This window comes from Acinetobacter towneri, assembly GCF_001758345.1.
Classification (GTDB): Bacteria; Pseudomonadota; Gammaproteobacteria; order Pseudomonadales; family Moraxellaceae; genus Acinetobacter; species Acinetobacter towneri_A.
Window position 1 is genome coordinate 57,672 of the sequence record NZ_MKQS01000005.1, and the last position, 57,010, is coordinate 114,681.

The 57,010-nt window shown below is 43.1% G+C and carries 65 protein-coding genes and 1 pseudogene (1 of these 66 running past the window's edge); 17 read left to right on the plus strand and 49 right to left on the minus strand.

Going from position 1 to position 57,010, the window contains the following annotated elements; all coding sequences use genetic code 11:
- The 4 genes from BJN41_RS03425 to BJN41_RS03440 all read left to right on the plus strand — a co-directional run.
- A protein-coding gene (locus BJN41_RS03425) for a M3 family metallopeptidase (RefSeq protein WP_070153300.1) crosses the window boundary here: on the plus strand, nucleotides 1-1,689 show its 3' portion. The gene continues 351 nt to the left of window position 1, outside the view; the window shows 1,689 of its 2,040 coding nt (coding positions 352-2,040); its start codon lies beyond the left edge, outside the window; its stop codon occupies nucleotides 1,687-1,689.
- Nucleotides 1,690-1,729: 40 nt separating this feature from the next.
- Complete coding sequence (locus BJN41_RS03430; RefSeq protein WP_413772606.1) at nucleotides 1,730-1,939, plus strand: YheV family putative zinc ribbon protein; 210 nt, start codon at nucleotides 1,730-1,732, stop codon at nucleotides 1,937-1,939.
- Between the two features lie 18 nt (nucleotides 1,940-1,957).
- Nucleotides 1,958-2,368, plus strand: coding sequence for a hypothetical protein (locus tag BJN41_RS03435; RefSeq protein ID WP_070153305.1), 411 nt, complete (start codon nucleotides 1,958-1,960; stop codon nucleotides 2,366-2,368).
- Between the two features lie 101 nt (nucleotides 2,369-2,469).
- Entirely contained in the window at nucleotides 2,470-3,363 is an 894-nt protein-coding gene (locus tag BJN41_RS03440) for a DMT family transporter (protein ID WP_070153308.1), read from the plus strand.
- A gap of 105 nt (nucleotides 3,364-3,468) precedes the next feature.
- On the opposite strand, the gene BJN41_RS03445 is transcribed toward BJN41_RS03440, so the two are convergent.
- The 5 genes from BJN41_RS03445 to BJN41_RS03465 form a co-directional block, all read right to left on the minus strand.
- The gene (locus tag BJN41_RS03445) at nucleotides 3,469-5,676 is read right to left on the minus strand and encodes a TRAP transporter large permease subunit (RefSeq protein ID WP_070153311.1); all 2,208 of its coding nucleotides are present in this window, start codon (nucleotides 5,674-5,676) and stop codon (nucleotides 3,469-3,471) included.
- A gap of 209 nt (nucleotides 5,677-5,885) precedes the next feature.
- Complete coding sequence (gene rrtA / locus BJN41_RS03450) at nucleotides 5,886-6,467, minus strand: rhombosortase (RefSeq protein WP_070153792.1); 582 nt, start codon at nucleotides 6,465-6,467, stop codon at nucleotides 5,886-5,888.
- 103 nt (nucleotides 6,468-6,570) lie between these two features.
- Complete coding sequence (locus BJN41_RS03455; RefSeq protein WP_004974758.1) at nucleotides 6,571-7,617, minus strand: hypothetical protein; 1,047 nt, start codon at nucleotides 7,615-7,617, stop codon at nucleotides 6,571-6,573.
- A 445-nt stretch (nucleotides 7,618-8,062) separates the two neighbouring features.
- Nucleotides 8,063-8,485, minus strand: coding sequence for a hypothetical protein (locus BJN41_RS03460; RefSeq protein ID WP_019836854.1), 423 nt, complete (start codon nucleotides 8,483-8,485; stop codon nucleotides 8,063-8,065).
- Nucleotides 8,478-8,735, minus strand: coding sequence for a succinate dehydrogenase assembly factor 2 (locus BJN41_RS03465; protein WP_004974752.1), 258 nt, complete (start codon nucleotides 8,733-8,735; stop codon nucleotides 8,478-8,480). The genes BJN41_RS03460 and BJN41_RS03465 overlap by 8 nt, the downstream gene beginning before the upstream one ends.
- A gap of 185 nt (nucleotides 8,736-8,920) precedes the next feature.
- Between BJN41_RS03465 and BJN41_RS03470 the strand changes: the two genes are divergently transcribed.
- The gene (locus BJN41_RS03470) at nucleotides 8,921-10,093 is read left to right on the plus strand and encodes an acyl-CoA dehydrogenase family protein (RefSeq protein ID WP_070153314.1); all 1,173 of its coding nucleotides are present in this window, start codon (nucleotides 8,921-8,923) and stop codon (nucleotides 10,091-10,093) included.
- Between the two features lie 81 nt (nucleotides 10,094-10,174).
- On the opposite strand, the gene BJN41_RS03475 is transcribed toward BJN41_RS03470, so the two are convergent.
- The 30 genes and pseudogenes from BJN41_RS03475 to BJN41_RS03620 all read right to left on the minus strand — a co-directional run bounded on the left by BJN41_RS03475 (nucleotide 10,175) and on the right by BJN41_RS03620 (nucleotide 26,439).
- A complete protein-coding gene (locus BJN41_RS03475; protein ID WP_070153317.1) occupies nucleotides 10,175-11,665 on the minus strand; it encodes a flavin-containing monooxygenase in 1,491 nt (496 codons plus the stop codon).
- Between the two features lie 198 nt (nucleotides 11,666-11,863).
- Nucleotides 11,864-12,229, minus strand: coding sequence for a 50S ribosomal protein L17 (gene rplQ, locus BJN41_RS03480; protein WP_004974746.1), 366 nt, complete (start codon nucleotides 12,227-12,229; stop codon nucleotides 11,864-11,866).
- A gap of 18 nt (nucleotides 12,230-12,247) precedes the next feature.
- Entirely contained in the window at nucleotides 12,248-13,255 is a 1,008-nt protein-coding gene (locus BJN41_RS03485) for a DNA-directed RNA polymerase subunit alpha (protein ID WP_004974745.1), read from the minus strand.
- Nucleotides 13,256-13,272: 17 nt separating this feature from the next.
- Nucleotides 13,273-13,899, minus strand: coding sequence for a 30S ribosomal protein S4 (gene rpsD, locus BJN41_RS03490; protein WP_004786890.1), 627 nt, complete (start codon nucleotides 13,897-13,899; stop codon nucleotides 13,273-13,275).
- Nucleotides 13,900-13,911: 12 nt separating this feature from the next.
- Complete coding sequence (gene rpsK, locus BJN41_RS03495; RefSeq protein ID WP_001040166.1) at nucleotides 13,912-14,298, minus strand: 30S ribosomal protein S11; 387 nt, start codon at nucleotides 14,296-14,298, stop codon at nucleotides 13,912-13,914.
- Between the two features lie 19 nt (nucleotides 14,299-14,317).
- The gene (rpsM, locus tag BJN41_RS03500) at nucleotides 14,318-14,674 is read right to left on the minus strand and encodes a 30S ribosomal protein S13 (RefSeq protein ID WP_004974734.1); all 357 of its coding nucleotides are present in this window, start codon (nucleotides 14,672-14,674) and stop codon (nucleotides 14,318-14,320) included.
- Between the two features lie 107 nt (nucleotides 14,675-14,781).
- A complete protein-coding gene (gene rpmJ / locus BJN41_RS03505; protein ID WP_000867907.1) occupies nucleotides 14,782-14,898 on the minus strand; it encodes a 50S ribosomal protein L36 in 117 nt (38 codons plus the stop codon).
- A gap of 20 nt (nucleotides 14,899-14,918) precedes the next feature.
- The gene (gene secY, locus BJN41_RS03510; protein ID WP_171257418.1) at nucleotides 14,919-16,238 is read right to left on the minus strand and encodes a preprotein translocase subunit SecY; all 1,320 of its coding nucleotides are present in this window, start codon (nucleotides 16,236-16,238) and stop codon (nucleotides 14,919-14,921) included.
- A gap of 45 nt (nucleotides 16,239-16,283) precedes the next feature.
- Nucleotides 16,284-16,724: a 50S ribosomal protein L15 gene (gene rplO / locus BJN41_RS03515; protein WP_004974728.1), complete on the minus strand. Its 441-nt coding sequence runs from the start codon at nucleotides 16,722-16,724 to the stop codon at nucleotides 16,284-16,286.
- A 3-nt stretch (nucleotides 16,725-16,727) separates the two neighbouring features.
- On the minus strand, nucleotides 16,728-16,904 hold the full coding sequence (gene rpmD, locus BJN41_RS03520) for a 50S ribosomal protein L30 (RefSeq protein WP_004786899.1): 177 nt from the start codon (nucleotides 16,902-16,904) through the stop codon (nucleotides 16,728-16,730).
- A gap of 6 nt (nucleotides 16,905-16,910) precedes the next feature.
- On the minus strand, nucleotides 16,911-17,408 hold the full coding sequence (rpsE, locus tag BJN41_RS03525) for a 30S ribosomal protein S5 (RefSeq protein ID WP_004974725.1): 498 nt from the start codon (nucleotides 17,406-17,408) through the stop codon (nucleotides 16,911-16,913).
- A 2-nt stretch (nucleotides 17,409-17,410) separates the two neighbouring features.
- On the minus strand, nucleotides 17,411-17,761 hold the full coding sequence (gene rplR / locus BJN41_RS03530; protein WP_004281497.1) for a 50S ribosomal protein L18: 351 nt from the start codon (nucleotides 17,759-17,761) through the stop codon (nucleotides 17,411-17,413).
- A gap of 14 nt (nucleotides 17,762-17,775) precedes the next feature.
- Complete coding sequence (rplF, locus tag BJN41_RS03535) at nucleotides 17,776-18,309, minus strand: 50S ribosomal protein L6 (RefSeq protein ID WP_004974722.1); 534 nt, start codon at nucleotides 18,307-18,309, stop codon at nucleotides 17,776-17,778.
- A 16-nt stretch (nucleotides 18,310-18,325) separates the two neighbouring features.
- Nucleotides 18,326-18,721, minus strand: coding sequence for a 30S ribosomal protein S8 (gene rpsH, locus BJN41_RS03540; protein ID WP_004974720.1), 396 nt, complete (start codon nucleotides 18,719-18,721; stop codon nucleotides 18,326-18,328).
- A 12-nt stretch (nucleotides 18,722-18,733) separates the two neighbouring features.
- Nucleotides 18,734-19,039 carry a 30S ribosomal protein S14 gene (rpsN, locus tag BJN41_RS03545; protein ID WP_004825185.1) on the minus strand — a complete coding sequence of 102 codons (306 nt, stop codon included), beginning with the start codon at nucleotides 19,037-19,039 and terminating at the stop codon, nucleotides 18,734-18,736.
- A 9-nt stretch (nucleotides 19,040-19,048) separates the two neighbouring features.
- Nucleotides 19,049-19,585, minus strand: coding sequence for a 50S ribosomal protein L5 (gene rplE, locus BJN41_RS03550; protein WP_004974719.1), 537 nt, complete (start codon nucleotides 19,583-19,585; stop codon nucleotides 19,049-19,051).
- A 16-nt stretch (nucleotides 19,586-19,601) separates the two neighbouring features.
- Nucleotides 19,602-19,919 carry a 50S ribosomal protein L24 gene (gene rplX / locus BJN41_RS03555; protein WP_004974717.1) on the minus strand — a complete coding sequence of 106 codons (318 nt, stop codon included), beginning with the start codon at nucleotides 19,917-19,919 and terminating at the stop codon, nucleotides 19,602-19,604.
- Nucleotides 19,920-19,928: 9 nt separating this feature from the next.
- Nucleotides 19,929-20,297, minus strand: coding sequence for a 50S ribosomal protein L14 (gene rplN / locus BJN41_RS03560; protein ID WP_001982634.1), 369 nt, complete (start codon nucleotides 20,295-20,297; stop codon nucleotides 19,929-19,931).
- 91 nt (nucleotides 20,298-20,388) lie between these two features.
- Nucleotides 20,389-20,646: a 30S ribosomal protein S17 gene (gene rpsQ, locus BJN41_RS03565; protein WP_019836860.1), complete on the minus strand. Its 258-nt coding sequence runs from the start codon at nucleotides 20,644-20,646 to the stop codon at nucleotides 20,389-20,391.
- Complete coding sequence (rpmC, locus tag BJN41_RS03570) at nucleotides 20,643-20,840, minus strand: 50S ribosomal protein L29 (protein ID WP_004650482.1); 198 nt, start codon at nucleotides 20,838-20,840, stop codon at nucleotides 20,643-20,645. Before rpmC ends, rpsQ begins: the two co-directional genes overlap by 4 nt.
- Nucleotides 20,840-21,253: a 50S ribosomal protein L16 gene (gene rplP, locus BJN41_RS03575; protein ID WP_004691317.1), complete on the minus strand. Its 414-nt coding sequence runs from the start codon at nucleotides 21,251-21,253 to the stop codon at nucleotides 20,840-20,842. Before rplP ends, rpmC begins: the two co-directional genes overlap by 1 nt.
- Nucleotides 21,193-22,009 (minus strand): annotated as a pseudogene (rpsC, locus tag BJN41_RS03580) (30S ribosomal protein S3). The gene rplP and the pseudogene rpsC overlap by 61 nt, the downstream one beginning before the upstream one ends.
- A 1-nt stretch (nucleotide 22,010) precedes the next feature.
- Nucleotides 22,011-22,340, minus strand: a complete 330-nt coding sequence (gene rplV / locus BJN41_RS03585) for a 50S ribosomal protein L22 (RefSeq protein WP_001982638.1) — start codon at nucleotides 22,338-22,340, stop codon at nucleotides 22,011-22,013.
- 11 nt (nucleotides 22,341-22,351) lie between these two features.
- The gene (rpsS, locus tag BJN41_RS03590) at nucleotides 22,352-22,627 is read right to left on the minus strand and encodes a 30S ribosomal protein S19 (protein WP_004673001.1); all 276 of its coding nucleotides are present in this window, start codon (nucleotides 22,625-22,627) and stop codon (nucleotides 22,352-22,354) included.
- 19 nt (nucleotides 22,628-22,646) lie between these two features.
- On the minus strand, nucleotides 22,647-23,471 hold the full coding sequence (gene rplB, locus BJN41_RS03595) for a 50S ribosomal protein L2 (RefSeq protein ID WP_004974706.1): 825 nt from the start codon (nucleotides 23,469-23,471) through the stop codon (nucleotides 22,647-22,649).
- Between the two features lie 11 nt (nucleotides 23,472-23,482).
- On the minus strand, nucleotides 23,483-23,803 hold the full coding sequence (gene rplW, locus BJN41_RS03600; protein ID WP_004974703.1) for a 50S ribosomal protein L23: 321 nt from the start codon (nucleotides 23,801-23,803) through the stop codon (nucleotides 23,483-23,485).
- Nucleotides 23,800-24,402 carry a 50S ribosomal protein L4 gene (rplD, locus tag BJN41_RS03605; RefSeq protein ID WP_070153323.1) on the minus strand — a complete coding sequence of 201 codons (603 nt, stop codon included), beginning with the start codon at nucleotides 24,400-24,402 and terminating at the stop codon, nucleotides 23,800-23,802. Before rplD ends, rplW begins: the two co-directional genes overlap by 4 nt.
- 11 nt (nucleotides 24,403-24,413) lie before the next feature.
- Entirely contained in the window at nucleotides 24,414-25,052 is a 639-nt protein-coding gene (rplC, locus tag BJN41_RS03610) for a 50S ribosomal protein L3 (RefSeq protein ID WP_026438075.1), read from the minus strand.
- Nucleotides 25,053-25,111: 59 nt separating this feature from the next.
- Complete coding sequence (rpsJ, locus tag BJN41_RS03615; RefSeq protein ID WP_000070912.1) at nucleotides 25,112-25,423, minus strand: 30S ribosomal protein S10; 312 nt, start codon at nucleotides 25,421-25,423, stop codon at nucleotides 25,112-25,114.
- A gap of 278 nt (nucleotides 25,424-25,701) precedes the next feature.
- Entirely contained in the window at nucleotides 25,702-26,439 is a 738-nt protein-coding gene (locus BJN41_RS03620; protein WP_070153326.1) for a type 1 glutamine amidotransferase, read from the minus strand.
- Nucleotides 26,440-26,599: 160 nt separating this feature from the next.
- On the opposite strand from BJN41_RS03620, the gene BJN41_RS03625 reads away from it, so the two are divergent.
- The 6 genes from BJN41_RS03625 to BJN41_RS03650 all read left to right on the plus strand — a co-directional run bounded on the left by BJN41_RS03625 (nucleotide 26,600) and on the right by BJN41_RS03650 (nucleotide 33,117).
- Nucleotides 26,600-27,793, plus strand: a complete 1,194-nt coding sequence (locus BJN41_RS03625; RefSeq protein WP_070153329.1) for a PLP-dependent transferase — start codon at nucleotides 26,600-26,602, stop codon at nucleotides 27,791-27,793.
- 60 nt (nucleotides 27,794-27,853) lie between these two features.
- Complete coding sequence (locus BJN41_RS03630) at nucleotides 27,854-29,437, plus strand: helicase HerA-like domain-containing protein (RefSeq protein WP_070153332.1); 1,584 nt, start codon at nucleotides 27,854-27,856, stop codon at nucleotides 29,435-29,437.
- 239 nt (nucleotides 29,438-29,676) lie between these two features.
- Nucleotides 29,677-30,888: an NO-inducible flavohemoprotein gene (gene hmpA, locus BJN41_RS03635; RefSeq protein ID WP_070153335.1), complete on the plus strand. Its 1,212-nt coding sequence runs from the start codon at nucleotides 29,677-29,679 to the stop codon at nucleotides 30,886-30,888.
- Nucleotides 30,889-30,980: 92 nt separating this feature from the next.
- Complete coding sequence (locus tag BJN41_RS03640) at nucleotides 30,981-31,424, plus strand: RrF2 family transcriptional regulator (RefSeq protein WP_070153338.1); 444 nt, start codon at nucleotides 30,981-30,983, stop codon at nucleotides 31,422-31,424.
- Between the two features lie 131 nt (nucleotides 31,425-31,555).
- Entirely contained in the window at nucleotides 31,556-32,488 is a 933-nt protein-coding gene (gene yihA / locus BJN41_RS03645; RefSeq protein WP_070153341.1) for a ribosome biogenesis GTP-binding protein YihA/YsxC, read from the plus strand.
- A 215-nt stretch (nucleotides 32,489-32,703) separates the two neighbouring features.
- Nucleotides 32,704-33,117 carry a VOC family protein gene (locus tag BJN41_RS03650; protein ID WP_070153344.1) on the plus strand — a complete coding sequence of 138 codons (414 nt, stop codon included), beginning with the start codon at nucleotides 32,704-32,706 and terminating at the stop codon, nucleotides 33,115-33,117.
- Between the two features lie 78 nt (nucleotides 33,118-33,195).
- Here BJN41_RS03650 and BJN41_RS03655 read toward each other — a convergent pair whose 3' ends face one another.
- The gene (locus tag BJN41_RS03655) at nucleotides 33,196-34,437 is read right to left on the minus strand and encodes a dicarboxylate/amino acid:cation symporter (RefSeq protein WP_070153347.1); all 1,242 of its coding nucleotides are present in this window, start codon (nucleotides 34,435-34,437) and stop codon (nucleotides 33,196-33,198) included.
- Between the two features lie 158 nt (nucleotides 34,438-34,595).
- Complete coding sequence (locus BJN41_RS03660; RefSeq protein ID WP_070153350.1) at nucleotides 34,596-35,468, minus strand: acyl-CoA thioesterase; 873 nt, start codon at nucleotides 35,466-35,468, stop codon at nucleotides 34,596-34,598.
- 304 nt (nucleotides 35,469-35,772) lie between these two features.
- Between BJN41_RS03660 and plsB the strand changes: the two genes are divergently transcribed.
- The gene (gene plsB / locus BJN41_RS03665; RefSeq protein WP_070153353.1) at nucleotides 35,773-38,337 is read left to right on the plus strand and encodes a glycerol-3-phosphate 1-O-acyltransferase PlsB; all 2,565 of its coding nucleotides are present in this window, start codon (nucleotides 35,773-35,775) and stop codon (nucleotides 38,335-38,337) included.
- A 132-nt stretch (nucleotides 38,338-38,469) separates the two neighbouring features.
- On the opposite strand, the gene BJN41_RS03670 is transcribed toward plsB, so the two are convergent.
- Nucleotides 38,470-39,297: an NAD-dependent epimerase/dehydratase family protein gene (locus BJN41_RS03670; RefSeq protein WP_070153356.1), complete on the minus strand. Its 828-nt coding sequence runs from the start codon at nucleotides 39,295-39,297 to the stop codon at nucleotides 38,470-38,472.
- Between the two features lie 36 nt (nucleotides 39,298-39,333).
- On the opposite strand from BJN41_RS03670, the gene recG reads away from it, so the two are divergent.
- Nucleotides 39,334-41,379 carry an ATP-dependent DNA helicase RecG gene (recG, locus tag BJN41_RS03675; RefSeq protein WP_070153358.1) on the plus strand — a complete coding sequence of 682 codons (2,046 nt, stop codon included), beginning with the start codon at nucleotides 39,334-39,336 and terminating at the stop codon, nucleotides 41,377-41,379.
- A gap of 18 nt (nucleotides 41,380-41,397) precedes the next feature.
- Complete coding sequence (locus BJN41_RS03680; RefSeq protein ID WP_070153361.1) at nucleotides 41,398-42,033, plus strand: ComF family protein; 636 nt, start codon at nucleotides 41,398-41,400, stop codon at nucleotides 42,031-42,033.
- Nucleotides 42,034-42,111: 78 nt separating this feature from the next.
- On the opposite strand, the gene BJN41_RS03685 is transcribed toward BJN41_RS03680, so the two are convergent.
- Together BJN41_RS03685 and BJN41_RS03690 are read right to left on the minus strand one after the other, a co-directional pair.
- Nucleotides 42,112-42,525, minus strand: coding sequence for an NUDIX hydrolase (locus tag BJN41_RS03685; protein WP_070153364.1), 414 nt, complete (start codon nucleotides 42,523-42,525; stop codon nucleotides 42,112-42,114).
- A 4-nt stretch (nucleotides 42,526-42,529) separates the two neighbouring features.
- Nucleotides 42,530-43,132, minus strand: coding sequence for a TIGR00730 family Rossman fold protein (locus tag BJN41_RS03690; protein ID WP_070153795.1), 603 nt, complete (start codon nucleotides 43,130-43,132; stop codon nucleotides 42,530-42,532).
- A gap of 154 nt (nucleotides 43,133-43,286) precedes the next feature.
- Here BJN41_RS03690 and BJN41_RS03695 point away from each other — a divergent pair, with 154 nt between their 5' ends.
- The gene (locus BJN41_RS03695; RefSeq protein ID WP_019836878.1) at nucleotides 43,287-44,300 is read left to right on the plus strand and encodes a magnesium and cobalt transport protein CorA; all 1,014 of its coding nucleotides are present in this window, start codon (nucleotides 43,287-43,289) and stop codon (nucleotides 44,298-44,300) included.
- 118 nt (nucleotides 44,301-44,418) lie between these two features.
- On the opposite strand, the gene BJN41_RS03700 is transcribed toward BJN41_RS03695, so the two are convergent.
- The 8 genes from BJN41_RS03700 to dxs form a co-directional block, all read right to left on the minus strand.
- Nucleotides 44,419-44,706, minus strand: a complete 288-nt coding sequence (locus BJN41_RS03700; protein ID WP_019836879.1) for a lipid asymmetry maintenance protein MlaB — start codon at nucleotides 44,704-44,706, stop codon at nucleotides 44,419-44,421.
- 12 nt (nucleotides 44,707-44,718) lie between these two features.
- On the minus strand, nucleotides 44,719-45,354 hold the full coding sequence (locus tag BJN41_RS03705; protein ID WP_070153367.1) for a phospholipid-binding protein MlaC: 636 nt from the start codon (nucleotides 45,352-45,354) through the stop codon (nucleotides 44,719-44,721).
- A gap of 15 nt (nucleotides 45,355-45,369) precedes the next feature.
- Nucleotides 45,370-46,047, minus strand: coding sequence for an outer membrane lipid asymmetry maintenance protein MlaD (locus BJN41_RS03710; RefSeq protein WP_070153370.1), 678 nt, complete (start codon nucleotides 46,045-46,047; stop codon nucleotides 45,370-45,372).
- On the minus strand, nucleotides 46,047-46,826 hold the full coding sequence (gene mlaE / locus BJN41_RS03715; protein WP_070153373.1) for a lipid asymmetry maintenance ABC transporter permease subunit MlaE: 780 nt from the start codon (nucleotides 46,824-46,826) through the stop codon (nucleotides 46,047-46,049). Before mlaE ends, BJN41_RS03710 begins: the two co-directional genes overlap by 1 nt.
- Nucleotides 46,823-47,641 (minus strand): ABC transporter ATP-binding protein, encoded by an 819-nt coding sequence (locus BJN41_RS03720; RefSeq protein ID WP_070153376.1) that lies wholly within the window; start codon nucleotides 47,639-47,641, stop codon nucleotides 46,823-46,825. Before BJN41_RS03720 ends, mlaE begins: the two co-directional genes overlap by 4 nt.
- Nucleotides 47,642-48,031: 390 nt before the next feature.
- The gene (locus tag BJN41_RS03725) at nucleotides 48,032-49,882 is read right to left on the minus strand and encodes a DEAD/DEAH box helicase (RefSeq protein WP_070153378.1); all 1,851 of its coding nucleotides are present in this window, start codon (nucleotides 49,880-49,882) and stop codon (nucleotides 48,032-48,034) included.
- Between the two features lie 482 nt (nucleotides 49,883-50,364).
- Nucleotides 50,365-51,195 carry an inositol monophosphatase family protein gene (locus BJN41_RS03730; protein ID WP_070153382.1) on the minus strand — a complete coding sequence of 277 codons (831 nt, stop codon included), beginning with the start codon at nucleotides 51,193-51,195 and terminating at the stop codon, nucleotides 50,365-50,367.
- Nucleotides 51,196-51,298: 103 nt separating this feature from the next.
- Entirely contained in the window at nucleotides 51,299-53,209 is a 1,911-nt protein-coding gene (gene dxs / locus BJN41_RS03735; protein WP_070153385.1) for a 1-deoxy-D-xylulose-5-phosphate synthase, read from the minus strand.
- Nucleotides 53,210-53,517: 308 nt separating this feature from the next.
- Here dxs and ribA point away from each other — a divergent pair, with 308 nt between their 5' ends.
- Nucleotides 53,518-54,120: a GTP cyclohydrolase II gene (ribA, locus tag BJN41_RS03740; RefSeq protein WP_070153388.1), complete on the plus strand. Its 603-nt coding sequence runs from the start codon at nucleotides 53,518-53,520 to the stop codon at nucleotides 54,118-54,120.
- Between the two features lie 44 nt (nucleotides 54,121-54,164).
- On the opposite strand, the gene hemN is transcribed toward ribA, so the two are convergent.
- The gene (hemN, locus tag BJN41_RS03745; protein WP_070153390.1) at nucleotides 54,165-55,538 is read right to left on the minus strand and encodes an oxygen-independent coproporphyrinogen III oxidase; all 1,374 of its coding nucleotides are present in this window, start codon (nucleotides 55,536-55,538) and stop codon (nucleotides 54,165-54,167) included.
- A 231-nt stretch (nucleotides 55,539-55,769) separates the two neighbouring features.
- On the opposite strand from hemN, the gene hemF reads away from it, so the two are divergent.
- Nucleotides 55,770-56,714 carry an oxygen-dependent coproporphyrinogen oxidase gene (gene hemF, locus BJN41_RS03750; protein WP_070153393.1) on the plus strand — a complete coding sequence of 315 codons (945 nt, stop codon included), beginning with the start codon at nucleotides 55,770-55,772 and terminating at the stop codon, nucleotides 56,712-56,714.
- Nucleotides 56,715-57,010: the final 296 nt, after the last annotated feature.

Consider the following 57,010-nt stretch of genomic DNA (forward strand, 5'->3'; position numbering starts at 1 on the left):
ACCTTTAAAGATTTGCCTGCTGCACAACAAAGCGCAATTCAACTGGCCTTGCGTGACTTTAAACTGTCAGGCGTGGCCTTAGAAGGCGAAGCCAAAAAACGCTATGCTGAAATTTCAGCGCGTTTATCGCAACTGTCATCGGATTTTTCCAATCATGTCTTGGATGCTACTCAAGCCTATTACAAAGTATTATCAGAAGATCAGCTCAAAGGTTTACCACCAAGCAGCGTTGAATTGCTGAAACAATATGGTCAGCAACGCGAGCTAGAACAACCTGTGGCAACACTGGATATTCCTGCCTATTTAGCCATTATGACCTATGCCGATGATCGTGCTTTGCGCGAAACCTTGTATCAGGCATACACTACCCGTGCATCTGATCAATCAGACCAGTCTGAATTTGACAACACCCCGATCATGGAAGAAATCTTGCGCTTACGTCAAGAAATGGCGCAATTGCTCGGTTTTAACAACTATGCAGAATTATCCCTTGCCAGCAAAATGGCACCCAGTGTCGAAGCAGTCGATCAATTCCTGCGTGAACTAGCAGAACATGCTCGAGCACCTGCTGAACAAGAAATTGCCGAACTCAAAGCCATTGCAGCTCAAGATGGGATTGATACCTTGCAACCATGGGATACAGGCTACTATTCTGAAAAATTAAAATTACAGCAATTTAACCTTTCACAAGAAATGTTAAAGCCGTATTTCCCTGCACCAAAAGTAGTTGAAGGTCTATTTAGCATCGTTAAGCGTTTATACGATGTCGATATTATTGAACGCGCTGCCCCTGTTTGGCATCCTGATGCACGTTATTTTGAACTTGAAGAGCAAGGTCAAGTGATTGGTGGTTTTTACTTTGATCTATATGCCCGTACCGGCAAACGCGGCGGCGCGTGGATGAGTGGTTTCCGTTCACGTATGCAGTCGACACAAGGTTTACAAAAACCCATTTGCTATATGGTGTGTAACTTTACCCCACCTGTGGCTGATCAACCCGCGCTTTTAACACATGATGAAGTCATTACCCTATTCCATGAGTTTGGACATGGCTTACATCACCTGCTGACCGAAGTGGATAATATTGCTGTGGCAGGTACACATGGTGTTGCTTGGGATGCGGTGGAATTACCAAGCCAATTCATGGAATTCTGGGCTTGGGATCAAGACAGTTTAGATATGCTGAGTGCGCATATTGAAACCCTAGACACTCTGCCTGAACATCTGCTTAAAGCGCTGTTAAATGCACGTTTCTTCCAGTCGGGAATGCAAAGCCTACGCCAAATTGAATTTGCCCTATTTGACTTAAGTATTCACCGCAGCAACCCTGCTTTAAATGCCGAGCAGATTCAAGCCATGCTAGATGATATTCGTGAAAAATATGCCGTTGCACCAACTACAACCTACAACCGCTTCCAGCACAGCTTCAGCCATATTTTCGCAGGCGGCTATGCAGCAGGATATTATTCATACAAATGGGCAGAGGTTTTGGCCAGTGATGCCTTTGATCGCTTCGAAAATGAAKGGCTGTTTAATACCGAAACGGGTAAGCAGTTTAGACAGTTTATTCTAGCAGTTGGCGGAAAAGATTCAGCCCTTGACGCATTTATCAATTTCCGCGGACGCGAGCCAAAAATAGACGCACTATTACGTCATCAAGGTTGGACGAACACCGTTAAAAATGCTTAAACTAAGACCTTTAGATGAAGTTAGGGGAGTCGTGATGACCATTAAACGTCGTTTCATTGCAGGCGCAAAATGTCCAAAATGTCAGGCGTTGGATCGGGTTGTCATGCTCACTGCTGGCGAAGCTGAATGGATCGAATGCATCGAGTGTGATTATACGGAAAACCGTCCAACACATATTGATGAACCTGAAATCCCAGAGGTTTCAGATGAAATTGGGGTGATCCAGTTTAAGCCACGTCAGTCAAAATAAAACAATAAGGTTTAACGCATGACTGAAGATCAACGACACAACCCTAAGCTCCTGTGGGCGATTGCTGGGGGCTTAATTGTTGTCATTATTGCCGTGTTTATCTTTCAATGGATGGGTGAGAGCGACAATACTGCACCTATAGAAACTGCCCCAACCACGGCGCCTGCAACGAAATTTGCGCCTGCTGAAGCAACGCCGTTGCAAGAAGATGAAGCAGCACCAAAACAGTTGGTCACAGAGGATTTACTCAAAGCACCTGTATCTGAAAATGCAGCCCTTGCCAAAGAAGAAGTGGCTAAATTAGATGACATTCAAAATCAGCTGAATGATCAACGTGCCTTATTAAAACAGCAACATAGTGATGCCGATGAGTTGATTAAACTAAAAGAGGAGCAAATCAAAATACTGGAAGCCCAACTGGCACAGTAAACCTTCTCTGCTTCACATCAGTCGTTTTAAAATACGATAAGGGGTCAGTGTTGTAGCCAATTTAAGCTAGAATAGCCTGAGGTTATTCTGGCTTTATTTGTATGACATCTTCTGGCTCTGCCCAACAAAATTTGCTCAAAGCAATTATGCTGTTAACCTGCTCTGCCTTTCTGTTTTCGCTCATGGGGGTGTGCGTTCGTTACGCCTCAGAAACGGTAGATAATGCCACGGTAGTATTTTTCCGTAATTTTATTGGTTTGTTTATTTTTATCCCGCTCATTTTCAATAAAGGCTTGGGCTTTTTTAAAACCGAAAAGTTATGGATGCACACTTGGCGTTCGGTGGTCGGACTAACCGCTATGTATGGCTTTTTCTACGCAATTGCCAATCTAAAACTATCCAATGCAATGGTCTTTACCTATTCATCGCCTATTTTTATTCCCTTAATTGCATGGCTATTCCTTAAAGAAAAAATCACCAAACCAATGTTATGGGCTGCATTTATTGGTTTATTTGGCGTGTTATTTGTCGCCAAACCCGATGCAGGTATGTTTAATAGTATGTCCGCGATTGGACTCAGTGCCAGTTTTTTAGCAGCGATGGCTTTTGTCACAGTACGCGCCCTGACTCAAACCGAACCGCCTGAACGTATTGTGTTTTATTTTTGCATGATTGGTACACTCATTTCTGTTGTACCGATGTTCTGGTCATGGCGTCCCTACAACTTAAAAGAATTGAGTTTTTTAATTTGCGCAGGATTACTGGCCAATATCAGTCAAATCTTTATGTCCAATGCCTACCGTCTTGCCCCTGCAGGGCAAATTGGCCCTGTAAATTACATTGCGATTATTTTTGCAGGGATTTGGGGCTTTAGCTTTTGGCATGAAACGCCAGACTTATTTAGTTTGATTGGCTTTGCCCTCATTTTGCTTGCCATTATTTTATGCAGTCCACTGTTACAAAAACACCTGAATCACCACTCCCCGCATTCTTGATGCTGCTTTGTATTCCCTGCATATCAACCAATTAAAAAAACACCCCATAGCGAACTACAGGGTGTTGTTAAATAATAAGATGACTGCGATTAAGTATCCATATGCTTATTCATACCAGCCGAATAGCTTAAACGCATACGGTGCATAGGCAATAATCAACATCGCAGGAAGCATCACAATCATAGGCAAAATCCAACGCTCATAACGATAATAGAACGATTTATGACGAACTTCTGCATCGGCTGCAGCGACTTCTTCATCTCCAATCGACTGCCTTGCCAATAAATGATTCAGAGCTACAGGTGGCGTCACATAGCCTAATTCAAAACCAATTAGGGTGATCATCCAGAAATGCACAGGATGAATCCCATATTGATAAGCCACAGGCGCAACCGTTGCAGAAATTAGAATCACCGCACCGAATGGATCCATAATCATGCCCACAAAAATCATCAGGGCAACAATCAGGCTAATCACAATAAAGATGCTGCTAATGTCAGTTGGGAACGCTTCCATAATTTCAATGCGTTCTAAATATCCTCCCACACTGACTGAAAGCGCCATCAAAATTACCAATGCACCAATATGTCCCACCGTTTCACTGGTCGATAAATGCAGTGCTTTGAAAAAACCATATTGACGCAATGGTGAATCAGGTGCGGTCAATAATGAACGCTCAGATGAAGCTGTTGTCTGTTGTGCTGTAGGCTTATAATCAAAACTCTGATCCCACTGCCCCATGGCTGGAATAGGTGCAGGTTCATGGCGCAATTTATCAAATAGCACCATCATCAATAAAATAACCGGCATCATGACAGGAGCAGTAAATTCATTCATATTGGTGTCTAAAGCATATTTATAGAACAGCCAAATCAACACAAAAATAAGGATATAGGGCATTACAGGGCCAATAGCACGTAGGGACAATGGCGCAGCCATTCTTGGTGCAGCAATGCGGAATTTATTTTCAGCAAAGAACAACGAAATCACTAAAAACAGGGTTGAAGTCAAGAGAAACACATACAAACCATAGTGATATAGCATGTCCGTTGTGACTTCTTTATTCAGCGATGCCACCACAACAATCAATAGGCAAGGGCGAAGCACCACCCCCATTGAACCCGACATGGCAGTTGCTGCTAATGCAAACTGACGTCGTCCACCCGCATTCCAAACCTCTTTATAAATGATCGCACCTGCGGCAATGACAAAAATCCCCGATGCACCGGTATAAGCTGTTGGCAATGCCGCAGCAATCAAAATCAGCCAGGTTAAAGTTTCAGGTGCCAAATTCCACGGACGCAGAATATTCAGGAACAAATCCACAATTCGAGTTTGTTTGAGCAACATCCCTGCCCAAATAAACAATGCCAAGTTCAGGAAGATACTAGAGAATTCGACCAGTTGCCCCAGGTATATCCCTTGCCCCATTGGATAATCCATTAGGAAGGTAAAGGAGAAACCTGTACTAATTGCCATATAGGCATACAAAGGTACACTCAGGAAAGCAAGACCTAAACTACCGCCTTCACGGGTCGGTGTAGGTGGCTTAATAAGCTGGAATAAACTAATTAAAGTCAGAGTTGCAAACAGAGTCATCCACATCCAGTAAATGATTTGCGTTTCAACACTCATCGGTACGCCTGAATTGAGTACTGAACGATATTGACTGATACTTGACGAGGTTAAGAATCCATTCGCCACCACCATTAAGGTCGAATACACTTTAAAATCAATTTTGGTCGCAGGGCCACGTAAACCAATGTGATGGGTTTTTAAAGTGGCACTAATTGCGGCAAAGACCACCATCAACACCAATAAAATGGCACGGTTTTCAGTACCAAATTTAAAAATACCAAAAAAAGAGGTTTCAATGTTTCGATACATTTTCAAGCTTGGATAGGCTTGAATATGCTGAATCGCCTGATCATGAAATTGAAATTTTTCTTCACAAATTTGTTTGGCTGCCAAAATGGAAGCGCGGACATCTGATTCAGAGGCAGTGCCAAAAATATCGGCAAACTCATCAGCAGCATTGGCTTGCATTTGGGCATGTACCTGCGCATCGATATCGGGGTTGCGTTCGCAGTCAGGTGCAGTGGGTTCGGCACGCAAAAATGAATATTGCATACCCGTTGCAGGGTCACCGTATAGGCGTTCACCCATACGCAACAACTGACCATGTAACATTTCACCTGTACCAATAATGAGGGTCAGTAGCAACAAGATCAAAATAACGAATGTAGAAATCCATTCTGTCCATATATGTCTGAGCAAAGCCAAGCCAGACCTGCGTTGTCCGTTATTGTGCATATATTTTCCTGTTTTTATTCTATGCAGAAACCGAGACACTCGAATTTCTGTCTGTCCTTATTCAACGGAATATCCTTCTTCCATCGAGCATTTTTGCATTCAGTTTAAATGTGAATGAACGTCGTTATTTTTAAAATGACAATATAGATTTTCTTTTAAGTAAAAATGGTCAATTGTGAGATTTTTTGTGAGTCCTTTCCGATGTAAATTTAATGCGAATCAATGCAATAGACCCAACCAATATAAGCGAGTGCAAAAATTACTCCCCAAATCACTCCCAATAAATGTGCCTCAACTAATACAGGACTTCCGATTAATTCTGCTGTACCCAAACTGCCCAAAGTATTTTCCCAAATCAATTTAGATAAAATAAGCAGCAAGACCAATGCGGCAAAACCACGTTCTTTTTTATAGAGCAAATGCACACACGCCACCGCCACATAAGCACCATGCAATACCCCAGAAAGCCCTGCATAGGCATCAACATCGGTAAGCAAGTAAAAGAAACTCAGACTAATCGCTGGGGGTAGTAGCAGCAAAAGCGCCACAAAATGCCCTATTTTGGCATGCGGGAAAATAAAAGGTAAACAGGCAAAGGCGATCATATTGAGTAAATAATGAATCCAACCCACATGCACCCAATGCCCTGTCCATAAACGCCAGAATTCATCCAATAAATGTGTAGACCAATAAATAAAATGCTCTGCAAAAATCTGCAAACATGCCGAAACCGACATACATGCCGCAATAAACACAATTTTTCGACTGAGAAATTGAGATGAATATTGCATAGGCGCTTGCATCCTCCAAATTATTCTTGTTATGTGCTTCGGCAAACGGATTGCCCAATCCTAAAACTTCTTGTCTATATTGAATTGGGCAATCTTGATATTTTTACAATTGAGCTGCCGTATCCTCATTAAATAAATCATCTAATTCAGATGAATCATCTTGCTCATCCCAGAAACGTTGCTGATCACCCGTACGCACACCTGTATGTTCAGTCCAGTAACGGTCTGAAATTCCTTGTACCATGCTTCCCGCCATGGCATCAATCAATTTAAATTGTGGATTTACAGGTTTTTCGTCACTGCGTGCATTAGAAAAGGCTTTGAGTGCATCGCGGATTTTGGCATCTTCACCACTGGCTTGGGCAGCAACCGCATATAAAGCGTGTGATAAACGCACGCCTTTATTTTCACCAATTTGCATCGACTGCTTTAAGGTTTGATAAGGATCAGGTTTACCATCTCCCGCACCAGGAAGCAAAGTCCATATTACTGCACGTGTGGCCTCTGGTGCACCCCAGAATTTTTCATTATTTAAACAGGTCATGCCACGTTCAACAATCGCGGCAATGTCTTTAGGCACATGCACTGCCCCGCCTGAATTAATATCATTGGTCATGGCTTGCAAGCCACTCAACATCCCCAACATATACACGGTTTGATCAATATCACTGTTCATTTTTGGACAACCTTCGCCCAAAGGTTTCCGGTATTTCTTTTCCCAACGATGCTGAAATAATTGATAGCCTGTGTATTGACGCTGTGCAGCYAAAGCTGCCCAACGCTTTTGCTGAATCCGCGCATCTTGCGCTTCGCCCACTTGCCCTGCTTTTGCTGCACGTAAATAACGCAATTCAGCATCTAAAGCTTTTTCTTCGGCACAAATGCCTGCCGCCGAGTACATCAGTACCGCAACACGGGTTGGGTCTGCGCCCATATCTTTGGTGGCCATAATGGCGGGGGTTAAAGAATTACCAGAATTACACACCATTTCAGCATCTTCCATTGCTAAAATAGGCGGCACGATATGTTTTTCAGTAAATCCAAGAGCGACATTGGCTCCTGTTTTGATCACTTGTGAACAACCTGATAATAATAAACTTGTGATTGCAAATACGGCCACACCCTGGCCTATTTTTTGGACTTGCGACATTTTCCTGTCCTCTATAATTGTGTTTATGTCCATTGCAACAAACATAGCAGAAGCAATATCTGAATAAAAGCGACTACTTGCTGCTTCAGATGGATAACTGTGCCATGTTTTAAAGTGACTAAAATTGACCAAAATCTGTCATCCGACAAAATTTAGGCAAAAAAAAGTAGCATTGCGACGGTTCAGCACATGCTACTTATTAACTGGTGCCCAATTCGGGCTTATCTTAAAAAATCTTTTAGTCAAATTTAAATCTGTGCATTTCAGCAATGTGATTGCTATTGATCTACAATTGTCTAGAGTTAATATAACTGAAAATAGCGATTGGTGTAATCTTATATGCCAATATAAAATGACTGGTCAGGGCATGAAAAATAGATGATAATTTTATCATTATGATAATTATTGTTTTTTTAATTAATAAAAATATACAACTGTCTGCAAATTAGAACATTTTCGCCAATACTTTTAGCGCTTTCCACTGCGTCTTAGAAACCTGATCACACCAAATCACCACAGGTTTAACAGCTTGCTGAAATTCCAAGACGATATAAATTTGATGATCTATCACCTGATGCAATTCCACACGCTGAATTTCTGTTTGACGAGCTGTACTTTTAATCTGTTGTGATACTACACGAGGCACGAGATAGGAAATTGACCATTCACGGTCATCTAATTGATCTAAACCAACAATTCGGTTTGCACGAACAAACTTAAAATATGTCCAACCTATAATGACAATACATATAACGCTTAGCCATGGCGTTAACATTTGCAGCAAAAGCCAAACGATGAGTAGAGCGATCATCAGCTGAAACACTATTGCGATGAGACTAGGTTTCAGCTGAAACTGCTGTTTAGCCATGCACATAATGTTTCAGTTTACGAATAAAATCTTTCAACTCAGGACGTGGTGGCTCAGACACTTCCATAAACCAATCCAATAAATCTGGGTCTTCCTGCTCAACCAAATCGGCAAACATTTGTTTTTCTTCCGCACTGGCAGTCAGATAATGATTTTTCACATACGGGTCAAAATAGACATCAATTTCCTTTAAACCACGACGGGCACGGTAAATCACTTTGCGTTCTTCTAAGCTGATGTCATCACTCATGCGGATTCCCCATTCAAAATAAACTCAGGCTAGTTTAACCGACCCCTTTTAAAGTTTCGATGACTTTTATGCAGCATTGACCAAAAGCATCATATTGCATCTGCAATTGAAACTTTTGCACCTTGTTCACCCCTATGAATTCTTCTAAGGTGAATTCAAAATAACAACATCAGGAAGATGAAACAATGCAATCTGCCGCTATTCGCCCCATTGCTAATATGTTGCCGCGCACCTTATTCAATACTGAACACGACAGTTTTCGTGATTTGGTACGAAAATTCTATTTACAAGAAGTCATCCCCCATACTGAAAAATTTGAAGCACAGCAGCATGTAGATCGTGAGCTTTGGCGTAAAGCAGGTACTTTGGGTTTACTGTGTAGCACCATGCCTGAAGAATATTCAGGTTCAGGAGTAGACCGCCTGTACAGCATGATTTTGATTGAAGAACAAGCTTATGCAGGCGACAGTGCCACAGGTTTTTCACTGCATTCAGATATTGTCGCCAATTACATCAATAACTTTGGCACAACTGAACAAAAACAACACTGGTTACCCCGCATGGCCACAGGTGAAGTCATCACCGCGATTGCCATGACCGAACCCGGTACAGGTTCAGACTTACAAGCTGTGCGTACCTCTGCAGTATTGGATGGCGATGAATACTTGATTAATGGTTCTAAAATTTTTATTACCAACGGCTATTTATGCGACATGGCGATTGTGGTGTGTAAAACAGCGAACACAGACAAAGGTTCAGCCAATCTGTCTTTAATACTGGTAGAAGCGGATCGAGCTGGATTTAGCAAAGGCAAACCACTGAATAAAATTGGCATGAAAGGTCAGGACACTTGCGAATTATTTTTTGATAATGTCCGCGTGCCTCGCAGCAATTTATTAGGCACAGAAGGCATGGGCTTTATCATGTTGATGAAAGAACTGGCTTGGGAGCGCTTGATTGTCGCGATAATTTGTCAAGCAGGTGCGGAAGCTGCTTTTGCGCATACACTGCAATATACTCAGCAACGACAAGCCTTTGGCAAAAGCATCCAAAGCTTTCAAAATACACGCTTTAAACTGGCAGAATTACGCACCGAAATTGATTTTTGTCGTGCTTTTTTAGATCAATGTATGCTGTCACAACTTCAAGAACAACTCAGTGTCGAAGCTGCTGCAGCTGCCAAATATAAAATTTCAGAGATGTATTCCAAAGTGGTAGATGAATGTCTACAACTGCATGGTGGCTATGGTTATATGCTTGAGTATCCAATTGCACGTGCTTACTTAGACAATCGGGCCAATCGTATTTATGCAGGTACCAATGAAATTATGAAAGAGCTGATTTCACGTTCTTTATAAAATATCTACCACAACATGAAAATGGCGCAAGAGATTTTAAATCCCTTGCATCATAATCATACAACTTCCGCACCCGACAATTTAAGATATTAATTTAGGTTTACGCAGCTGTACAGGCACAGTCTGTTTGAACTTTAAAATACCATCTTCAAAACTTGCCTGTTTTAAGGTTTTGCGATCTTCTAAGTAGTTATTTGTCACTCGCCATGGTGCATGTTTGCCTTGCTTCGGCATCACATCAGCAGCACGTGCGATATAGCCCGAACTCAAACTGCCCATTACCGTATCTTCCAATAACTCAGTTTGATCACCTTGAGGAATTACCTCGTCATAACCTTGTCGATCCATATAATTGAGCAAACGACAAATATAATCAGCAGCCACATCCACTTTCAGTGTCCAAGACGCATTAATATAGCCAATAATCATTGCCATATTCGGTACATCACTAAGCATCACCCCTTGATATAGCATGTGCTTCGAAGTGTCCAAAGGTTCACCATCAATCGTAGCTTGAATACCGCCTAGAATTTGAATATTCAAACCAGTAGCAGACACAATAATATCAGCATCCAAATGCTTACCTGATTTTAATTGCACACCAGTTTCGGTAAATCTATTTATTAGATCCGTTTCAATCGAGGCATGACCTTCGCGCAAAATCTTAAATAAATCACCATCGGGCACGACACATAAACGTTGATCCCACGGATTATAATGTGGGGTGAAATGTTTCATATCCACCTTGCCTTTGAGCTGGATTTGGATGGATTTCAATAACAAAGTACGCAGTAATTTCGGCTGCTTTTGTGCTAAAACATAAATGGCGCGTTGCATGCCAATGTTACGTGCACGTGTAATTTTATAAGCAACATCTTCAGGCAAAACTTTACGCATTTGCTGATAAACAAAGTCCATTGCAGGCACTGAAGCAATATAAGTCGGTGAGCGTTGTAGCATGGTGACATGCGCTGCACCACCTTTCGACATAGCAGGTACCAAGGTGATGGCTGTTGCACCACTGCCAATAATTAACACCTTTTTACCACGATAGTCTAAATTCTCAGGCCAGTGCTGTGGGTGGATAAATGTGCCTTTAAATGCCTGCTGATTCGGGAAATCTGGCTGAAAACCATGATCGTAATTGTAATATCCTGTACAGCCTATAACAAAATTAGCCACCCAATTTTCAATCTGCTGTGCTGCATTTTCAATACGTAGTGTCCAATTTCGTGTTTGAGAATTATAATTGGCAGATAGCACACGATGCTGAAAATGAATTTTTGAATGCAAGGCTTTTTCTTGAATGACTTCCGCTAAATAGCCTTTAATAGATGCACCATCGGCAAGTACATTGGTTTTTTTCCAAGGTTTAAAATTATAACCAAAGGTCGACATATCCGAATCAGAACGAATACCCGGATATTGAAATAAATCCCAAGTGCCACCAATATTTTGACGACGCTCAATAATTTCAAAAGAACGCTGTGGGCACTTCTGAATCAAATGTGCAGCTAAACCAATGCCAGAAATCCCTGTCCCAATAATTAATATATCAACCTGCTTATCCATGTTTATTATCCAGTTTGAATCATGTTTTTTATTAAAGCACATATTTGACAATACACAATGTCAAGTTAAGCAAAAGTCACTTAAATTTATATCAATTCGGGACAATTTAATATTTTTGATATTGAACTTATTTTTTTCATAAAAAAAGACCGGTAAAACCGGCCTTTTTCTGAACAACGTGCGTTATTCTTGGCGAAATTATTTAACTTCGCGATCTACAAGCTCAACGTAAGCCATCGGTGCAGCATCACCCGCACGGAAGCCCGCTTTAAGAACACGTAGATAACCGCCGTTACGCTCTTTGTAACGAGGGCCAAGAACGGTAAATAATTTACCAACAGTTGCTGCTGAACGAGTACGAGCAAACGCTAAACGACGGTTTGCTACTGTATCGTTTTTAGCTAAAGTGATTAAAGGCTCAGCAACACGACGTAATTCTTTTGCTTTAGGAACAGTTGTTTTGATTAACTCGTGTTCGAACAAAGAATTAGCCAAGTTTTGGAACATCGCTTTGCGATGGCTGCTTGTACGGCCTAATTTCACACCACTATTACGATGACGCATGGTGATAGTCCTACTTAATTAACGGCTACGATAGGCGAAACGATCGTCCATACGGAGACTAGCCGGTGGCCAGTTCTCTAAACGCATGCCGAGCTGTAAGCCTTTAGAAGCCAGAACATCTTTGATCTCTGTAAGCGATTTTTTACCCAAGTTAGGCGTTTTAAGTAGCTCAACTTCGGTACGCTGTACAAGATCACCAATGTAGTAAATATTTTCTGCTTTCAAACAGTTAGCAGAACGAACAGTAAGCTCTAGATCATCTACTGGACGAAGCAAGATAGGGTCAACTTCTTCACGAGGCTCTTGAGCAACAGGAGCTTGATCTTTCTGAAGATCAACAAAAATTGCAATTTGTTGTTGCAAGATTGTTGCCGCTTTGCGGATCGCTTCTTCTGGATCAACTGTACCATTGGTTTCAAGATCAATGATCAACTTGTCAAGGTCAGTACGTTGTTCTACACGCGCATTTTCTACGATGTAAGACACACGTTTGATTGGGCTATAAGAAGCATCTAACTGCAAACGACCTACAGGGCGAGTTTCGCCTTCTGGGAAACGTGAGTCAGATGTTTCATAACCACGACCTTGAGCAACTTTCAGGCGCATTTTTAAATTGCCTGTAGCACTTAAAGTGCCGATCAAGTGTTCAGGGTTAACCACTTCAACATTATGAGGTAAACGAAGGTCTGCAGCAGTAACATCGCCTGGACCTTGTTTTTCCAATGTCAAATAAGCTTCATTTTGATCGAACAGCTTAATAGACAATCCTTTCAGGTTCAGCAAGAGCTCGACGATGTCCTGCTGCAAGCCTTCCAAAGTACTGTACTCGTGCTCGACACCTTCAATTTCAACTTCTACCACAGCTGCGCCAGGTAAAGAAGAAAGAAGGATGCGACGTAAAGCATTACCAAGAGTATGACCAAAGCCACGCTCTAATGGTTCTAGAATAACTTTTGCCGAGGTCCCGCTTGCCGCTTCGACCTTGATCGCTTGCGGAGTTAGAAACTCATTTGCAGTACGCGTCATTATTGCTACCTCAAGGATTATTTAGAATACAATTCTACAATCAAGCTTTCGTTGATTTCAGCAGGTAAATCAGAACGATCTGGTGCAGCTTTGAACGTACCTTCAAGCTTAGAATGGTCAACTTCCATCCATGAAGGGATACCACGTTGAGCAGCCAATTCAATTGCGTTTTTAATACGTAATTGTTGTTTTGCACCTTCGTGAACTGCAATTACATCACCAGCTTTAACTTGAATAGACGCAATGTTAACACGACGACCATTTAAAGTAATGCTACGGTGAGATACAAGCTGACGAGCTTCTGCACGTGTAGAACCAAAACCCATGCGATAAACAACGTTATCAAGACGGCTTTCGAGCAATTTCAACAAGTTTTCACCTGTTGCGCCTTTCACACGAGCAGCTTCTTTATAGTAGTTACTAAATTGACGCTCTAAAACACCGTACATACGACGTACTTTTTGTTTTTCACGTAATTGTAGTGAGTACTCAGATTGCTTACCACCACGAGCCCCGCCATGTTGGCCAGGTGCTTTAGCGTGTTTTTTAGTTTTGACGTCAAAAGGTTTAACGCCAGATTTAAGTTGCAGGTCTGTCCCTTCGCGGCGAGAGAGTTTGCATTTTGGACCAATATAACGAGCCATGAATGTTTCTCCTTACACGCGACGTTTTTTAGGTGGACGGCAACCGTTGTGAGGGATTGGAGTCACATCGGTAATGCTGTTAATTTTATAACCCACTGCACCTAATGCACGAACCGCAGACTCACGACCTGGACCAGGACCTTTAACAAGGACGTCCAAGTTTTTCAAACCGTAATCTAAAGCTGCTTTACCAGCAACTTCAGCAGCTACCTGAGCAGCGAACGGAGTTGATTTACGTGATCCACGGAAGCCTTGTCCACCTGAGGTAGCCCAAGCCAGTGCATTACCTTGACGATCGGTAATGGTCACAATGGTGTTATTAAAAGAAGCGTGAATGTGTGCAACACCTTCAGAGACGGTACGAGTGACCTTCTTGCGTGTGCGAGTATCTTTAGCCATCTTTTAGCTTCCAGAAATCTTATTTCTTAATCGGTTTGCGCGGACCTTTACGGGTACGTGCGTTAGTTTTGGTGCGTTGACCACGGACAGGCAAGCTGCGACGATGACGAAGACCGCGGTAGCAGCCTAAATCCATTAAACGTTTAATGTTCATGGAAATTTCGCGACGTAAGTCACCTTCGGTCGGAACCTTAGCAACTTCTGCACGAATCGCATCAAGCTGAGCGTCATCTAATTCACGGATCTTTGTCGTTGGCGCGATACCAGCAGCAGCTAAGATAGTCTTAGCAGTGTGACGACCAATACCAAAGATATAAGTGAGAGAGATAACAGCGTGCTTGTTATCCGGAATGTTTACACCGGCAATACGAGCCATTCAATTTTCTCCAAAAAGGCAGTTAAGATAATCAACCGCCCCACAAAAATCTTGAGGGGCGGATAATAACCTAATTAGCCTACTGAAATCAACAGGTCTTAATCAAATTAACCTTGACGCTGCTTATGACGAGGTTCTGCGCTGCAAATTACGCGAATAACCCCATTACGACGGATAACTTTGCAGCTACCACAAATTTTCTTTACAGAAGCTTGTACTTTCATGATGAAACCTCTAAGTGCGCTTATCCCTTAGGATGAGCAGTCGTTTTTCTCATTAACGTTTGATTATCGTACTGGTGCGAGGTGAGATGTGCTTGAAGCTGAGCCATAAAGTCCATCACAACCACTACAACGATTAATAATGATGTACCACCTAAGCTAAATGGAATTCCAAATGAGCTTTGTAGAATCATCGGCATTAAGCAGACTACAGTGATGTAAATCGCGCCAATAAAGGTCAAACGACTGAGAATATGATCTAAGTAACGAGCAGTTTGCTCACCTGGGCGAATACCAGGCACATAAGCTCCGCTGCGTTTCAAGTTTTCCGAAACTTCTTTAGGGCTAAAAACTAGCGCAGTATAGAAGTAACAGAAAAAGATAATTAACGCACCAAAGAGCACCAAATACAACGGTTGTCCAGGCGACAATACCAATGCCAAGTCTTGTAGACTACGCTTGATTAACCCAGCATTTGGATCAGCACTGCCGACCCATTGACCTAAGCTCGCTGGGAATAAAAGCAATGAACTGGCAAAAATTGCTGGAATCACACCTGCCATATTAATTTTTAATGGCAAATGCGTTTGCTGAGCAGTAAATACACGACGACCTTGTTGTTTTTGAGCATAGTTTACTGGAATACGACGCTGCGCCTTCTCAATAAACACAATTGCTGCAAGTACACCTAAAGACAATAAACCAAAAATTGCCAAACCAATCAGGCTTGACTGACCACTGTCAATAGATGTGAAGGATTGCATAATTAAATTAGGCAAGCCCGCAACAATACCTGCGAAAATGATCATGGAAATACCATTACCCACTCCGCGTTCGGTAATTTGTTCACCCAACCACATTAGGAACATTGTGCCTGCAACCAAAGAGGTAACAGCCGGAACGTAAAAAGCCAGACCTGACGTTAAGGTAATACCTTGACCAATCAAACCTGCACACATCCCGATCGCTTGCACAAGTGCAAGGAACAACGTACCTTGGCGCGTATATTGATTAATTTTGCGTTTGCCTTGCTCGCCTTCTTTTTTCAAGGCTTCAAGCGAAGGAACCACTGTAGACATTAACTGTACGATAATCGAAGCAGAAATGTATGGCATGATCCCTAAAGCAAGAATCGACATCCGCTCTAATGCACCACCCGAAAACATGTTAAACAAACCAAGGATTGTACCTTGGTTTGCATTAAACAATTGTTCAAGTGCGGCATTATTAATACCTGGTACTGGAATATGCGCTCCTAGTCGAAATACCAATAACGCGCCAATGAGAAACATCATTCGGCGTATAATTTCACGGTATTTCACGTGAAATGGTTGGCCTTTCATCATGTGAACATGACCTGAAGAACTAGGAGACATAGACACTGGGGATTACTCCTCGACTTTACCGCCAGCCGCTTCAACAGCAGCTTTAGCGCCTTTAGTCACAGCAACMCCTTGAATAGTGAATGCACGAGTAATTTCACCAGAAAGTACGATACGAGCACGAGCCATATCTTTACGTACAACATTCGCTGCTTTTAAAGTTTCAAGGCTAACAATGTCGCCTTCCACTTTAGCAAGCTCAGATAAACGTACTTCAGCAGTTTTCAAAGCGATTTGGCTAGTGAAACCGAATTTAGGTAAACGACGATATAACGCAGTTTGACCACCTTCGAATCCAGGACGTGTACCACCGCTCTTACGTGAGTTTTGACCTTTGATACCACGACCACCAGTCTTACCAACGCCAGAACCGATACCACGGCCTAGACGACGGGCTTCACGCTTAGCACCTTCTGCAGGTGCAAGTTCATTTAAACGCAGAGTCATGGCTTATTCCTCTACACTAACCATATAGTAGACTTGGTTGATCATACCACGGTTAGAAGGCGTATCTTGCACTTCTACAGTATGACCAATACGACGCAGACCTAAACCTTTAAGGCTAAGCTTGTGATTTTTCAAGCGGTGCGATGCAGATTTAGTCTGGGTAACTTTAATCGTTTTCATGATTGATTACCCTTGAATTTGTTCTACTGAAAGACCACGTTTCGCAGCAACCTTTTCAGGAGTTGTCATGTCACGCAAACCATTGAAAGTTGCGTTGACTACGTTTGCAGCGTTAGTAGAACCACGGCATTTAGTCAATACGTTACGTACACCTGCAGCTTCTAAAACTGCACGCATAGAACCACCCGCAATTACACCAGTACCTTCAGATGCTGGTTGCATGTAAACACGGCTTGCGCCATGACGTGCATGAATCGGGTGTTGTAAAGTACCATCTGCCAATTCGATAGTGATCATGTTACGACGTGCAGCTTCAAGTGCTTTAGAAATAGCAGCTGGAACTTCACGTGCTTTACCACGACCAAAACCTACGCGACCATTACCATCACCCACAACAGTTAATGCTGTGAAAGAGAAGATACGACCACCTTTAACAACTTTGGCTACGCGATCAACGGCAACCAGCTTTTCAACAAGACCTTCGTTTTGTTCAACTTTAGCCATGATTAGAACTCCAAGCCGTTTTCACGAGCAGCATCAGCCAAGGCTTTGATACGACCATGATATTTAAAACCAGAACGGTCAAACGCAACTTTAGTTACGCCAGCTGCTTTCGCGCGTTCTGCGATTAAAGCACCTACTTTCTGAGCTGCTTCAACGTTACCAGTTGTACCAGCACGTAAAGTAGCATCTAAAGTTGAAGCTTGCGCTAAAACTTTGCCACCATCTGCTGAAATAACTTGAGCATAGATGTGACGCGGCGTGCGGTTTACACACAAACGAGTCGCACCCAATGCACGGATGTGCAAGCGTGTGCTTTTCGCACGACGCAAACGGGATTGTTTCTTTTCGTTCATAAGAACCTCGCGCCTTATTTCTTCTTAGCTTCTTTACGAAGAACAACTTCATCCGAATAACGAACACCTTTACCTTTATATGGCTCTGGTGGACGGTATCCACGGATATCCGCAGCAACTTGACCTAAAGCTGCTTTATCAGCAGATTTAAGGATAATTTCAGTTGCAGTTGGAGTTTCTGCAGTTACACCTTCAGGAAGGGTGTAATCGATTGGGTGTGAAAAACCAAGGTTAAGGTTAACAACGTTACCTTTTACCGCAGCTTTATAACCAACACCAATCAATTGCAACTTACGTTCGAAGCCTTCGCTCACACCTTTTACAAGGTTGTTAAGCACAGCGCGAGCAGTACCAGCTTGCATCCAAGCGTCTTTCGACTCAGCTTTAGGAGCAATAGCTAAAATACCGTCTTCCTGTTTTAGCTCGACCAGCGCATGCAGGTTGAAAGACAATGTACCTTTGCTGCCTTTCACTTCGACCTGCCGGCCGTTCTGAGTAACTGTAACACCGTTAGGTACAGTTACTGGGGCTTTAGCCACACGAGACATGAGGAATCACCTATTATTAAGAAACAAAAGCAATAACTTCACCACCGATACCTGCAGCACGTGCAGCGCGATCAGTCATGATGCCTTTGCTTGTAGAAACGATTGCAATACCTAAACCTTGCTTAACGCTTGGAAGTGCATCTTTACCGCGATACTGACGTAGACCTGGACGGCTTACGCGTTTCACAGTTTCAATCACTGGTTTGCCTTCATAGTATTTTAAAGTAATCGTTAATGTAGGTTTGCCTTCATTGTCAGCCACTTCTACATTTGCGATATAACCTTCTTGTTGAAGTACGTTTGCAATAGCAACCTTCAACTTAGAATTAGGCATAGAAACAGTTTGTTTCTTTGCCATTTGAGCGTTACGAACACGCGTTAGCATGTCGGCAACGGTATCTTGCATACTCATTTATAGTGCTCCTTACCAGCTTGCCTTAACAACGCCCGGTACATCACCTTGCATTACTGTGTCACGTAATTTGTTACGGCTTAAACCGAACTTACGGAAGTAACCATGAGGACGACCAGTTAAACCACAACGGTTACGAAGACGTACTGGAGACGCATTACGTGGTAATGCTTGTAACTTCATCATCGCTTCGAAACGCTCTTCGTCGCTTGCATTTACGTTTGCAATCGTAGCTTTTAATTCAGCACGTTTTGCAGCGTATTTCGCAACAGTAGCTTCGCGTTTCAATTCGCGATTAATCATACCTTTCTTAGCCATATCGACCTCTTATTTGAACGGGAAGCCGAATGCACGCATAAGCGCACGGCCTTCGTCATCGGTGCGAGCAGTCGTAGTAATGGTGATGTCCATACCACGAATTTGATCAATCTTATCGAAATCGATTTCAGGGAACATGATTTGTTCCTTGAGACCCATAGAATAGTTACCACGACCATCGAATGATTTCGAAGAGAAACCACGGAAGTCACGGATACGAGGGATCGCGATAGAGATCAAACGGTCTAAGAATTCGTACATACGTTCGCCGCGTAAAGTAACTTTACAACCAATCGGCCAACCATCACGGATTTTAAAACCAGCGATTGATTTACGAGCTAATGTTAAAACTGGTTTTTGACCAGCAATAGCTTGCATATCAGAAAGAGCGCCATCTAACAATTTCTTATCAGCAGCTGCAGCACCAACACCCATGTTGATGGTAATTTTAGTGATGCGAGGGATCTCCATCACATTCTTAACGCCCAATTGTTCTTGTAATTGAGCCTTAAGTTCGTCGTTGTAACGTGTTTTAAGTCTGGCCATTGCCTATTTCAACCTATTACTTCGCCACCGCCACTGATTCACCATTCGATTTATAAACGCGAGTTTTCACGCCATCAATCGTTTGGTAACCAACACGGTCAGCCTTTTGGGTTGTAGCATTAAAAATTGCCACGTTTGAGATATGAAGCGAAGCTTCCTGCGTTACGATACCGCCTTCAGCGCCCGTAGCACGGTTTGGCTTCTGGTGCTTCTTAACCAAGTTAAGACCTTCGACCTTAACACGGTCATTAGAAACTGACAGAACAGTACCCTGTTTGCCTTTTTCTTTACCTGCGATCACAATTACTTGATCGCCTTTTTTAATCTTAGCCATGATTGCCTCTTATAGAACTTCAGGAGCCAATGAAATGATTTTCATGAACTGTTCAGTACGAAGTTCACGAGTCACTGGTCCGAAAATACGAGTTGCAATCGGTGCTTTGTTGTTATTCAAAATAACAGCAGCGTTATCATCAAAACGGATCACAGAACCGTCTGGACGACGAATACCGAACTTTGTACGTACAACAACAGCATTCATCACGTCACCTTTTTTAACACGTGCGCGTGGAATAGCTTCTTTTACAGTAACTTTAATAATGTCGCCAACAGAAGCATAACGACGATGTGAACCACCTAGTACTTTAATACATTGTACGCGGCGAGCACCACTGTTGTCAGCTACGTCAAGCATCGTTTCGGTTTGAATCATTGCCCTACTCCAAAACTGAGCATCACCGGTCACAATTTCGAAAGGCTCAAAGAGTACTCGAAATTGACCGATGATGCAACAAGAACGTTAATTACTCAGCAGCAGCTTCAACAACTTCAACTAAAGTCCATGACTTAGTTTTAGAAATTGGGCGGCTTTCTTTGATGGTTACAACATCACCAATCTTGGCAGTATTGTTCTCATCATGAGCGTGTAATTTAGTTGAACGGCGAATCAATTTGCCATACAACGGGTGTTGAACTTGGCGTTCAATAAGGACAACAATAGATTTTTCCATTTTGTCGCTTACTACTTTGCCAGTTAACGTGCGGACTGTATTTTGACTCATTGCCCGTTCCCCTGTTTTTCGGTAAGGAGGGTCTTGATGCGTGCAATAGTTTTACGAGTAAGCGCAACTTCATGCGATTTACCCAATTGACCAGTTGCTTTCGCCATACGAAGACGGAATTGGTTAAGCTGTTGCTCATCAAGCAAAGCTGTCAACTCTTCTACCGACTTTTCACGTAGATCTTTAGTTTTCATTACATTACCGTCCGAGTCACGATAGTGGTTTTAAACGGAAGTTTAGCAGCAGCAAGCGTAAATGCTTCACGTGCCAATTCTTCGTTCACACCATCAATTTCGTACAAGACTTTACCTGGTTTGATTTGACAAACCCAATATTCCACAGAACCTTTACCTTTACCCATACGCACTTCAAGAGGCTTAGAAGTAATTGGTTTGTCTGGGAATACACGGATAAAGATCTTACCACCACGCTTAATACGACGGCTGATTGTACGACGTGCCGCTTCAATTTGACGCGCAGTCATTTGACCACGTTCAACTGATTTAAGAGCGATAGTACCGAAAGATACTGAGCTACCACGGTGCGCTAAGCCAGTGTTACGGCCTTTTTGCACCTTACGGAATTTAGTACGTTTAGGTTGCAACATGGATTATTCTCCTTTTTCAGCAGAACGATCATTGCGACGACCACGACGCTCTTGACCTTCACCACGACCGCGACCGCGTTTAGCTGGACGTTCTTCAGCAGGTGCTGGGTTCATGACTTGCTTCATGCCACCCAAGATTTCACCACGGAATACCCAAACTTTAACACCAATCGTACCGTAAGTTGTTTCAGCACGCATAGTTGCATAGTCGATGTCCGCACGAAGTGTATGCAAAGGTACACGACCTTCACGATACCATTCAGTACGTGCAATCTCTGCACCACCTAAACGACCAGAAACTTCAACTTTGATACCTTTAGCACCAGCACGCATAGAGTTCTGTACCGCACGCTTCATAGCACGACGGAACATTACACGCTTTTCTAATTGAGAAGCGATTGCTTCAGCAACTAAACGAGCATCTAAGTCTGGACGGTCAATTTCGTTGATGCTTACTTGCGCAGGAACACCCATAATAGATGTTAATTCGCGTTGTAATTTCTCAATGTCTTCGCCTTTTTTACCGATTACGATACCAGGACGCGCAGTGCTAATTGTTACTTTAGCAGCACCCGTTGGACGTTCGATAAGAATATTGCTTACCATTGCGTTCTTAAGTTTTTTAGTTAAAAACTCACGAACTTGAAGGTCTTTAAGCAAGTATTCAGCGTATTGTTTCGGATTCGCATACCAGTTAGCGTTATGACGTTTCACAACACCTAGGCGGATACCGATTGGATGAACCTTCTGACCCATATCAAACCCCTACCTTAACGGTGATGTGACAAGTACGCTTAGTAATACGATCTGCACGGCCTTTCGCACGTGGCATAATACGTTTAAGGCTCATGCCTTCATCAACGTAAATCGTAGATACTTTCAAATCGTCTACATCTAAACTGTTATTGTGTTCAGCATTTGCAATTGCAGATTCCAATGCTTTCTTAACTAAAACAGCAGCTTTTTTGTTGCTGAAGTTTAAAATGTTAAGTGCATGCGCAACAGATTTGCCGCGGATAAGATCTGCAACCAAACGTGCTTTTTGTGCCGAGATAGCGGCACCGCGTAATTTAGCAGTTACTTCCATCATAGCACCTATTAACGTTTAGACTTCTTGTCAACACCGTGACCACGATAGGTACGAGTTGGCGCGAATTCACCGAGTTTATGACCAACCATATGTTCAGAGATAATCACTGGAACATGGTTACGACCATTGTGAACAGAAATTGTTAAACCAACAAAATCTGGGAGGATCATCGAACGACGCGACCAAGTTTTGATCGGCTTACGGTTATTAGCCGCGATTGCCGCTTCAACCTTAGCGAACAAGTGCGCATCGACGAATGGGCCTTTTTTCAGAGAACGAGGCATTGTCAGATTCCTTTACTTGTTACTTAACGCGACGGTCGCGAATAATCATCTTAGTCGTACGCTTGTTGGTACGTGTCTTGTACCCTTTAGCTTTTTGACCCCATGGGCTTACAGGTTGAATACCTTTAGTACGCCCTTCACCACCACCGTGTGGGTGATCAACCGGGTTCATCGCCATACCACGAACGGTAGGACGAACACCACGCCAGCGCGAAGCACCTGCTTTACCAAGTGAACGTAGGTTGCTTTCTGAGTTAGATACTTCACCTAACACAGCGCGGCATTCAACGTGCACTTTACGCATTTCGCCTGAACGTAGACGAACGATTGCGTATGAACCGTCACGACCCAACAATTGAACTGAAGTACCAGCAGAACGAGCTAATTGCGCGCCTTTACCGATTTTAAGTTCGATGTTGTGAAGAGTAGCACCGATAGGCATGTTACGAAGTGGTAAGCAGTTACCTGGACGAATTGGAGCATCGTTACCAGATTGAACTTGATCACCRGCACGTAAACCTTTAGGCGCAATGATATAACGACGTTCACCGTCAGCATACTTCAACAATGCGATGTGTGCAGTACGGTTTGGATCGTATTCAATACGCTCAACTACAGCAGGAATGCCATCTTTGTTACGTTTGAAGTCTACGATACGGTAGTGTTGCTTATGACCACCACCAACGTGACGTGTAGTAATGTGACCGTTGTTGTTACGACCACCAGTACGTTTTTTAGCTTCTACCAACGGCGCATAAGGCGCACCTTTGTGAAGATGGTCGTGAACGACTTTCTCTACAAAGCGACGTCCTGGAGACGTTGGCTTACATTTTTGAATCGGCATAAATTTCGTCCTTATTCCGCTGCGCTTTCAGCGGTATCGCCCAAGTCAGCCATTTCAACATCTTGGCCAGCTTTCAGGGTGACGTATGCTTTTTTAACATCAGAACGGCGTCCCAATGTACGACCAAAGCGCTTAGTCTTACCTTTAGTGATAGTCGTGTTAACTTTAACAACTTCCACACCAAATAATTGCTCAACTGCTTTTTTGATTTCAAGTTTGTTTGCATTTAATGCAACTTTGAATACTTGAACACCAGCAGTTTCACCTAAAACTTGTGCTTTTTCTGAAAATACAGGTCCTTGTAGGACTTGATATAAACGTTCGTTGTTCATCCGAGTTCTACCTCAATTTTCTTAGCAGCAGCAACAGACATGACAACTTTGTCGAACGCGATCAAGCTAACAGGATCGATTGCAGTAGCATCAACCACATCAACGTGTGGAAGGTTACGCGCTGCAAGATATAGATTCTCATCTACAGCTTCAGTTACGATCAATGCGCGAGTTGCATTCAAGTCGTTAAGTTTTGCAAGCAACTCTTTAGTTTTAGGAGCTTCAACAGCAAACTCTTCAACCAATACAAGACGATCTTGGCGAACAAGTTCAGCTAAGATACATTGCATTGCACCGCGGTACATTTTGCGGTTAACTTTTTGAGACCAATCTTGTGGACGAGCAGCAAAAGTTTTACCACCACCAACCCAGATTGGGCTACGAATAGAACCAGCACGAGCGCGGCCAGTACCTTTTTGACGGAATGGTTTTTTACCACCGCCAGAAACGTCTGCACGTGATTTCTGAGCTTTAGAGCCTTGACGACCACCAGCTAAGTAAGCTGTAACAACTTGGTGTACAAGTGCTTCATTGAATTCACGACCGAACGCAACTTCAGATAACTCAACAGCAGAGCCGGAAACAGTATTTAAATTCACGTTATTTCCCCTCAAGCCTTGATCGTAGGACGTACAGTTACGTCACCACCAGTCGCACCAGGAATCGCACCTTTAACAACAAGAACTGAACGCTCTGTGTCGATAGATACAATTTCAAGACCCTGTACAGTTACGCGTTCAGCACCTAAATGGCCAGCCATTTTTTTGCCTTTGAATACGCGACCAGGAGTCTGGTTTTGACCTGTAGAACCTAGAACACGGTGAGAAACAGAGTTACCGTGAGTAGCGTCTTGAGTACGGAAGTTCCAACGCTTAACACCACCTTGGAAACCCTTACCTTTAGACTGACCAGTAACGTCAACGATCTGACCTACTGTGAACAAATCTACACCGATAGTTCCGCCAACTTCACGACCTTCAAGGTCAGCTTCTGTAGCACGAAATTCTTGAACTAAACGACCAGCAGCAACACCCGCTTTAGCGAAGTGACCTTTCTGAGCGTTAGTTACGCGAGATTCGCGACGTTCACCAGTAGTAACCTGAATTGCTTGATAACCATCTGTTTCAAGCGTTTTGATTTGAGTGATGCGGTTAGGATCAACCTCAATCACTGTAACAGGTACAGAAACACCAGCATCTGTAAAGATACGGGTCATACCGCACTTGCGACCGACTAAACCAATAGCCATGTGCATAAACCTCTAAAAAAGCGGCCTAATTAACTTAGAGTGTTAATTAACCGAAAGCCTTAACCCAATGCAATCTGAACATCAACACCAGCTGCTAGATCTAATTTCATCAACGCATCAACAGTTTTATCTGTAGGTTGAACGATGTCGATCAAACGCTTGTAAGTACGGATTTCATACTGGTCGCGCGCATCTTTGTTTACGTGTGGTGATGTTAAAACGTTGAAGCGCTCGATGCGAGTTGGCATCGGGATTGGACCACAAACTTGTGCGCCAGTACGCTTAGCGGTTTCTACGATTTCTTGAGCAGATTGATCGATCAGACGATGATCAAAAGACTTCAAACGGATACGAATTCTCTGGTTAGACATACCAGTTAACTCCAAGCCAAATATATAAAGAATCACCCTTGACGCATCTCACCCCACTAATTTAAGGCAAGTGTCAAAGGCAGTGAATTATCACTAAGGTCATGATCGATGCCACGACTGTCACGATGTTAACTACTTTCTTCGCAGTTAACCCCCTTGCATAAAGGGTCGCCCATTATAACGATTGTTTAATGCATAAGCAAATCCCTTTTAGCCTTTATTGCTTTATTTTTCATGTTCTACCAATTTAATGATAGATCAATTCCAGCCATTAGCTCTCAAGTGTTTGTTTGTGCGAGTAAATAATCAATTGCTCGATTTAGTAATTGATTACCCGGCTGAAACTGACGACCTGTGCTGCGTTTCAATTCAGCAGCCGCTTGTACATACGCGCCAGAAAAGATATTTTTCTCCGCATCATTATCTAAAAACAGTTGCAGTACCTGTGGGGTGATTTCAGGATGGAACTGAAAACCGAGGACATGGTTGCCTATTTGATAGAGCTGATTGGTACAAACGGGGTTAGTTGCTAAGCGTATAGCACCTTTAGGCAGTTCAAAGGTTTCACCGTGCCATTGCATCACCTTAATTTGGTCAGGCAACTCAAAACAGGAAGCAGGTACATCGCTGACCTTATACACATCATGCCAACCACGTTCTTGTTCAGGATTACGACTGACTGCTGCGCCAAGTGCGTTGGCAATTAATTGTCCCCCCAGACACAAGCCAATTGCAGGCTTACCCAAAGACAAATAGCGACGAATCCAGCGTTTTTCTATTTTCAACCATGGGAAATTGGCCTCATCGTTTACACTCATGGCACCACCCATCACTATCAACAAATCGACATCTTCTACCCGTGGCAAGGCTTCAATTTCGATATTTTGTTCTGGCGGCAAGGCAAAAAATTCTGTTGCACTGATTTGTGCCTGCATCTGCTTTAAATAGGAATAGCAACTTCCGAACCCTTCTCCAGCAATGTGCTGAAAATAATGCACTCTTAATGGCGCTTGCATTTTACTCACCCTTTCTCATGTCTACCCCTGAGCTTCTGCAAAAATAGCGCCAACTTCAACAGTCATGTTGTATTTTTAAACAGTTCCGCTTTTTTATAGCCTAAAGTCTGTGTTTCTCTTAAGCTAAAGCCAATACAGACTGATTTACCTGAGTGAACCTGTGAAAAAAAATGCTCAAACTGCTTTAATTCATGCACCAAGACGTGCCCCACAATATATTTCGAGTGTACAACCTCCCCTATTTCGTGCATCGACCATTATTTTTGAAAACMCCGATGCCTTATTTAACCGCCATTGGACCGACGCTTATGACTATAGTTATGGTACGCATGGCACACCCACCACCTTTACGCTTGGTGATCAGATTGCACAAATAGAAGGCGGGCAATATTGCTTACTGGCGCCTAGCGGCTTGTCTGCAATCAATTTGGTCAATTCCTGTTTTTTAAGTTATGGCGATGAAGTTTGGGTGGCCGACAATATTTACGGCCCTAACATGGAGCATTTGCGTAATTTAGAGCAGCGTTACGGCATTACAGTTCAGGTGTATAACCCGATTGATGCCACAAGCTTTCAACCCTCTGAAAAAGCCAAACTCATTTGGCTGGAAGCAGCAGGCTCCGTCACACTGGAGTTTCCTGACCTCACCGCTTTAGTCAAAAAAGCCAAGGCACAGAATATCCTCACCGCTTTAGATAATACCTGGGGTGCGGGCTTAGCATTTAATGCTTTCGACTTTGGTGATGAACATTTAAGTATCGATATCAGCGTGCATGCCTTGACCAAATACCCAAGTGGTGGTGGCGATATTTTAATGGGGTCGGTGGTGACACGCGATCAGCATTTGCATCATCAATTATTCCGTATGCATGCAATTCAAGGCATTTGTGTGTCGGGCGATGATGTTGCACAAGTTCAGCGCAGTCTGGCATCTATGCAACTACGTTATGAGCACCAAGCAAAAAGTACGATTGATTTACTCAACTGGCTAAAAGTACAACCGCAATTTGCTCAGGTGTTGCATCCTGCCGATGCCACATCTGCAGGGCATGTGTATTGGAAAGAAATTTGTCGCGATGGGCACAGTGCAGGTTTGGTTAGCGTAATTTTTAAGCCTGAATATGATTTAGCCGCTGTACGTCAATTCTGCGATGCTTTATCTTTATTTAAGCTCGGCTTTAGCTGGGGCGGCCCTGTAAGCTTGGTGATGCTTTACGGTCTCAATTCCATGCGTACCCTAGCGCACTCTCACTTGGCTGAGGGATTATTAGTGCGTTTTTGTATTGGGCTAGAACATCCTGCAGATTTAATTCAAGATATTCAGCAAGCCTTGCAGCATTTGCCCAATCCCTAAAAATTAGGTCTGACGTCAATACTTTCAATTTTAATAATAGTGACAGATTAAGGATAAAATATGAGTACAGCCATCGTCATTGCTAAAAAAACTGCCGATGTTCAACAAGATGTGGTTTTACATTCTCAATTTGCCAACCGCCATGGGTTAATTGCAGGGGCAACAGGTACAGGTAAAACTGTCACGCTTAAAGTCTTAGCAGAAAACTTTTCCCGCATTGGCGTGCCTGTATTTTTGGCCGATGCTAAAGGTGATGTATCTAGTCTTKCCAAAGCAGGTAGCAGCAGTCCTAAGTTTGAAGCACGTATTCAAAGCTTAGGCATTGAAAGTATTCCATTTGCTGCATCACCTGTAGTGTTTTGGGACTTATTTGCCGAACAAGGCCACCCGATTCGCACCACCATTTCTGAAATTGGCCCATTATTATTGGCGCAAATGCTGAACTTGAATGACACCCAAGAGGGTGTGTTGTCTGCGGTATTCCGTATTGCCGATGATCAGGGTTTATTGCTGATCGATTTTAAAGATTTAAAAGCCATGCTGACCTATGTCAGTGAACATGCCAGTGAATTTAAAGCCGAGTATGGCAATCTTTCTCCAGCCAGTTTAGGTGCAATTCAGCGTAATTTACTGGCTTTAGCCGATCAGGGCGGTGACAAATTCTTTGGTGAGCCGAGTTTGGATATTTTGGATTTTATTCAGACCGATAGTCAGGGACGCGGCAATATTAATGTCTTGGCTGCAGACAAACTCATGAACACACCAAAACTGTACGCCACCTTTTTATTATGGATGTTATCGGAACTGTTTGAACAATTGCCTGAAGTGGGCGATATGGACAAGCCAAAGCTGGTGTTCTTTTTTGATGAAGCACACTTGTTATTTGACAATGCCAGCAAAGCCCTGCAAGAAAAAATTGAGCAAGTGGTACGCCTGATTCGCTCTAAAGGCGTGGGGATTTATTTTGTGACCCAAAACCCGCTGGACTTGCCTGAAAGCGTATTGGGACAATTGGGTAACCGCGTTCAGCATGCCTTACGTGCTTTTACACCCAAAGACCAAAAAGCAGTAAAAACTGCCGCAGATACATTCCGCGCTAACCCAGATTTTAAAGTTGAACAAGCCATTACCGAACTGGCGGTTGGCGAAGCCCTGATTAGCTGCTTGGATGAACAAGGCACACCGCAAATTGTAGAACGTGCTTGGGTAATGCCGCCCTACTCATCGTTTAGCCCAATCAGCACAGAAGAACGACAAGCCTGTATCAGCCAAAGTGTCATTGCAGGCGTGTATGAGCAGCAGCTAGATCGTGAAAGTGCTTATGAAATGCTGCAACAAAAAGTTGAGCAACGTCAGCAACAAGCGGCAGCAGCAGAACAAGCAAAAATTGAAGCCAAGGAAGCTGAAGCTCGCGCCAAGCAAGAGACTAAAGAAGCCGAAGCACTCGCCAAACAACAAGCGCGCGAGCAAGAGCGTCTAGCCCGTGAACAGCAAAAAGAAGCAGAACGCGCTGCCAAACAGCGTGAAAAACTGACTCAGGATATTGTGGGAACCTTTGCCAAAAGTGCAGCACGTAGCTTAGGCGGTTCTACTGGGCAGAAAATTGTACGAGGTTTGTTAGGGTCATTATTTGGTAAGAAATAGCATGTTATAAACGATGAGGTTTGTATAAATTTCATTCATGGATGCACCACCCAAAACCTGAATGAACACTTAAAAACCTCTCGCTGTCACATCTACAAACTCCATAAAAACTTTAAAAATTATGGGATATTCTTATAATACATAATTTTTTTAAGGTTTTTCCAAAAATTGGTTGCAATCCTTATTTATAAGATATATTTTAAATACATCTTATAAATAACAGCCATGAGAGATCGAACATGACTCCACAGCAAATTGACCTTGTAAAAGCAACTGTTCCTGTACTGCGTGAAAATGGTGTCGCACTCACAGGTTATTTCTATAATCGCATGTTGGGGAATAATCCTGATCTAAAAGAAACCTTTAACATGGGTCACCAACGTAGTGGTGCGCAGGCTCAAGCGCTTGCAGGTGCTGTATTGGCTTATGCTGAAAATATTGAAGATCCATCTGTACTTGCACCTGTCATTGAGCTGATTGCCCACAAACACGTGAGCTTAAACATTCAAGCACCTGACTATAATATTGTGGGCGAAAACCTGCTGCATTCTATTAGTGAAGTGTTGAATATTTCGATGGAAGATCCACTGATTGATGCTTGGGCAGCAGCCTACGGTCAATTGGCTGAGGTATTTATTAATGCGGAACGTGCAATCTACGAACAGCATCAACAAACTAAAGGTAGCTGGTTAGGCTGGCGCAACTTTAAAATTGCCAAGAAAGTGGTAGAAAGTGACGAAATCACCTCTATTTACTTCGAGCCAGTAGATGGTGGCGATTTACCAAAATATGAAGCAGGTCAATATATTTCAGTACGCGTATTTGTTCCTGAACTTGGCTTGAAGCAACCACGTCAATACACACTATCGACTAGCCCACAACAAGATTACTTACGTATTTCTGTAAAACGTGAGCCAGGCAATGGTGCAGATAAAGTGGCAGGTTGGGTATCAAACGTATTGCACCAATTACCAGAAGGTTCTGAAGTTGAAGTGTCTGCACCAACAGGTAACTTCTTCCTCATCGACAGTAACAAACGTAATGTCTTCATTAGTGGCGGCGTTGGCTTAACCCCAATGATTGCGATGTTGAACCAATTGGTGACTTTAGATGTACCACAACCTGTGACGTTCATTCACGCATGTCGTAGCAAACAAGTACATGCCATGAAACAGCATCTACAAGACTTAACTGCGAAATGTCCACGTATTCATACGTTGACTGCGTATGAGTTCCCGAACGAAGGTGATGTACTGGGTCAAGATTACGATGTTGCAGGCCGTTTAGACCTCAGCACTGTAGATGCAGCATTATTACCAGCCGATGCAGATTACTACTTATGTGGTCCTATGCCATTCATGGCAGAACAGCGCAAAGCTTTACTTGCGCGTGGCATCAAAGATGAACAAATCCATAGCGAAGCGTTTGGTACAGGTGGTGTTCGCCACTAATCCAAAGCGTTAAAAGCCAATAGGTAAGGCTAATCTAGTTATGCTAGACTAGCCTTAATTTATTTGTATTTTAAAAAAATATCTGTGCGATCATGCAATTAAATAAATTCACCGACTATGCGCTGCGTATTTTAATGTATATCTCGCGTCCACGAGATGTACCCTATACCATTGCGGAAATTGCACAGGATTTGCATGTTTCCCAGAACCATCTGGTTAAAATTGTGCACTTTATGGGTAAGCAAGGATGGCTCATTACCACACGTGGCAAAGGTGGCGGGATTCGTTTGCATCCTGAAACACTGCCTTTACGTTTAGGTCAAGTAGTGAGAATCCTGCAAGGTGAAAATCAAATTGTAGAATGTAATTCCCCGCCCTGCGTGCTACGTGCGCAATGTGGACTAAAAGGCATTCTCAATCAGGCAATGGAACAGTTTTATCAAAGCTTAGATCAATACAGTTTAAGTGAAGTATTACAGCCTGTCCCCAATTTAGAGTTCAGCTCACAATCTCCAATTCCGCTGATCCATCTTTAAAAGCAGTTTAAACCGCTAAAGCAATATCATCCTAGATGTTGCTTTTTTCGGGCTTGCAGGGCGCAAAGGTCGCTTGCCTGTATGACTTGCTTTATAATGCCTGTTTGTAGACCATGAATTGAAGTTAAGTTATGCACCACAGCAGAGGAAAATCGAAAAACAGTAAGGCGGCAGCACAGCCACGGCAGAAAATTAGCTACGAGAAAAAAGTAGACCCTGCCATTACTGAATACTCTGTTCGCGCCTTAAACTGGCTGCGTAAAGCCGAGTTTTTGATGAGTGCGCCTAAACTGAATTTATGTGTAGAAGATACTGGCTACGAAGTGGCTTTTGCAGGACGTTCTAATGCAGGAAAGTCCAGTGCAATTAATGCGCTAACCAATCAAAAACAATTGGCGCGGGCTTCTAAAAAACCAGGTCGCACCCAAATGATCAACTTCTTTAGTTTGGGCAACCCTGAACAGCGTTTGGTCGATTTACCTGGTTATGGTTATGCAGCCGTACCTGAAGCCATGAAAATTGTGTGGCAAAAAGAACTCGAAAATTACTTGATTCATCGTAAAAGCTTACAAGGCTTGGTGTTACTAATGGATATTCGCCATCCCCTACAACATTTTGATGTGATGATGCTGGAATGGGCGTATTCGCGTAAATTATTCGTGCATGTATTGCTCACCAAATCGGACAAACTCAACCGCGGTCCTGCCAATAAAGTATTGCTTGAAGTCAAACAGCAGTTGAAAAAGATGAAACTGGATTTCTCGATTCAATTATTTTCATCACTCAACAAGCAAGGCTTGGAAGAGCTGGCAAGTGTGATGGGTGGACGTTTGAACTTTACCTTAGAACAAGCGCATCAATTTGATTTAGACAACATTCCAGAAGCAACTGGCCATGATGTTGATGTTGATGTTGATGTTGATGTTGATGTTGATGTTGATGTTGATGTTGATGTTGATGTTGATGTTGATGTTGATGTTGATGTTGATGTTGATGTTGATGTTGATCAGCCTGAATTTTTAGAAACTGAAGATCCAACCACATCTGATACTGAAACCAAATAATCCATTAAATTACTGACTATTGGTCTATCAAATAAAGTCCTATTCGTTCAATCTCGAATAGGACTTTTTATTTACATTTACACCTACATTTTACAGCGTAATCACAATTTGCCTCACCACTAAAGTTGCACTTTACAACCCCTCAAGAAATGCCCTACTGTCAAGATCATAACAATTAGCCACTTCAATAATGACATGAGATAAGGAGATCAAACATGCAGGCACACATTTCAGTGATTACCTTAGCGGTAGAAGATTTACAACGTGCACTCGATTTTTACTGCGACGGCTTAGGACTTGCGACTGAAGGCATTATTGGGCAAGAATTTGAACAAGGTGCGGTGGTCTTTTTTGAACTGCAAGCTGGCTTAAAACTGGCTTTATGGTCGAAACAGAGTCTGCAACAAGATACAGGCTTGACAGGTACAGCCAGCAATGCCGCACAGATCACATTAGGACATAATGTGCATAGTCCCCTTGAGGTCGATCAGGTATTGAAACAAGCACAAAATGCAGGTGCAAAAATTTTAAAACCTGCACAGAGCACCTTTTACGGTGGTTATGCAGGTTATTTTCAGGACTTAGATGGTCATGTTTGGGAAGTGGTCTACAACCCTTGTTGGGATTAATCTGCTTTGGATCATACTTTTATCCACTGCAATAAAATCGCATGATGCCGAAAACTTGATTCGATTTTAAACCCAATATCAGGAATGAAGCGCAGGGTCATCACGAGTATGCCGATCGACCACCACACTAATCATCATATCGCCCTGTACATTGACCACAGTACGCACGGTATCCAACAAACGGTCGATTGGCAATAAAATCGCAATCGCTTCTGCAGGCAAGCCCACAGATTGCAATACCATAATCATCGTCACCATACCTGCGCTTGGAATACCAGGTGCACCCAAAGAAGCGATCATGGCTGTGGCACAGACAATTAACTGCTGCCCTAAACTTAAATCCAACCCCATTAAATTGGCAACAAACAACGCCGCTGCGGCTTCATACAGTGCCGTACCATCCATATTCAGTTGCGTACCCAGCGGAATCACAAAGCCTGCGGTTTGCGGACGCACACCTAAATTTTCCTGTGCACATTTCATCGAAAGTGGCATAGTCGCAGAACTAGAACTGGTGGCAAAAGCCGTAATTAAGGCAGCACGTGTACCTTTAAAAAAAGTGWTCGGATCCATTTTGCCAAATATCCACAGTAGCAAAGGTAAGACTACCGCACCATGAAAAATTGTGGTGCCTGTGACCACCGCAGCAAATTCTGCCAAACGACTCAGGACTGAAATATCTTCGGTTGCAACCAACTTCGCCAATAAGGCAAAAATCCCCAAAGGCGCCAGTTTCATTACCCAGCCAATCATCAACATCATGATTTCAAAAAATTGCTGACTGAGTTTACGCACCGTTTTAAAGTGCTCCCCGCCTTTGACCAATGCCACACCCACCAATAAAGCAAAAATCACCACCGCCAAAACATTACCCTCGGCAAAAGCTTTAAACGGATTAATTAAGGTGTTTTGAATAAAATTGGTAAAAAACGATGACGGGGTTAGGGTGTCTGGGGTTTGATGTTGTGCCATAGCATCTTGAAACATCAAAATATCTACGCCTTTACCGACTGCAAATAAATGGGCACATGCCAAACCTAAAATTAAAGCCAACGTCGTGGTGGTGACACAGCATGCCAACGTAATTTTCCAGACCCGACTCAATTGTCCCACAGCCTGTAAGTTCGACACGCCGACCACAATTGAGCTGAAAATCAGCGGTATGAGTAACATTTTTAATAAACCAATAAAAATACTGCTCATCAAACCAACGCCATACAAACTGGCGCTAAAAAAAGTGCTATCTGGAAATAGATTCAGAACAAAACCAAACACCACGCCCAAAATTGCGGCAATTAGAATTTGTGTATTGAGGCTCATACGCAATTGAATTTTTTAATGTGATGTATGGACTATGCCATGTGGCCTAAATTGAATCGAGTATTTTTTTCTACTTTGACAAGATTGAGATCACGCCTCAAGAATAAAAAAGCCGACTCGAATGTCGGCTGATGATTCTAGATTATAAAAGGCTATATTTATTGCGTTTCGATTTCACGTAAACGAATCAGTCCTTCCTGACTGGTGCTACACACCAATTCACCATTTTGCCACATTCGACCAAAGTTCAAACCTCGCGAACTGGAGCTAATGGTGGCTTCCATGTCGTACAGCATCCAGTCATCCACACGGAACGGTTTATGGAAATACATGCTATGATCAATACTGGCACATTGTAAACTTGGCGATAAATAGCTCAAACCATGCGGGCGCAGCGCTGTGGTCATTAACGTGAAGTCTGAATAGAATGCAGCAATCGCCTGATGCAAAGACACTTCATCAACCTCTGGCGAAATTGTGTCATGAGTGCGGATGTAGTGTGCGTAAGCAGGGGCTTCAGGCTGTGGGATAAACGGATTAGTCGGATTAATCGGACGAATCTCCACCAAGCGATCACGCATAAAACTGGCACGCACGTTTTCAGGCACAAACTCGACAATATGCTGTTTGAGTTCCGCTTCGTTTTTTAAGGATTCTGCCGCAGGATAGTTAGGCTCTGAAATTTGATAATTCAAGCCTTCTTCTAGCGGTGCAAAGGACACCATCCCAGTAAAAATGGTACGTCCATGCTGAATCGCACGCACTTGACGGCTAGAAAAACTTTTACCATCACGCAAACGGTCAACTTCATAAATAATAGGTGCGTTGACATCGCCACCAAACAAGAAATAGGCATGCAATGAGTGCGCAGGACGGTCAGTGGTATAGGATGCAGCACGTAAAGCCTGTCCCAAAACCTGTCCACCAAAAACACGTTTACCCACCAAGTTACGACTGATACCTCGGTAGATATTTTCTTCTAACTTTTCTAAACAAAGAAGTTCAACAAGCTCTTGTGTGAGTGCGTTCATAACTAACCTATGTATGGCGGAAATTTGGGATGCAGGATCGACGTCGATGAAAAAATAAATCGTCAAAATAAGATGACGCTTTCAAGCCTGCTATTTTGCCATACATTCTGCGTCTTTTATCCATCCAAGACTGACCACTGTGTCACAACTTAGCCGATTAATTTTGCTAAAAATACGATTTTTAACGATAAAATCTAACAATATTTATGCAAATTATCTAAAAATGCAGCGCCATTATTAGATACAATGACGCAAAATAAATTCCCTACTGGCTAGGGACTTAGGTGATGAAATAGGAGTGAGTATGTCCAAGCGTGGTTTTGGTCAAATGTATCGTCAGCTTTCTGGTAAGCTGCTTGACCTTGTGGTGACACCGCATGTTTTGGGTGAAGTCCCTGTCAAGGATGCGCAAAATGCAGACTCAGACGCTACTCGCACCAAGATAACCTGCTATGTCTTGCAAAATCACTCACGCAGCAATGCTTTGGTGGTCGATGGCGAAACACGTCGCTTAAAACTCACGCCTGCGCTTGACCCTTTAGTGATCGGCTCACATAAGGAAAAAGCCTCGATTCTGTTTTTACAACATCACGATGAGAACAACCTACTCAATCCACCACCTTATGCTTTTCCGCCACGCTTGTTACGTTTAATTGAACAATTAGAACAACACCCAGAAATTGATATTGAACTGATCCCTGTGACCGTATTGTGGGGACGTTCTCCAGACAAAGAAGATTCGTGGTTTAAACTGCTGTTTACCGATACTTGGGCAACGCCTGGTACAGTCAAGCAGTTAATGAATATTGGGGTGCATGGTCGTCAGTCTTATTTGGAATTTCACGAACCGCAATCATTACGTGCTTTAATTGAACATGCCAAAACTGAGCATCCAAACCTGTCGCCTGCGACCTTTATTGTCAACACGCTAAATAATTACTTAGATGGACAGCGTGAAGTCGTACTTGGCCCAGACTTGTCTGACCGCCGCAATGTGATGCTCAGTCTAATCAAATCTCCCGATGTGCAAGATGCCATTCGTCGTGAAAGTTTGCGCAGTAAAATTAGCGTGATTGAAGCCGAGCGTCGTGCGATTGGCTATTTAAATGAAATTGTGTCGGACTATTCTCATGCAGCGGTACGCTTTGCCGATATGGCACTGACCCGCTTATGGACACAATTATACGATGGCGTGGAAGTACATAATTTCAGTACCGTGCGCGAACTGGCCAAAGACTATGAAATTATCTACACCCCATGTCACCGCAGTCATATCGACTATTTGTTGCTGTCTTATGTGATTTACAAACGCGGCATGATGGTGCCGTACATTGCTGCGGGCGATAACCTCAACATGCCATTTGTAGGTCAATTGCTCYGTGGTGGTGGTGCGTTTTTTATCCGTCGTACTTTCCGTGGCAATGGCTTATACACCACCGTCTTTAAAGAGTATTTATTCAGTATTTTGTCGCGTAACACACCGCTTGAATACTTTATTGAAGGTGGACGTTCACGTACAGGCCGTTTGTTACCCCCTAAAACGGGCATGTTGGCCATGACCATTCACAGTCACTTACGTGGTCGTGCTAAACCGATTGCTTTTGTACCAACATATATTGGCTATGAGCGCCTGATGGAAGGCTCAACCTATGTGGGTGAAATGCAAGGCAAGCCAAAAGAATCTGAATCGCTCATCGGCATTTTAAAAACCATGCGCAAGATTGAACGGATTTTTGGCAAGGTGCATGTCAACTTTGGCGAACCTGTATTTTTAGATGAAGTACTGAAACAACACGATGCAGAACATATCAGCATTGAAAAAAATGATGATCCAATTCCGCCACAAGTGTCAGATGCAGTAAACACATCTGCACATGCGATTTTGGAAAACATTAACCGTGCTGCAGTGATTAACCCAGTATCCTTGTTATCACTGATTTTACTGGCAACACCAAAACATACCTTGGATGAAGAAATTTGTGTGAAGCAGTTAGACACTTACCGTAATCTGCTCACTGCCCTGCCTTATGATGAGCGCACTCAAGTCACGCCATTGTCAGGCAAAGAAATTATTGCCTACGGCTTAAAACTCAAACTGATTAAACGCGTGCAACATGTTCTGGGCGATATTATCGCGATTGAAGACAATCAGGCAGTGTTACTCACCTACTTCCGCAACAATATTTTGCATGCCTTTGTCTTGCCATCATTAATTGCTGCGTTAGTGAAACACAATGGTTCTATTCGTCGTGGCGATCTCATCAATGTCATTCGCACCTTGTATCCGTTCCTGAAAGCTGAGCTATTCTTAAAATGGCAAGATCAGGAACTCAAAGAACGGATTTGTGCTTATGTAGAAGCTTTAATTCAGGCCAAATTGATTTCTGAAGATACAGAAGGCAATTTGATTTCTCCTGCTCCAAACAGTGAAGATCACAACCAATTGGTGGTCTTGGCTGCACCTGTAATGCAAAGTTTAGAGCGCTATTACATGACGCTGGCGCTGATTACACAACGCGGCTCAGGCAATATTTCGGCACGTCAGGTCGAAGAATTGAGCCATTTGGTCGGTCAGCGTTTATCAGTGCTGTATGAATTCAACTCACCTGAATTCTTTGACAAAGCCTTGTTCCAGAGCTTTATTAAAGTCTTGACCCAGCAAGGTTATATCAGCACCAACAGTGACAATGCGATCGTGTTTGATGACAACTTTAAAAACGTCGCACAATATGCCAATTTAGTGTTGGACGATGTGACTTTGCAGATGCTACAACACATCACCACCTTTAGCGATGAAGAATTGAGTGAGGCGTTAGAAGCACTTGCTGCACAACAGGCGAAGAAACGTTTGAAACGTAAGAAGAAGTAATTTTAAGGTTCTTCTCTTACGCCATAAATGGCTCAGGCAGACAGTTGGGGATGAGGCTGAATTAAAGCTCAATATTTGAGATTTTAAAAATCACCTCTCGCTAGCCCTTTCCTAGCAAGAGAACTTTTATTCTCAGATTTCAGGTGAATCACTTTGCGTAATTCTTAGATGATCAAAATAATCCTCATGTTTGCGCTGAAATCCTGTTTTCTCCATGCGCGTAGCAAAAATCCGCTTCCCTGTTTCACGCATACTTTCCAACACCAACTCAGGTAAATTGAATTCACGCTGAATCTTTAAAATCATTTCGTGCAAAGGCTGAGCTTGGTTGTTGCTGCAAATATAAACTGGTTCAGGATGTTCCACGTGAAGCAAATATGCCAAAAAACTTGCCAAATCATCAATATGAATTCGATTTGACCAATGTATATTTGGGTAACTTATCGTGCTTTCTGCAAGTTTGAGCATGCGTGCAACCGATGCGCCATAAATACCCGAAGGACGCACAATCACACATTGTTCAGGATAAGCCTGTTGCCACAAATGTTCCATCTGCAACAACAACTGCCCTTGCACATCCTTGGGCTTAGGCACAGTCTCATCATCAATACGTTCACCTGCGTTTTCACCATACACCCGTGTAGATGACACCACAATAATTCGTTTTACAGGATGATCTTTTAATGCAGCGACGATCGACGGCACAGAATTTACATAAGTCTGTTGATAGGCTTCTATAGAACTTAAAGCGGTATTCCGAGACGGTGCAAGTAATACATAAACGGCATCTACAGGTTGAATCTGTGATAAATCGAGTTGTTGAATATCCTGAAGCAGATGCGTCATATCAGGATCTGTTTTCGGACTGCGGCTAATTGTGGTAATTTGATGACCAAGCGTAAATAGTTGTTTTGCAACACGCTGCGATGTTTTACCATAACCAATAAATAGAATATGCATTCAGCACCTAATCATAGCATTTAAAGTTGAGGGGACATGGCTGCAGTCCATCAGTTGCAAGGGGTAGGCTCTGCCTCTGCTGCATTACTCGAAAAATTAAATATTTTCACTACAGATGATTTGTTGTTTCATCTACCGCGTGACTATGAAGATCGTAGCACGATCATCCCCATGAACCAATTAAATGTGGGGCGCAGCTATTTACTCGAAGGCGTGGTCAAAGGGGTGGATTTTCCACCCGGTAAACGCAAGTCAATGGCAATCAATTTAGAAGATGAATTTGGCAAAATAACCTTACGTTTTTATCATATTTATAAAGGCATTACAGATCGTGCCAAACTCGGCAATCGTTTAAGAGTATTTGGCGAAGTACGGGTTGGAGCGCGTGGTCTGGAAATGTATCACCCCGAATTAGAACTGATCACTGAACATACCCCACTACCTAAAACCCAACTGACTGCCATTTACCCAAGCACCGATGGGTTGACCCAAGCCAAATTGCGCGAATACGTCAAACAAGCCTTGGCACAGCATAGTGATGATTTGCCTGAACTCTTGCCTAAAAAAATGACCAATGGTTATGCACTCAAACAGGCGCTAGATTATATTCATCACCCACCTTTGAATGCCAATATGCTGCAATTGGCACAAGGTTCTCACCCTGCGCAGCAACGCCTGATTTTTGAAGAATTAGTGGCGCATCAAGTCAGTTTACTGACCCGACGGGCTTATATTCAGCAAATTGCCTCACCTGCATTTTCCCCAAGCCAAAAACTAGCACCTGCGTTACTCGGTAACATGCCATTTCAAATGACAGGCGCACAGCAACGCGTTTCGCAAGAAATCATGCAGGATTTGCAGTCTAATAAACCCATGCTGCGCTTGGTTCAAGGTGATGTAGGTGCAGGTAAAACGCTGGTTGCTGCAGTCGCGGCGTGTCATGCCCTAGAAGAAGGTTGGCAAGTTGCGCTGATGGCACCGACTGAAATTTTGGCAGAACAACATTATCTGAACTTTCAAAAATGGTTTGAGCCACTTGGCTTAACTGTGGCGTGGTTGTCTGGCAAACAAAAAGGCAAAGCACGTGCTGCAGCTGAACTTACCATTCAGGATGGCAGTGCCAATTTGGTGGTTGGTACACATGCGCTGTTTCAAGACAATGTACAATTTGCCAAACTGGGTTTGGTGATTATTGATGAACAACACCGTTTTGGGGTCGATCAACGTCTGGCATTGCGCAATAAAGGCACCAATCACACCACACCGCATCAATTGGTGATGACTGCAACGCCTATTCCACGAACCTTAGCCATGTCCGCCTATGGCGATTTGGATACTTCGGTGATTGATGAGCTACCACCAGGGCGTACGCCTATTCAAACGGTGACCATTCCGCTAGATCGGCGTGAAGAAGTCCTGCAACGGATTGCTAGCAATTGTGCCGAAGGCAAACAAGCCTATTGGGTTTGTACCTTGGTGGAACAATCGGAAACCTTAGATGCACAAGCTGCCGAAGCGACTTTTGCTGAAATTAAAGAACGCTTTCCTGAACTGAATATTGGGCTGGTACACGGCAAAATGAAAGCAGATGAAAAACAAGCTGTCATGCAGCAATTTAAAGACAATCAACTTCAGTTACTGATTGCCACCACAGTCATTGAGGTTGGGGTCGATGTACCCAATGCTTCAATTATGGTGATCGAAAATGCCGAGCGTTTAGGGCTTTCACAGCTACATCAGTTACGTGGACGGGTTGGACGTGGTGCCAAAGCCAGTTTTTGTGCCTTATTGTATAAAAATCCACTTTCGCAAAATGGACAAGAACGCTTGCGGATTATGCGCGAAACCAACGATGGTTTTGTGATTGCAGAAAAAGATTTAGAACTGCGTGGCCCTGGGGAACTCTTGGGAACCAAACAAACAGGAGATATGGGCTTTCGAGTGGCCAAACTGGAACGGGATGATCATTTACTGGCACAGGCACACCATGTAGCACAGCAAATTTTAAAAGATTATCCTGCGCATGCTGAAGCTTTGCTAAAACGCTGGCTGCCTGAGGCACCACGTTATGCCTATGTTTAAACGGATTGCAGTCGTAAAATGACTCAGCCAATCAACCTAGTACAACGCGGCATACAATGGCTGCGCCAACTGCAACCGTGTCAGCTCTGCCATAGCGACACGCAATGGCAACATTCAGTCTGTCAAACCTGTTGGCAAGAATTACCGTGGCGTAGCCAAGCAGTACAACGACAAGAAATGCAGATTCAAGTCGCCTTTGACTATCACTATCCAATTAATCGCATCATTCAACAATTTAAATATGAACAGCAGTTACAATACCAACTGCTTTTGGTAGGTGCGCTAAAACAATTGTCTTATCCTAAAATTCAAGCCATTGTACCGATGCCAATTTCCTCTGCCCGCCTGACTGAACGTGGTTACAATCAATCTTTATTGTTGGCAAAAGGACTGGCGCGGCATTTAAATGTTCCGATTTGGCAGCCTGTAACCCGCTTGCAAAAGCACGCGCAAAAAGGCTTAAGTCGCTTAGAACGATTAGAAGACATCCAACAGCAATTTCAAATTCAGACTGCACCTAAAATCCGTTATTGTCGGGTTTTAATTGTGGATGATGTGGTCACGACAGGCAGCTCAATTCATGCACTCAAACAACAATTGCTCAAGCTTGGCTGTCAAAAAGTCAAGGCGGTTTGTCTCGCCAGTGCCGAATAAAATATAAAACTATTCGGTTAGGCATGCTCAATTTATAAGAAAGTTGCACTTAAAATATACGCGAATGGTCAATAACGCCTAATCAAGTTGTAAATATTGTCTTAACCACGGCATCACCACTTCACGGGTCAGTGGTGCCAACAAAGTATCTCGATCATCCAAATCCACCCACTTCATTTCAGCAATTTCAGCAGCAATTTTTGGGGTCTGATCAAGCTGCACCCAATACACATAACTCACTAATCGGCAATCCGGTTCATTGGCCGTTGCCGTTTCATAGCGACCAATAAATTGTTGAATTTTCGCCTGACAGCCAATTTCTTCTGCAATTTCTCGCAACATGGTCATTTCAGGTGCTTCATTAGGTTCTAACTTGCCACCCACCTGCATAAAACAATGGGTATGCCGTTTACGTACCACCAATAACTGCTGTTCAGCATTTAAAATAATCGCCGCCGCAACAGTAATGGTGTGAGGATGAGTTTTATACATGTGCTTACTTGGTCAACTCTTGTTGCAACCATTCCAGTTCAGGTACTTCCCATTTCATTTCAGGAACACGGTACTGCTCAAACTGCTGTAAAATCTGTTCAAAACAATTAGACACAATCAACGCTTCACAAAAACGTGGCTGGGTAAAACCTTTGACTGTAGTCAGTTGTAAAAATTTCAGCAAGTCATCATAAAAACCAGCTACATTAAAAAAGGCACAGGGTTTTGAGTGAATTCCTAATTGTGCCCACGTCCATTGCTCAAAAATTTCTTCTAAAGTTCCAGAACCACCCGGCAAAGCAATAAAGCCCTCGGCCAATTCTGACATTTTTATTTTGCGGGCATGCATGTTTTCTACAATATGTAATTCGGTCAAATGCGGATGCGCCAATTCATGTTCTGCCAGACTCTCTGGAATCACACCAATGACTCGACCACCTGCCTGCAAAGCACCGTCTGCCACCACCCCCATTAAGCCTGAGCGCCCACCGCCATAAATTAAAGTTTTGCCTTGTGCAGCGAGGGTTTCCCCCACTTTTCGTGCATTTTCAACTAAAACAGAATCTTTTCCTGGAGCAGAACCACAGAAAATAGCAATTGACGACATCATTTTTTCACCATGTTATCTGGCTGTCATGCCATAAAATTAAACTTCAGGGAGATTTTTAAATAAAATAGCATTCTGAGCAGTGTATTTAGTAATATCCTTGTCTAAAATACACCCATCCACACACCCCATACTGCGCAAGGAGAAAAGACGAATGCTTGAAGCCTTTTATGCCACAGAGCGCGGTAGTCTGGAAGATGCCACCATTAACGGTGGTTTTGATTTGCATCCAGATCTGGTCTGGATTGACCTCATTGCCCCTTCACAAGAAGAACAGCAATGGGTACTAGACGCATACTCACAAAATTTACCCACTTTAAAGTCTCTAGAAGACATTTCATCTTCGGCGCGATTCTACCGTGATGATGATGGTATTTTACACATTAGTACCTATTTTTTAACGAAAAATAAAAACTATCAAGTCGATGGCGAAACTGAAGATCATTCCAGTATTTTAGCCACCGTACAAACCGTTGCCTTTATTTTACATAAAGAACGCCTATTTACCCTACGTGGTGAAAAATTAGTGGCATTTCGGGCATTTCGGGCGCGTGCACGACGTAACGACTACGAAATTGATTATAAAGACCCGACTTGGGTACTTTTAGGCTTGCTTGAAGCCAAACTAGACGAACTTGCGGATATCTTAGAAGATATCCACAAGGACTTAGAAAAGTATTCCACAGAAGTTCTGAATAACCGTCATCGTGAGCAAATTTTAGACCTCGATGACATGATTACCCGACTGGCACAATTAGAAGACATGCTTGGAAAAGCTCAACTGTGTTTGATTGATTTACGTCGCGTCCTGACCTTTTTGGCACGTCCGCGCGCGTTGGGCAGTCATATTTATGATGCCGACATTAGAGAACTCAGTGAAGATGTACGCTCACTGGTCGAACACGATGCCTTCTTATTCCAGAAAGTACGTTTCTTACTCGACACAACTTCGGGCTTTATTAACACCGAACAGAACGACACCATTCGTCGATTCTCGATTTTACCCAGTATGTTAGCGCCACCGATGCTGGTTGCCAGTGTTTATGGCATGAACACCGACGTGTTGCCTTTTGCCAAAGGGGCCACCAGTTTTATTGTAGTCAGTATTATTTTAATAGGCTTCTTTATTGGCCCATTAATTTATTTTAGATGGAAAAAATGGATTTGATGACTTGCTCGCTCCTTTAGAAGAGATTTGCAATCCCACCTACTTGTTGAATACAGCAAGAAACTCAACGCAATAAAAAAGCACCTTACAAGAAGGTGCTTTTTGGTGGTTTTTCAGTTTAGGCGAGCAGCTGTAAATCATCTTGCAAATGACAGGCTTGAATGATCTTCATCATTTTTTCAGGAACCGCTTTAAACTGTAAGCCTTTGGCTTCAGGTGTCTGACGCAACCATTGTACCAAAACAGCCAAAGCTAAAGTACTCCCCTGTTGCAGCTGCGCCAAATTAACCACTAAAGGTAACTGCTGCTGACGAATCAACTGCAGACCTTTTTGGTAATATTGCTCTGCATTACTGAAATCTATTTTCCCAGAAACACATAATTCCTGATTTGATAATTCAATCACGCCACACCTAACCTATTTTTTCTTTTCAACCGCAGCTTCTGCATCTGGCTTAAAAGTTGCAATGGCTTTATCAATATTACCACCATTACGCTTTACATTCGCTGCAAACTGGTTACGGAATTGCAAACCTAAATCAATACCCGACACGTTAATGTTTCGGATTTTCCATTGGCTGCCTTTGTCTGCCAACTGGAATGACACAGGAATTTTTTCACCATTATGCAAGAAATCAATAGTCACCACTGGGTTCTTGCTGTTGGTCGCCTTATAAGGACGCATGGTGTAGCTTTGGTTGCTAAATTTCGCAAACGCTGTGCCATAGTTCTCAATTAAAGTTTCACGGAAGTTTTTCTCAAACTGCGCGCGCTGTGCTGCTGWACTGTATTGGTTGGTTGCATAAGTACCCATCACAATACGGGTAAATGCCTGTGCATCTACATACGGATCAAGGTTTTGACGCACAATCGTTTTGACCAATGCCGGATTGTTCTGCAATTTAGCATGATCTGCTTTTAAACGTGCAATCAAGCTATCGGCAACTCTTTTCACAAAAGCTGGTGGCGCCTCTGCAGGTGCAGCAAATGCAGTTCCTGCCAACATGGTTGAAAGTACACTTACCGCCAGAGTTTGCTTTAAAAGTGTTTTCACGGACAATCTCCTTCATTACTCAACAAATGACACTTCTGCATCTGTTGTTTCAGCTGTCGCTATATCTTTATCTGCGTCTGACGCTGCGCCGGATGTTTTCGCTGCACCGCCAGTAATAAACTTACTGATTAAATCTTCTAGATCCATGGTGCCTTGCGTGTTGGCAATACTTTCACCACGCTTCACAAAATTCAAACCACCACCTGGAACCACTTTGAGATATTTCTCACCCAATAGACCATTGGTTGCTACCATTATATAAGCATCTTCATCAATACTTGTGATGGATTTCATGTTGCCTAACAGTTGTTGTTCCATTTCTTTTTGTTGCTCAGGACTTGCGTCTTGGTATTCTGCACTGTAGCGCAACTCTTCAAGTGCATAATTTTGCACTGTTTTCAGTTGTTCAGGATTAAAACTGGTCAACTTGCCATCGAGTTCAAATTCAACTGTCGCCAAACGTGATACAGGATCTAAGCTAATATCATGAACACGCCCAATCGTGACACCGCTCATGGTGACTTTAGCGCGTGGTTTTAAACCATTCACGTTGTCAAATGTTGCAGTCATATTATAACTGTCGCGCAAATTGGTACCCACCAATCCACTGACTTTCATGGCCAAGAAAAATAATGCAATGCCTGTCAAAATGACAAATACACCTACGGCCAGCTCACTTGTACGTGATTTCATTAAACACCTCCGAACATGACCGCAGTCAACACAAAATCAAAACCTAAAACACATAATGAAGAATACACCACGGTTCGTGTGGTCGATGTCGCAATGCCTTCCGATGTAGGGACACAGGCATAGCCTTGATATACTGCAATCCAAGTACAAATAAATGCAAAAACAAAACTTTTAATAATGGTGCCGTTGAAAATATCTTTATAAAACTGGACGTTGCTTTGCATACCACTCCAGAAAGAACCTTCATCGACACCTAGAAAATCGACCCCAACCATTTTACCGCCCATAATGCCAACCGCAGCAAAAATAATGGACAGCATCGGCAGGCTGATAATTCCCGCCCATAAACGTGGCGATACAATACGCTTGAGTGGGTCTACCCCAATCATTTCCATACTGGCCAATTGCTCTGTGGCTTTCATTAGACCAATTTCTGCAGTTAATGCAGAACCTGCACGTCCTGCAAATAGAAGTGCAGCCACTACAGGCGCAAGCTCACGTAACAAAGTCAAAGACACCATGGTGCCTAACATGGCTTCTGAACCGATATTGACCAAAATGGAGTAGCCTTGTAAGCCCAATACCAAACCAATAAATAAGCCTGATACCGCAATAATCAACAACGACATTACGCCAACACGGTACATTTGGTACAGGAATAACTTCACCCCAAGTAGGGTTGGCATGGAAAACAGAATTTGCAACAACATTTGGGTGGCGACACCAATGCCACGAACACGCTCAATGACGCGTTGACCTAGTGCGGCAATAGCATTCATGAACGCACCTCATCACTTAAATAAGCCCGATGGCTAAATTGATAATCGACTGGCCCTTCGGCAGCGCCTGTTAAGAACTGACGCACAAATGCCGATTCATGCTGTTTTAATTCTGCAGGTGTACCCTCACCCTGAATCACGCCTTCCGCAACAATATAAATGTAATCAGCAATGGATAAAGTTTCAGCAACATCATGCGATACAATGATGGTGGTTAAATCCAATGCTTCACGCAACGAACGAATTAAACGAGTCAACACGCCTTTTACAATCGGGTCTTGCCCGGCGAACGGTTCATCGTACATGATCAATTCAGGGTCTAACGCAATTGCACGTGCCAGCGCCACACGACGGTTCATCCCGCCTGAGAGTTCTGCAGGCATGAGTTGTTCTGTACCACGCAAACCGACTGCTTCGAGTTTTAAAGCCACCAGCTCCGCAATTAAATGTTCAGGTAACTGGGTATGTGCACGTAATGGAAATGCAACGTTTTCATATACGCTCATATCGGTAAATAGCGCACCACTTTGGAATAACATGCCCATACGTGCGCGCGCAGCAAACAACTCCTGGCGCGATATTTGCGCAAGATTTTTTCCATCTAGAAGAATATCACCATGATCGGGAGTCAACTGACCGCCAATCAACCGTAATAATGTAGTCTTACCTGTACCTGAAGGTCCCATAATGGCAGTAATTTGACCACGGCGAATCTTTAAACTGACATTTTCATAAATGACACGTTTTCCTCGTTTAAAGCTCAGTTCATTGACTTCAATCAATGACGGCTCATGTTGAGGCATTGGATTATTCATAGCTGAGGGTCTTCCTGCATTTTTTCAGCACGCCTACTATAAAGGATTGAAGCGCAAAATGTTATCTAGCAAATTTTTAAAAAATGTGCGCATATTGTTTAAGCAATCTTATTATTGTTATTTAAATCACTTTTAGGACAGCAACAATTTAAAAGTAAGAAGAAATAATATAATACACTAAATTGCATAAAATGAGTGCTAAACCAATATACGGCATCATTCCCTCTCTCGTCTGCATGAGCAATCGTAAGCTACTGATGTTCATAATTAGCAAATAGAGTTAAAAACGTGACTTATTATACATTTTATTTATCTAAAACAAAAAATATTTAACATAAAAAAACCAGTGCTGAGCACTGGTTTTTCTTTATACAAATTGCTATCGCGATCTTAGTCGTTAAATTTACGACGTGGGCGATCAAAACCACCTTCACGGCGTGGACGATCTGAATTGAACTCGCGACGTGGACGATCTTCACCACCAAAAGAACGCTTAGGACGATCATCAAACGAACGTGGTTGACGGTCACCAAAACCACCTTCACGACGTGCAGGACGATCACCAAAATCACGTTTTGGACGATCACCGAAGCTACCTTCACGACGTGGTTTGTAGTCTACGCGGTTGCCACGGTTGTCATCATTCGCATCAAAACGCGGCTTATCGTTGAAGCCACCTTCGCGACGCGGACGATCTGAATTAAATTCACGACGTGGACGATCATCAAATGAACGCTGTGGACGATCACCAAAACCACCTTCGCGGCGTGGACGATCTGAGTTGAACTCGCGGCGTGGACGATCTTCAAATGAACGTTGTGGACGGTCACCAAAACCACCTTCACGGCGTGGACGATCTGAGTTGAACTCGCGACGTGGGCGATCTTCACCAAATGCAGGACGTTCGCCACGTGGTTTGTCATCGAAGCTACGACGTGGACGATCATCACCACCTTCACGACGTTTAAAGTTGCTTTCGCCTTCAAAACGACGACCGCCACCAAAACCGCCACGACCACCGCGACCGCCATCACGACGACCACGACCACCGTCACGACCAGAACGTGCTGGTGGTGGAGATGGCTCTAAGCCTTCAATTTCAGAAACGCTTAAACGTGCATCCAAGAAATCTTCCAAAGCACGGATTTTGCCACGCTCACGGTAAGTTGCCAAAGTAATGGCATTACCGGTACGACCCGCACGACCTGTACGACCAATACGGTGTACATAGTCTTCATTTTTCATTGGTAAACCAAAGTTGATCACGTGAGAAATCGTTGGTACGTCTAAACCACGTGCTGCAACGTCAGTTGCAACCAAAATTTTTGCACGACCTTCACGAATGCTACGTAAACGACGGTTACGTACGGTCTGTGGCATTGCACCGTGTAGCGCAACCACCGAGTGACCTGCTTCAGCCAATTCTTCAGCCAACATATCGGTATCTTCTTGAGTAGATGCGAATACAACCGCTTGATCTACACCTTCATCAGATAACCAGTGTGACAATAATTTTTTCTTGTGCTCGAAACCATCAGTCCAGTGTAAAGTCTGGGTGATGTCCATGTTCGTTGAGTGACCTGTTTCAATCGCAATACGTACAGGCTCATTCATCATGCGTTCTGCAAGTGTGATAATACGGCTGGCAAAAGTTGCAGAGAACATCAAGGTTTGCTTACGGTTAGCAGCTAAATCGCTAATCGCTTCTAGGTCTTCAGAGAAGCCTAAATCGAGCATACGGTCAGCTTCGTCTACAATTAAGGCATCAACTTTATCAAGTTTGATTTGACGACGGTTCACCAAGTCAAGTAAACGACCTGGAGTCGCTACAACCACTTGCGCACCTTTTAATTGTTGGATTTGCTTACCAAAAGGCATACCACCCATGATTGCTGCAATACGTACACCTTTCATGTGACGTACAAATGCAATCGCGTCTTGGCTAACTTGTTGAGCCAATTCACGTGTTGGGCAAAGCACTAAAATTGACGGCTGAGTAATTGCTTTCATACGCTCTTTAAATGGTACGAAAGTATCTTGATTAGCAAGCGCGTTTAAAGTTGGGAGTAAAAATGCAGCAGTTTTACCAGAACCTGTTTGGCTAGATACCAATAAGTCTTTACCTTCAAGTGCCGCTGGAATCGATTGTTCTTGAACAGGAGTCGGCGTAGTAAAGTTCAAGCCTTCTAAAGCTTGTTGTAAAGATTCATGTAAAGAAAAATCAGCAAAAGTTTTGCTCATAGAGATTTTCACCCTGAAAATGGGTGCTCCATTAAATAAAGTCAGATGGACATCGGCAAAAAGCGGTACAGCAATTATCGCTGACAATTTAAGATTCAGCGGCGATCCGAGTAACGACGATGTGATATAACGCACGCATGATTACGGCTTAACCTGAAGGAATCGCTTTAGCGATTGGGGCGCGAGATATCGTCCTCTCTTTGGACCGCACGCGCATACACAATGATTAGAAGAGAAATGTTCAGGTAATGAACAGAAATTAAGTGCGTGCGCGGATTATAGCAGGATTATTTTAAAAGTCACCTTATTTAATCGACTTTTGCATTTTTTTGTGTAAACCTTGATATATCCTGCTTTTTAGCGAGCATACCCACAATCAAAATAGATCTTAAATTAGCTATTTTAGACCAGTTGATAAAAGAAAAGCCCTCAAGATAGAGAGCTTTACTCATTTTTACGACGGCGTAGATCGTGTGATCTGATTATTTAGCTGCGTCACCCCAAGCAGGAACAACGGCTTTCATAAGTGGTTTTAACATTTTCATTGAACATGCCAAAACTTGACCATTTTCCATAGAGTCGCTACCACCACGTGCATCGACTACTGTACCGCCCGCTTCTTTCACAATCAGCTCACCAGCAGCAATATCCCACGGTTTTAAGCCAAGTTCAAAATAACCATCTAAACGGCCTGCAGCCACATAAGCCAAGTCTAAAGCAGCAGAACCTGCGCGGCGGTATTGCGCGCCTGCTTCTGTCACATTCAATAAACTTTCAAAATGSTTTTTGGCATAAGAAACAATTTCGCCATCACGCTTGGCACGATAAGCATGACCCACTGCCAAGAAAGTGTTGTCTAAACTGTCTTTTACATTTACACGAATACGACGTTGATTCATCATCGCACCACGGCCACGGCTCGCAGAGAACAATTCATCTTTCACAGGATCGTAAATAACACCGTGCTGTGTCACACCTTTGTGTTGCACTGCAATCGAAATACAAAAATGAGGGAAACCGTGAACAAAGTTTAAAGTGCCATCTAGAGGATCAATTACCCAGCACCAGTCGGCATCGTGACCTTTACCTTCCTGCATGCCAAATTCTTCGCCCAAGAAGCTATGATTTTTATAACTTTTGCGTAAAGTATCAATGGTCAATTGCTCGAGGTAACGATCTACGCGCGTTACAGGACCATCAATGCCTTTTTCTTCGACTTGTAGATCGAGTTTATGACGATTCTGATGCGCTTTTAAAAGCTCTTGACCAACTGTTTGAGCCGCACGCGCAGCCATCACCACCATAGGTTCCATTGAACACCCACTACAAATTTGAAGAGATTGATAAAGAATAATGCATGAAAGCCCCAACATTTTAACAAATATTGAGGCTTTTGGGGAAGAAGTGTTGCTAAATTTAATTCAGTACAGACTGCTGCACGTGCTGCCAAGTTTTTTGCATCGATTTTTCAATGCCTTGGGCGTCTAGACCTGCTTGCTGCAACATTTGAGCATGCGTCGCTTGTTGCATAAAGCTGTCTTCTAAACCTAAATGAATAATCGGCTTGACAATCTGTGCTTTCGCCAAGTATTCACTTACTGCGCTGCCTGCGCCACCCATAATCGCATGTTCTTCTACGGTCACGAATAAAGCAGTACTTTCAGCAATATCAGACAGTAGTTTTTCATCTAGCGGCTTAACAAAACGCATGTTCACCACACGTACTGCCACCTCATTCTGCTTGGCAAAGGCTTCAGCTGCTTCTACAGCCGCTTGTACACGACTACCAAAGGCTAAAACAGAAACATAGTCTTCATACTGTGTATTGAACTGTGAAACAATTTCCGCCTGCCCTAATGGAATTGCGGTCATTTGTTGTTGAATTTCAACACCTAAGCCATTACCACGTGGGTAACGCACCGCTGCAGGACCGTTGTACAAATAGGCTGTATGCAGCATCTGACGACATTCATTTTCGTCTTTTGGCGCCATAATGACGATGTTCGGTACGGTACGCATATAGGCATAATCGTATGCCCCCGCATGGGTTGGACCGTCTTCACCGACCAAACCTGCACGGTCAATACCAAAGGTCACATCTAGATTTTGTAAAGCCACATCATGAATGAGTTGATCATAACCACGCTGTAAGAAGGTCGAATAAATTGCGACCACAGGTTTTAAGCCTTCACAGGCCATACCCGCAGCCAAAGTTACGGCATGCTGTTCGGCAATCGCAACGTCAAAATAGCGTTCTGGGAATTGTTTGGCAAATTGCACCATGCCTGAACCTTCGCACATGGCTGGCGTAATGGCCAATAAACGTGAATCTTGTTCTGCCTGATCACATAGCCACTGCCCAAATACATCCGAATATTTAGGCGCGCTAACGGGCGCAGCTTTGGCATGAATTTTACCAATGGCGTGATATTTAATTTGATCGGCTTCTGCAGGCGCAAAGCCTTTGCCTTTTTTGGTGTAAACGTGAATTAAACGTGGACCTTTACGTTTTTTCAGCGCATTAAACACGTGTGTGAGTTGTTCAACATCATGTCCATCGAAAGGGCCGAAATAATCAAACCCAATCGCTTTAAATAAGTTGTCTGCAGCTTCAGTGGCGGCACAGTGCAAACGCGAGTTATACGTCCACTTTGGATGTGGCTGCACGTAAGCCTCACCTGTTTCACTGACATGAACCGACTCACCACGCTCCCAAATCGCTGCAAGATGTTTGGCAAAGCCGCCTGTGCTACATGAAATTGACATATCGTTGTCATTCAGCACGACCATCATATCTGCCTGATGCGCAACAGCATCATTCATGGCTTCAAAAGCCATCCCTGCTGTCATAGCGCCATCGCCAATAATAGCAACAACTTCACATGGGTTTTGCTGATAACGTCGCGCTAAAGCCATCCCCAAACCTGCTGAAATAGCCGTAGAGGAATGACCAACGCCAAAGGTATCAAAAATAGATTCTTCACGTGCAGGAAATGCAGCCAAGCCATCTTTAGCACGAATGGTAGTGAGTTGCTCGCGGCGTCCTGTCAGGGCTTTATGCGGATAAGCCTGATGACCGACATCCCAAATTAAGCGGTCTTGTGGAGTATTAAAGCAATAATGCAGCGCAACGGTCAGTTCGATCACGCCTAAGTTTGCGCCAAAGTGTCCTCCACTTTGACCTGCGGCATACAAAATGAATTGACGTAACTCATCTGCCACCTGTGGAAGCTGGCTTTGCGCGAGTAAACGTAATTGCTGCGGATGATCAATCGCATCGAGCAATGGTGTTACAGGGCGTTGAGTTGGAATTTCTGTATACAGCATATGTGGCAAAGCCTTCTAAAGCCTGGCAAATCCTAAGCGAGGTCAATGGGAATTACTCGATCATATAACCGAATGGTATTACCTTCAATCAGCCACATTTCTAGCGATGTAGTTTTGAGCAGTGATTTCAGTTGGGCACACGTTGGGTGGGTAGATTATCCTGAATAATCTAACTATTTATCAACCATTATCGTGCGCTTTATACAAAAAAGAAAATCTTCTGTATAAATTCGTGTTCGCTATTCTACTAATGTCTGGGCATTACGCTATACTTTAAACAATTTATCGACTATTTCACGAGTTAAACAGTGCCGATTAAGTTTGTCGCAACCTCACGATTACCGACCGCATTTGGTGAATTCAACATTACGGTATTTCAAGATCCTGAAACTGGCGAAGAACATGTGGCATTATCTAAAGGTTTGGACATTGCGCCAACCCAGCCTGTTCTGGTACGAATTCACTCAGAATGTTTAACTGGCGATGCTTTCGCGTCTTTAAAATGCGACTGTGGCCCACAGCTTCAAGCCACTCAACGCCTGATTAATGATGCAGGACAAGGTGTGATTTTGTATTTACGCCAAGAAGGTCGCGGAATTGGTTTGACCAATAAAATTCGTGCTTATGCCCTGCAAGATCAAGGACATGACACGGTGGATGCCAATTTAATGCTGAATTTACCTGCCGATGCACGTCGCTATGATATGTGTAGCATTATGCTAGATCATTTGCAGGTTAAAGCTGTACGCTTAATTACCAATAACCCTTTGAAAATTCAAGCATTGCAGGAGCAAGGGATTACGGTGGTAGACCGTGTGCCTTTAACTGTGGGTCTGAATCCGTTTAATGAAGAATATTTGCAAACTAAACATGAACGCATGGCACACATGTATGATAAAGGTGACTTCTGAGTCACCTTTTAATTTATGAATTAAATAATTTCAACGCAATTTACTTAAATCGTCATCGAAAAAATACGGTTATTCGGCATTCGGCGTTTTAAACGCAAATCAAAGGCCATGCAAATATTGCGCACAAAAGGTTTACCTTTTTCCAAAATCTGAATGTGCTGATCTTGAATGCGCAGTAATTTATCTTCCTGCATTTCTTGTAACTGCTGCAACACTTGCTCAATTTCAGGAAATGCCAATTCTGGACTGGCCCACGACGTTTCAAAGCTGCACATTAAATTTAAAATATGCTGACGTATTACCAAATCTTCCCGATTCAGCACATGCCCTTTAAACACAGGAATTTCATTGCAGGCTAAACGCGCATAATAATCTTCAATGCTTTTTTCATTTTGCGCAAAGCTATACCAACTGTCGCTAATAGATGAAACACCCAAGCCAATCATGAGCTGCGTTTTAGATGCGGTATAGCCCATAAAATTACGATGCAAGGTGCCATTTTTAAACGACTGATACATACCATCTCGTTCTAAGGCAAAGTGATCCATCCCAATTTCATGATAACCATAGGCCAAAAGACGCTGTTTGCCTTCTTCATAGCACTGACGTTTTAATTCATCTTTAGGCACATCTTCATCTTTAAAGCCACGCTGCCCATTGCCTTTAATCCATGGCACATGCGCATAACTGTAAAACGCCAAACGGTCTGGCATTAAACGCTGGGTCTGCTCAATGGTATTCAGTACATCTTCCAGATTTTGAAAGGGCAAACCAAAAACCAGATCATGTGAAATAGAATCATAGCCAATTTCACGCGCCCACTCGGTCACACGTTGCACATGTTCAAAAGGCTGAATCCGATGAATGGCGCGCTGCACTTTTTCATTATAATCCTGCACGCCATAACTAACCCGACGAAAACCCAAGTCATATAAAGCCTGTAAATGTTCACGGGTGGTGTTATTCGGATGTCCTTCAAAACTAAATTCGTGCTGTTCTGCCACTTTGGCTTTTGCCAAAATGCCTTGAATAAGCTGCGTCAAATGTTCGACAGAAAAGAAAGTTGGTGTGCCACCGCCCAAATGAATTTCTTTAATGATGGGAGTGCTTTCGAGCAACTGACAATATAAGTCCCATTCTTTTGATAACGCCTGAATGTACGGTTGCTCGACTTCATGGCGTTTGGTGACGCGTTTATGACAGCCACAAAAAGTGCATAGGCTTTCGCAAAATGGCAAATGAATATACAGACTGATGCCTTCGCTGGCATTAGATTCATCAAACGAACGCTTCAGCGTTTGCTGCCACGCCTCGGCAGAAAAGGTAGCATCATCCCAATAAGGTACGGTTGGATAACTGGTATAACGTGGTCCAGGCACATTGTATTTTTGAATTAAAGAATTTGCCTGCTGTGTCATCCACTCTGCCCCATTCAGTTAATTGCTGCTGACTAAAATTTAGATTGTAAAAACTATTGTGCTGAGCTTGTGCATGGAAATCAACCTAGTCTTTTGCTCGGAATACATGCTGAAATACAAAGCACCTTGCGCAATTGCATGAGCGATTTGCAGCAAACTGGATAAACCCCTTAATTTTTAGACAGTTTTATGTTTTGATGTAAGCCATTTTATTTTTATGCTGAGGTGGCCATGTCGCACCCTACTCACGCGGATATTCAACGTGTACGTGAATTTCTTCTCGATTTGCAGGCGCGAATTTGTGCGGCTTTAGAACAACAAGAACAGGCAGGTGGTGGAAGCGCACAGTTTGAAATTGATGACTGGCAACGTCATGAAGGTGGCGGTGGTCGTTCCCGCGTCTTACAAAACGGTACGGTCATTGAAAAAGGCGGAGTGATGTTTTCGCACATCAATATTTCCAAACTGCCTGCTTCTGCAACTGAACGTCATCCAAATATTGCAGGCGCACCTGCGCAGGCGATGGGTGTGTCATTGGTGATTCATCCGAAAAACCCGCATGTACCCACTTCACATGCCAATGTGCGTTTATTTGTCGCAGAACCTGAAGGACAGCCGCCTATTTGGTGGTTTGGTGGTGGTTTTGATCTAACACCATTTTATCCGAATGATGAAGATGTGTTGGCATGGCACCAAACGGCACATGACTTATGTGCGCCTTTTGGCGAGCACGTCTATGCAGAACATAAACAATGGTGTGATGACTAYTTTTATTTGAAGCACCGCGATGAACAGCGTGGCGTGGGTGGTTTATTTTTTGATGACCTGAATCAATGGGACTTTGATACCTGTTTCAGCTATATTCAGGCGGTTGGGAATGGTTATTTGACTGCAATTCTGCCTATTTTTGAGCGTAATCGCGACAAAGCCTATACTGAAGCACAACGCCAATTCCAACTTTACCGTCGTGGACGTTATGTGGAATACAATCTGGTCTATGACCGTGGTACTTTATTTGGTTTGCAGACAGGCGGACGGATTGAATCCATTTTAGTCAGCTTACCGAACTTGGCGGGATGGTCGTATCGTCCTGAATGGGCAGAAGATTCTGCAGAAAAAAAACTCACTGACTATTACTTAAAACCACGCGATTGGTTGAATCTCAAGACGAGTTAAAGCTCGCGACTGGTTCAAACCCTGCATACAGTGCCGTGTAAATAAGATCACAGTCAATGTTCAAAAAAAGCGATTCTTGCACGAATCGCTTTTTTACTTACAAACTTTATCGCTTCTTTTCAAATCAATAAATATGCACAGCATGAATTAACTGTCATGATAGTGTGGATGGATTTTAATAAATGATGTGACCGCGCACCCTATTTGACCATGCACAAACAGGATTTAACCATTCATCATCAAATCATGAGTCAAAGGCAAATTCATCAAACTGTCAAAGCCTTATGTCACACTGC

Bases quoted from the DNA above. Each gene is read 5' to 3' on its own strand.
- BJN41_RS03435 (WP_070153305.1), top strand. From the start codon at position 1,958: ATGACTGAAGATCAACGACACAACCCTAAGCTCCTGTGGGCGATTGCT.
- BJN41_RS03440 (WP_070153308.1), top strand. From the start codon at position 2,470: ATGACATCTTCTGGCTCTGCCCAACAAAATTTGCTCAAAGCAATTATG.
- BJN41_RS03445 (WP_070153311.1), bottom strand. From the start codon at position 5,676: ATGCACAATAACGGACAACGCAGGTCTGGCTTGGCTTTGCTCAGACAT.
- rrtA (WP_070153792.1), bottom strand. From the start codon at position 6,467: ATGCAATATTCATCTCAATTTCTCAGTCGAAAAATTGTGTTTATTGCG.
- BJN41_RS03460 (WP_019836854.1), bottom strand. From the start codon at position 8,485: ATGGCTAAACAGCAGTTTCAGCTGAAACCTAGTCTCATCGCAATAGTG.
- BJN41_RS03465 (WP_004974752.1), bottom strand. From the start codon at position 8,735: ATGAGTGATGACATCAGCTTAGAAGAACGCAAAGTGATTTACCGTGCC.
- BJN41_RS03470 (WP_070153314.1), top strand. From the start codon at position 8,921: ATGCAATCTGCCGCTATTCGCCCCATTGCTAATATGTTGCCGCGCACC.
- BJN41_RS03475 (WP_070153317.1), bottom strand. From the start codon at position 11,665: ATGGATAAGCAGGTTGATATATTAATTATTGGGACAGGGATTTCTGGC.
- rplQ (WP_004974746.1), bottom strand. From the start codon at position 12,229: ATGCGTCATCGTAATAGTGGTGTGAAATTAGGCCGTACAAGCAGCCAT.
- BJN41_RS03485 (WP_004974745.1), bottom strand. From the start codon at position 13,255: ATGACGCGTACTGCAAATGAGTTTCTAACTCCGCAAGCGATCAAGGTC.
- rpsD (WP_004786890.1), bottom strand. From the start codon at position 13,899: ATGGCTCGTTATATTGGTCCAAAATGCAAACTCTCTCGCCGCGAAGGG.
- rpsK (WP_001040166.1), bottom strand. From the start codon at position 14,298: ATGGCTAAAGATACTCGCACACGCAAGAAGGTCACTCGTACCGTCTCT.
- rpsM (WP_004974734.1), bottom strand. From the start codon at position 14,674: ATGGCTCGTATTGCCGGTGTAAACATTCCGGATAACAAGCACGCTGTT.
- rpmJ (WP_000867907.1), bottom strand. From the start codon at position 14,898: ATGAAAGTACAAGCTTCTGTAAAGAAAATTTGTGGTAGCTGCAAAGTT.
- secY (WP_171257418.1), bottom strand. From the start codon at position 16,238: ATGAAAGGCCAACCATTTCACGTGAAATACCGTGAAATTATACGCCGA.
- rpmD (WP_004786899.1), bottom strand. From the start codon at position 16,904: ATGAAAACGATTAAAGTTACCCAGACTAAATCTGCATCGCACCGCTTG.
- rpsE (WP_004974725.1), bottom strand. From the start codon at position 17,408: ATGGCTAAAGTTGAACAAAACGAAGGTCTTGTTGAAAAGCTGGTTGCC.
- rplR (WP_004281497.1), bottom strand. From the start codon at position 17,761: ATGAACGAAAAGAAACAATCCCGTTTGCGTCGTGCGAAAAGCACACGC.
- rplF (WP_004974722.1), bottom strand. From the start codon at position 18,309: ATGTCTCGTGTGGCTAAAGCCCCAGTAACTGTACCTAACGGTGTTACA.
- rpsH (WP_004974720.1), bottom strand. From the start codon at position 18,721: ATGAGTATGCAAGATACCGTTGCCGACATGCTAACGCGTGTTCGTAAC.
- rpsN (WP_004825185.1), bottom strand. From the start codon at position 19,039: ATGGCTAAGAAAGGTATGATTAATCGCGAATTGAAACGCGAAGCTACT.
- rplE (WP_004974719.1), bottom strand. From the start codon at position 19,585: ATGGCCAGACTTAAAACACGTTACAACGACGAACTTAAGGCTCAATTA.
- rplX (WP_004974717.1), bottom strand. From the start codon at position 19,919: ATGGCTAAGATTAAAAAAGGCGATCAAGTAATTGTGATCGCAGGTAAA.
- rplN (WP_001982634.1), bottom strand. From the start codon at position 20,297: ATGATTCAAACCGAAACGATGCTTGACGTAGCTGACAACAGTGGTGCT.
- rpsQ (WP_019836860.1), bottom strand. From the start codon at position 20,646: ATGAGTCAAAATACAGTCCGCACGTTAACTGGCAAAGTAGTAAGCGAC.
- rpmC (WP_004650482.1), bottom strand. From the start codon at position 20,840: ATGAAAACTAAAGATCTACGTGAAAAGTCGGTAGAAGAGTTGACAGCT.
- rplP (WP_004691317.1), bottom strand. From the start codon at position 21,253: ATGTTGCAACCTAAACGTACTAAATTCCGTAAGGTGCAAAAAGGCCGT.
- rplV (WP_001982638.1), bottom strand. From the start codon at position 22,340: ATGGAAGTAACTGCTAAATTACGCGGTGCCGCTATCTCGGCACAAAAA.
- rpsS (WP_004673001.1), bottom strand. From the start codon at position 22,627: ATGCCTCGTTCTCTGAAAAAAGGCCCATTCGTCGATGCGCACTTGTTC.
- rplW (WP_004974703.1), bottom strand. From the start codon at position 23,803: ATGAACAACGAACGTTTATATCAAGTCCTACAAGGACCTGTATTTTCA.
- rplC (WP_026438075.1), bottom strand. From the start codon at position 25,052: ATGGCTATTGGTTTAGTCGGTCGCAAGTGCGGTATGACCCGTATCTTT.
- rpsJ (WP_000070912.1), bottom strand. From the start codon at position 25,423: ATGTCTAACCAGAGAATTCGTATCCGTTTGAAGTCTTTTGATCATCGT.
- BJN41_RS03620 (WP_070153326.1), bottom strand. From the start codon at position 26,439: ATGCAAGCGCCATTAAGAGTGCATTATTTTCAGCACATTGCTGGAGAA.
- hmpA (WP_070153335.1), top strand. From the start codon at position 29,677: ATGACTCCACAGCAAATTGACCTTGTAAAAGCAACTGTTCCTGTACTG.
- BJN41_RS03640 (WP_070153338.1), top strand. From the start codon at position 30,981: ATGCAATTAAATAAATTCACCGACTATGCGCTGCGTATTTTAATGTAT.
- yihA (WP_070153341.1), top strand. From the start codon at position 31,556: ATGCACCACAGCAGAGGAAAATCGAAAAACAGTAAGGCGGCAGCACAG.
- BJN41_RS03650 (WP_070153344.1), top strand. From the start codon at position 32,704: ATGCAGGCACACATTTCAGTGATTACCTTAGCGGTAGAAGATTTACAA.
- BJN41_RS03660 (WP_070153350.1), bottom strand. From the start codon at position 35,468: ATGAACGCACTCACACAAGAGCTTGTTGAACTTCTTTGTTTAGAAAAG.
- BJN41_RS03670 (WP_070153356.1), bottom strand. From the start codon at position 39,297: ATGCATATTCTATTTATTGGTTATGGTAAAACATCGCAGCGTGTTGCA.
- recG (WP_070153358.1), top strand. From the start codon at position 39,334: ATGGCTGCAGTCCATCAGTTGCAAGGGGTAGGCTCTGCCTCTGCTGCA.
- BJN41_RS03680 (WP_070153361.1), top strand. From the start codon at position 41,398: ATGACTCAGCCAATCAACCTAGTACAACGCGGCATACAATGGCTGCGC.
- BJN41_RS03685 (WP_070153364.1), bottom strand. From the start codon at position 42,525: ATGTATAAAACTCATCCTCACACCATTACTGTTGCGGCGGCGATTATT.
- BJN41_RS03690 (WP_070153795.1), bottom strand. From the start codon at position 43,132: ATGTCGTCAATTGCTATTTTCTGTGGTTCTGCTCCAGGAAAAGATTCT.
- BJN41_RS03695 (WP_019836878.1), top strand. From the start codon at position 43,287: ATGCTTGAAGCCTTTTATGCCACAGAGCGCGGTAGTCTGGAAGATGCC.
- BJN41_RS03710 (WP_070153370.1), bottom strand. From the start codon at position 46,047: ATGAAATCACGTACAAGTGAGCTGGCCGTAGGTGTATTTGTCATTTTG.
- mlaE (WP_070153373.1), bottom strand. From the start codon at position 46,826: ATGAATGCTATTGCCGCACTAGGTCAACGCGTCATTGAGCGTGTTCGT.
- BJN41_RS03720 (WP_070153376.1), bottom strand. From the start codon at position 47,641: ATGAATAATCCAATGCCTCAACATGAGCCGTCATTGATTGAAGTCAAT.
- BJN41_RS03725 (WP_070153378.1), bottom strand. From the start codon at position 49,882: ATGAGCAAAACTTTTGCTGATTTTTCTTTACATGAATCTTTACAACAA.
- dxs (WP_070153385.1), bottom strand. From the start codon at position 53,209: ATGCTGTATACAGAAATTCCAACTCAACGCCCTGTAACACCATTGCTC.
- hemN (WP_070153390.1), bottom strand. From the start codon at position 55,538: ATGACACAGCAGGCAAATTCTTTAATTCAAAAATACAATGTGCCTGGA.